Source organism: Methyloligella sp. GL2, assembly GCF_013341275.1.
In the GTDB taxonomy this organism is placed as follows: Bacteria; Pseudomonadota; Alphaproteobacteria; order Rhizobiales; family Methyloligellaceae; genus Methyloligella.
Window position 1 is genome coordinate 1040273 of the sequence record NZ_CP054476.1, and the last position, 56709, is coordinate 1096981.

General features: G+C 63.2%; 53 protein-coding genes and 1 tRNA gene (2 of these 54 only partly in view). 31 read left to right on the forward strand and 23 right to left on the reverse strand.

Going from position 1 to position 56709, the window contains the following annotated elements:
- Positions 1-284 carry the 3' portion of a hypothetical protein gene (locus HT051_RS04925; protein WP_174541000.1) on the forward strand. Its footprint begins 85 nt before the window's first position, so 284 of the gene's 369 nt are visible here — the last part of the coding sequence; its start codon lies beyond the left edge, outside the window; its stop codon occupies positions 282-284.
- A 124-nt stretch (positions 285-408) separates the two neighbouring features.
- Here HT051_RS04925 and HT051_RS04930 read toward each other — a convergent pair whose 3' ends face one another.
- Together HT051_RS04930 and HT051_RS04935 are read right to left on the reverse strand one after the other, a co-directional pair.
- Positions 409-1977: a DHA2 family efflux MFS transporter permease subunit gene (locus tag HT051_RS04930; RefSeq protein WP_174541001.1), complete on the reverse strand. Its 1569-nt coding sequence runs from the start codon at positions 1975-1977 to the stop codon at positions 409-411.
- A complete protein-coding gene (locus HT051_RS04935) occupies positions 1974-3068 on the reverse strand; it encodes an HlyD family secretion protein (protein ID WP_174541002.1) in 1095 nt (364 codons plus the stop codon). Before HT051_RS04935 ends, HT051_RS04930 begins: the two co-directional genes overlap by 4 nt.
- A gap of 449 nt (positions 3069-3517) precedes the next feature.
- On the opposite strand from HT051_RS04935, the gene HT051_RS04940 reads away from it, so the two are divergent.
- Entirely contained in the window at positions 3518-3940 is a 423-nt protein-coding gene (locus HT051_RS04940) for a hypothetical protein (RefSeq protein WP_174541003.1), read from the forward strand.
- 29 nt (positions 3941-3969) lie between these two features.
- On the opposite strand, the gene HT051_RS04945 is transcribed toward HT051_RS04940, so the two are convergent.
- The 5 genes from HT051_RS04945 to HT051_RS04965 form a co-directional block, all read right to left on the reverse strand.
- Positions 3970-5037, reverse strand: coding sequence for a hypothetical protein (locus HT051_RS04945; RefSeq protein ID WP_174541004.1), 1068 nt, complete (start codon positions 5035-5037; stop codon positions 3970-3972).
- A 147-nt stretch (positions 5038-5184) separates the two neighbouring features.
- Positions 5185-5484: a hypothetical protein gene (locus HT051_RS04950; protein WP_174541005.1), complete on the reverse strand. Its 300-nt coding sequence runs from the start codon at positions 5482-5484 to the stop codon at positions 5185-5187.
- A 351-nt stretch (positions 5485-5835) separates the two neighbouring features.
- Complete coding sequence (locus HT051_RS04955) at positions 5836-6282, reverse strand: hypothetical protein (protein ID WP_174541006.1); 447 nt, start codon at positions 6280-6282, stop codon at positions 5836-5838.
- Between the two features lie 112 nt (positions 6283-6394).
- On the reverse strand, positions 6395-7123 hold the full coding sequence (locus tag HT051_RS04960) for a VWA domain-containing protein (RefSeq protein ID WP_174541007.1): 729 nt from the start codon (positions 7121-7123) through the stop codon (positions 6395-6397).
- Positions 7124-7158: 35 nt separating this feature from the next.
- Positions 7159-8772 (reverse strand): serine hydrolase, encoded by a 1614-nt coding sequence (locus HT051_RS04965; protein ID WP_174541008.1) that lies wholly within the window; start codon positions 8770-8772, stop codon positions 7159-7161.
- A 132-nt stretch (positions 8773-8904) separates the two neighbouring features.
- Here HT051_RS04965 and HT051_RS04970 point away from each other — a divergent pair, with 132 nt between their 5' ends.
- Positions 8905-9405: a flavin reductase family protein gene (locus tag HT051_RS04970; RefSeq protein ID WP_174541009.1), complete on the forward strand. Its 501-nt coding sequence runs from the start codon at positions 8905-8907 to the stop codon at positions 9403-9405.
- Between the two features lie 83 nt (positions 9406-9488).
- On the forward strand, positions 9489-9707 hold the full coding sequence (locus HT051_RS04975; RefSeq protein ID WP_174541010.1) for a YrhK family protein: 219 nt from the start codon (positions 9489-9491) through the stop codon (positions 9705-9707).
- Positions 9708-9792: 85 nt separating this feature from the next.
- Here HT051_RS04975 and HT051_RS04980 read toward each other — a convergent pair whose 3' ends face one another.
- Positions 9793-10761: an alpha/beta hydrolase gene (locus HT051_RS04980; RefSeq protein ID WP_174541011.1), complete on the reverse strand. Its 969-nt coding sequence runs from the start codon at positions 10759-10761 to the stop codon at positions 9793-9795.
- Positions 10762-10873: 112 nt separating this feature from the next.
- Between HT051_RS04980 and HT051_RS04985 the strand changes: the two genes are divergently transcribed.
- Positions 10874-11347: a MarR family winged helix-turn-helix transcriptional regulator gene (locus tag HT051_RS04985; RefSeq protein ID WP_174541012.1), complete on the forward strand. Its 474-nt coding sequence runs from the start codon at positions 10874-10876 to the stop codon at positions 11345-11347.
- A gap of 9 nt (positions 11348-11356) precedes the next feature.
- Here the strand turns inward: HT051_RS04985 and HT051_RS04990 are convergent, their stop codons facing one another.
- Entirely contained in the window at positions 11357-12304 is a 948-nt protein-coding gene (locus HT051_RS04990) for a D-alanyl-D-alanine carboxypeptidase family protein (RefSeq protein ID WP_174541013.1), read from the reverse strand.
- Between the two features lie 252 nt (positions 12305-12556).
- Between HT051_RS04990 and HT051_RS04995 the strand changes: the two genes are divergently transcribed.
- From HT051_RS04995 to HT051_RS15210, 4 genes are all read left to right on the forward strand, one after another.
- Positions 12557-14542 carry a hypothetical protein gene (locus HT051_RS04995; protein WP_174541014.1) on the forward strand — a complete coding sequence of 662 codons (1986 nt, stop codon included), beginning with the start codon at positions 12557-12559 and terminating at the stop codon, positions 14540-14542.
- A 172-nt stretch (positions 14543-14714) separates the two neighbouring features.
- On the forward strand, positions 14715-15047 hold the full coding sequence (locus HT051_RS05000) for a hypothetical protein (protein WP_174541015.1): 333 nt from the start codon (positions 14715-14717) through the stop codon (positions 15045-15047).
- A 377-nt stretch (positions 15048-15424) separates the two neighbouring features.
- Positions 15425-16723: a hypothetical protein gene (locus HT051_RS05005; RefSeq protein ID WP_174541016.1), complete on the forward strand. Its 1299-nt coding sequence runs from the start codon at positions 15425-15427 to the stop codon at positions 16721-16723.
- 21 nt (positions 16724-16744) lie between these two features.
- Positions 16745-16879 (forward strand): hypothetical protein, encoded by a 135-nt coding sequence (locus HT051_RS15210; protein ID WP_256396268.1) that lies wholly within the window; start codon positions 16745-16747, stop codon positions 16877-16879.
- A 17-nt stretch (positions 16880-16896) separates the two neighbouring features.
- Here the strand turns inward: HT051_RS15210 and HT051_RS05010 are convergent, their stop codons facing one another.
- Entirely contained in the window at positions 16897-18135 is a 1239-nt protein-coding gene (locus tag HT051_RS05010) for a hypothetical protein (protein ID WP_174541017.1), read from the reverse strand.
- 229 nt (positions 18136-18364) lie between these two features.
- Between HT051_RS05010 and HT051_RS05015 the strand changes: the two genes are divergently transcribed.
- Positions 18365-18895 (forward strand): mismatch-specific DNA-glycosylase, encoded by a 531-nt coding sequence (locus HT051_RS05015; RefSeq protein WP_174541018.1) that lies wholly within the window; start codon positions 18365-18367, stop codon positions 18893-18895.
- A gap of 92 nt (positions 18896-18987) precedes the next feature.
- Here the strand turns inward: HT051_RS05015 and HT051_RS05020 are convergent, their stop codons facing one another.
- Positions 18988-19731: a hypothetical protein gene (locus HT051_RS05020; RefSeq protein ID WP_174541019.1), complete on the reverse strand. Its 744-nt coding sequence runs from the start codon at positions 19729-19731 to the stop codon at positions 18988-18990.
- Positions 19732-20001: 270 nt separating this feature from the next.
- The gene (locus tag HT051_RS05025) at positions 20002-20496 is read right to left on the reverse strand and encodes a hypothetical protein (RefSeq protein ID WP_174541020.1); all 495 of its coding nucleotides are present in this window, start codon (positions 20494-20496) and stop codon (positions 20002-20004) included.
- Positions 20497-20610: 114 nt separating this feature from the next.
- Here HT051_RS05025 and HT051_RS05030 point away from each other — a divergent pair, with 114 nt between their 5' ends.
- Complete coding sequence (locus tag HT051_RS05030) at positions 20611-20856, forward strand: DUF2188 domain-containing protein (RefSeq protein WP_174541021.1); 246 nt, start codon at positions 20611-20613, stop codon at positions 20854-20856.
- Positions 20857-21167: 311 nt separating this feature from the next.
- Entirely contained in the window at positions 21168-22532 is a 1365-nt protein-coding gene (locus HT051_RS05035) for an Nramp family divalent metal transporter (protein WP_174541022.1), read from the forward strand.
- A 16-nt stretch (positions 22533-22548) separates the two neighbouring features.
- On the opposite strand, the gene HT051_RS05040 is transcribed toward HT051_RS05035, so the two are convergent.
- Positions 22549-23574, reverse strand: coding sequence for an alpha/beta hydrolase (locus tag HT051_RS05040; protein WP_174541023.1), 1026 nt, complete (start codon positions 23572-23574; stop codon positions 22549-22551).
- Positions 23575-24134: 560 nt separating this feature from the next.
- Here HT051_RS05040 and HT051_RS05045 point away from each other — a divergent pair.
- The 6 genes from HT051_RS05045 (at position 24135) to HT051_RS05070 (ending at position 30221) form a co-directional block, all read left to right on the forward strand.
- The gene (locus HT051_RS05045) at positions 24135-24734 is read left to right on the forward strand and encodes a TetR/AcrR family transcriptional regulator (protein WP_174541024.1); all 600 of its coding nucleotides are present in this window, start codon (positions 24135-24137) and stop codon (positions 24732-24734) included.
- Between the two features lie 55 nt (positions 24735-24789).
- A complete protein-coding gene (locus tag HT051_RS05050) occupies positions 24790-25182 on the forward strand; it encodes a hypothetical protein (RefSeq protein WP_174541025.1) in 393 nt (130 codons plus the stop codon).
- Between the two features lie 77 nt (positions 25183-25259).
- A complete protein-coding gene (locus tag HT051_RS05055) occupies positions 25260-26600 on the forward strand; it encodes a cyclopropane-fatty-acyl-phospholipid synthase family protein (RefSeq protein WP_246810181.1) in 1341 nt (446 codons plus the stop codon).
- A gap of 121 nt (positions 26601-26721) precedes the next feature.
- Entirely contained in the window at positions 26722-27693 is a 972-nt protein-coding gene (locus HT051_RS05060) for a magnesium transporter CorA family protein (protein ID WP_174541026.1), read from the forward strand.
- A gap of 103 nt (positions 27694-27796) precedes the next feature.
- Entirely contained in the window at positions 27797-28129 is a 333-nt protein-coding gene (locus HT051_RS05065; protein ID WP_174541027.1) for a hypothetical protein, read from the forward strand.
- A gap of 238 nt (positions 28130-28367) precedes the next feature.
- A complete protein-coding gene (locus HT051_RS05070) occupies positions 28368-30221 on the forward strand; it encodes a monovalent cation:proton antiporter-2 (CPA2) family protein (protein ID WP_174541028.1) in 1854 nt (617 codons plus the stop codon).
- On the opposite strand, the gene HT051_RS05075 is transcribed toward HT051_RS05070, so the two are convergent.
- The 3 genes from HT051_RS05075 to HT051_RS05085 all read right to left on the reverse strand — a co-directional run bounded on the left by HT051_RS05075 (position 30163) and on the right by HT051_RS05085 (position 33538).
- A complete protein-coding gene (locus tag HT051_RS05075) occupies positions 30163-31005 on the reverse strand; it encodes an alpha/beta fold hydrolase (protein WP_174541029.1) in 843 nt (280 codons plus the stop codon). The two genes, HT051_RS05070 and HT051_RS05075, sit on opposite strands and share 59 nt — an antisense overlap.
- Positions 31006-31018: 13 nt before the next feature.
- Positions 31019-32005 carry an RNA polymerase sigma factor RpoH gene (gene rpoH / locus HT051_RS05080; RefSeq protein WP_371740603.1) on the reverse strand — a complete coding sequence of 329 codons (987 nt, stop codon included), beginning with the start codon at positions 32003-32005 and terminating at the stop codon, positions 31019-31021.
- A 513-nt stretch (positions 32006-32518) separates the two neighbouring features.
- Positions 32519-33538, reverse strand: a complete 1020-nt coding sequence (locus HT051_RS05085) for an RluA family pseudouridine synthase (protein WP_174541030.1) — start codon at positions 33536-33538, stop codon at positions 32519-32521.
- 47 nt (positions 33539-33585) lie between these two features.
- On the opposite strand from HT051_RS05085, the gene HT051_RS05090 reads away from it, so the two are divergent.
- The 7 genes from HT051_RS05090 to HT051_RS05120 all read left to right on the forward strand — a co-directional run bounded on the left by HT051_RS05090 (position 33586) and on the right by HT051_RS05120 (position 39816).
- A complete protein-coding gene (locus HT051_RS05090) occupies positions 33586-34011 on the forward strand; it encodes a hypothetical protein (protein ID WP_174541031.1) in 426 nt (141 codons plus the stop codon).
- A gap of 158 nt (positions 34012-34169) precedes the next feature.
- On the forward strand, positions 34170-36005 hold the full coding sequence (locus tag HT051_RS05095; protein ID WP_174541032.1) for a glycoside hydrolase family 15 protein: 1836 nt from the start codon (positions 34170-34172) through the stop codon (positions 36003-36005).
- Positions 36006-36058: 53 nt separating this feature from the next.
- Positions 36059-36134, forward strand: a tRNA-Glu gene (locus tag HT051_RS05100).
- A 241-nt stretch (positions 36135-36375) separates the two neighbouring features.
- A complete protein-coding gene (locus HT051_RS05105) occupies positions 36376-37752 on the forward strand; it encodes an acyl-CoA dehydrogenase family protein (RefSeq protein ID WP_246810182.1) in 1377 nt (458 codons plus the stop codon).
- 4 nt (positions 37753-37756) lie between these two features.
- A complete protein-coding gene (locus HT051_RS05110) occupies positions 37757-38275 on the forward strand; it encodes a flavin reductase family protein (protein ID WP_174541034.1) in 519 nt (172 codons plus the stop codon).
- 29 nt (positions 38276-38304) lie between these two features.
- Positions 38305-38832: a 2,4'-dihydroxyacetophenone dioxygenase family protein gene (locus HT051_RS05115; protein WP_174541035.1), complete on the forward strand. Its 528-nt coding sequence runs from the start codon at positions 38305-38307 to the stop codon at positions 38830-38832.
- Between the two features lie 90 nt (positions 38833-38922).
- Complete coding sequence (locus HT051_RS05120; RefSeq protein WP_174541036.1) at positions 38923-39816, forward strand: helix-turn-helix domain-containing protein; 894 nt, start codon at positions 38923-38925, stop codon at positions 39814-39816.
- 15 nt (positions 39817-39831) lie between these two features.
- Here the strand turns inward: HT051_RS05120 and HT051_RS05125 are convergent, their stop codons facing one another.
- A complete protein-coding gene (locus HT051_RS05125) occupies positions 39832-40482 on the reverse strand; it encodes a helix-turn-helix domain-containing protein (protein ID WP_174541037.1) in 651 nt (216 codons plus the stop codon).
- A 183-nt stretch (positions 40483-40665) separates the two neighbouring features.
- Here HT051_RS05125 and HT051_RS05130 point away from each other — a divergent pair, with 183 nt between their 5' ends.
- The 5 genes from HT051_RS05130 (at position 40666) to HT051_RS05150 (ending at position 47849) form a co-directional block, all read left to right on the forward strand.
- Entirely contained in the window at positions 40666-43113 is a 2448-nt protein-coding gene (locus tag HT051_RS05130) for an FAD-dependent oxidoreductase (protein WP_174541038.1), read from the forward strand.
- 24 nt (positions 43114-43137) lie between these two features.
- Positions 43138-44652: an aldehyde dehydrogenase gene (locus HT051_RS05135; RefSeq protein WP_174541039.1), complete on the forward strand. Its 1515-nt coding sequence runs from the start codon at positions 43138-43140 to the stop codon at positions 44650-44652.
- Between the two features lie 45 nt (positions 44653-44697).
- Positions 44698-44856, forward strand: coding sequence for a hypothetical protein (locus HT051_RS05140; protein WP_174541040.1), 159 nt, complete (start codon positions 44698-44700; stop codon positions 44854-44856).
- Positions 44856-46265: a cytosine permease gene (locus tag HT051_RS05145; RefSeq protein WP_174541041.1), complete on the forward strand. Its 1410-nt coding sequence runs from the start codon at positions 44856-44858 to the stop codon at positions 46263-46265. The genes HT051_RS05140 and HT051_RS05145 overlap by 1 nt, the downstream gene beginning before the upstream one ends.
- A gap of 180 nt (positions 46266-46445) precedes the next feature.
- Complete coding sequence (locus tag HT051_RS05150; RefSeq protein WP_174541042.1) at positions 46446-47849, forward strand: FAD-binding oxidoreductase; 1404 nt, start codon at positions 46446-46448, stop codon at positions 47847-47849.
- 43 nt (positions 47850-47892) lie between these two features.
- Here the strand turns inward: HT051_RS05150 and lpdA are convergent, their stop codons facing one another.
- The 6 genes from lpdA to HT051_RS05180 form a co-directional block, all read right to left on the reverse strand.
- On the reverse strand, positions 47893-49323 hold the full coding sequence (gene lpdA, locus HT051_RS05155; protein ID WP_174541043.1) for a dihydrolipoyl dehydrogenase: 1431 nt from the start codon (positions 49321-49323) through the stop codon (positions 47893-47895).
- A 31-nt stretch (positions 49324-49354) separates the two neighbouring features.
- Positions 49355-50656 (reverse strand): dihydrolipoyllysine-residue acetyltransferase, encoded by a 1302-nt coding sequence (gene aceF / locus HT051_RS05160; protein WP_174541044.1) that lies wholly within the window; start codon positions 50654-50656, stop codon positions 49355-49357.
- A 54-nt stretch (positions 50657-50710) separates the two neighbouring features.
- On the reverse strand, positions 50711-53386 hold the full coding sequence (gene aceE / locus HT051_RS05165) for a pyruvate dehydrogenase (acetyl-transferring), homodimeric type (RefSeq protein WP_174541045.1): 2676 nt from the start codon (positions 53384-53386) through the stop codon (positions 50711-50713).
- A 294-nt stretch (positions 53387-53680) separates the two neighbouring features.
- Positions 53681-54334: an LUD domain-containing protein gene (locus HT051_RS05170; RefSeq protein WP_174541046.1), complete on the reverse strand. Its 654-nt coding sequence runs from the start codon at positions 54332-54334 to the stop codon at positions 53681-53683.
- Positions 54331-55752, reverse strand: coding sequence for a LutB/LldF family L-lactate oxidation iron-sulfur protein (locus HT051_RS05175; protein ID WP_174541047.1), 1422 nt, complete (start codon positions 55750-55752; stop codon positions 54331-54333). Before HT051_RS05175 ends, HT051_RS05170 begins: the two co-directional genes overlap by 4 nt.
- Positions 55752-56558, reverse strand: a complete 807-nt coding sequence (locus HT051_RS05180) for a (Fe-S)-binding protein (protein WP_174541048.1) — start codon at positions 56556-56558, stop codon at positions 55752-55754. Before HT051_RS05180 ends, HT051_RS05175 begins: the two co-directional genes overlap by 1 nt.
- A 141-nt stretch (positions 56559-56699) precedes the next feature.
- Here HT051_RS05180 and HT051_RS05185 point away from each other — a divergent pair, with 141 nt between their 5' ends.
- A protein-coding gene (locus HT051_RS05185) for an FCD domain-containing protein (RefSeq protein WP_174541049.1) crosses the window boundary here: on the forward strand, positions 56700-56709 show its beginning. Its footprint extends 752 nt past the window's final position; only the first 10 of its 762 coding nucleotides appear in the window; the start codon lies at positions 56700-56702; its stop codon lies beyond the right edge, outside the window.

The following is a 56709-nucleotide window of genomic DNA, read 5'->3' on the forward strand; positions in this document are numbered from 1 at the left end:
GTGTCGGCGTTTCCGGCACGGCTGACGGTTTCGATAAGCAGACGGCGGTGACCCGCGCGCAAGCCGCGGTGGTCGAGTCGGTCAACGACATCAAGGCGAAATACCGGGTCCGCTCGGTGAGCCTGGCGCCGCGCAAGATGAAGCCGCAGCCCTATTGGCGGTCGGAGGTTCCGGCGGATGTCTATGTAAAGCCGGATATCATCACCCGCTCCACGCATACGGTTTGCTGGCACGGCGTGGTTTCGCCTTATGTCTGCACCTCTGGCGCACGGGTCTGCTTCTAGGACCCTTCGCCAAATTCCTATGGTCGTACGACCCTCGGAAGTTTCCGCTTCCGGGGGTTCTTTTTTGACTGTCGCGGGGAGAGGCGCATGCGCTCCAAAGCGCGGGGCGGTCTAGCCGGGCGGCTTAGCCGGCGCCGGCGAGCACGGGGGTGCCGATCTTCGGGCGCTTCATCAAGAGCACCAGCGGCAGGATGGCGAAGGTCACGATGCCGATGAACCAGAACAGATCGACGAAGGCGATCAGCGCGGCCTGGCGGGCGATCTCGCCGCCGATCAGCGCAAGCGACTCCGCCGAGTTGGGATCGAGCCCGGCCTTGTCGAGATAGCTCGGCACTTCCGGGTTGAACGGGGTCACGTGGCTGGCGAGCTGACTCCAATGGATCTGGCCCTGGCGGGCGAGCAGCCAGCTGACCACGGCGATGCCGAGGGAGGAACCGATGCCGCGGGTTAGGGCGAAGAGGCCGGAGGCCTCGTCCAGCCGCTCGCGCGGGATATTGCCGAAGGCCACGGTGGTGAGCGGCACGAAGAACAGCCCCATACCGATACCGGCGATGACGCCGGGGAAGGCGATGGCGAAGGCGTCGGCCTGCAGGGTCAGATTGGCCAGCATCATGGATCCGATGGCGGACAGAATGATGCCGACGGAGACCAGCAGCCGCGGATCGAAATAGCGCAAAAGCACCCGCCCGGTCAGGGCCAGCACGAAGGCGGAGGCGATGGCCCGCGGCATGAACAGCATGCCGGCGCTCATCGGCGGATAGCCCATCAGCCGCTGCACCAGAAGCGGCAGCAGAGCGACGGTGCCGAACAGGGTGACGCCATAGGCCATGATGGCCAGAAGCCCGGCGAGGAAGTTGCGGTCCTTGATCAGCGACAGATCGACGATGTTGTCCGGCTTGGACCAGCCGCGCATGAAGAAGGCCGCGCCGCCAAACACGGCAATGCCGGTGAAGAACTGGATGACATGGCTGTCGAACCAGCCGCGGGTCTGGCCCTGATCCAGCACGAATTGCAGCGAGCCGATGGAGAACACCAACAATAAGAGCCCGGTCCAGTCGGTCTTCAGCTTATGGGTGGGCGATTGCGGCAGATGGCCGGCGGCCAGGAACAGGGCGAACAGGCCGAGCGGCACGTTGATGTAGAACACCGAGCGCCAGATGAAGGTCTCGGTCAGCCAGCCGCCGAGGGTCGGGCCGAGCACCGGCGCCACCATGATGCCGACGCCGAAAATGGCGAGCGCCTGGCCGTGCTTCTCGCGCGGGAAGGCATCAAGCAGGATGGCCTGGCTGAGCGGCACCAGCGGGGCGCCGCAGACGCCTTGCGCCAGGCGGAACACCACCATGCTCTCCAAGTTCCAGGCCATGCCGCACAGCGCCGAGGTGATGACGAAGCCGATGATCGAGCTGGTCAGCAGCCGGCGGCGGCCGATGCGTCTGGAGAGAAAGCCGGTGAGCGGCATCACCACGGCGGAGGCGACCAGATAGGAGGTCAGCACCCAGGTGATCTGATCCTGGGTGGCGCCGAACGCGCCCAGCATATGGGGCGTCGCCACGCTCACGATGGTGATGTCGAGGACTTCCAGGATGGCGGTGAGGACCACCGCCACGACGAGCGCGACCGAGGGCTTCGGATGCGGTCCCTCCTCTTCGAGAGGAACCAGCGGATTACCGGCCTCCGCGGTCGCTTCGGTCATTGCGCCGCCTGGCCGGAATCGCCCGTGGCGCTGCCGTTATCCCGGCCGTCGGTGGTGTCGACGGTCACGGTGGCGCTGGCGCCGACGCGCAGGGGCTTACCCGGCTCGGCTTGCGGATCGTCGATGCGCACCCGCACGGGGAAGCGCTGGGTCACCTTCACCCAGTTGCCGGAGGCGTTTTCCGGCGGCAGCACCGAGAAGGTGGCGCCGGAGCCGGGGCTGATGCTGTCGACCGTGCCCTTGAAGGTCACGCCGGGATACATGTCGAGCTTGATATCGGCGCTCTGCCCGCGATGGATGCGGGCGATGTCGGTCTCTTTGAAGTTCGCGTCCACCCACCATTGATCGCCCTCGATAATGGCGAAGACCGGGCGGCCTTGCTGTAGCGCGCTGCCGGGGCGGATATTGACGGTGGACAGGGTGCCGCCGGAGGGGGCGAGGATATGGGTCTTCACCCGGTCGTGCACCGCCTTCTGCAGCTGGGCGGCGGCAGCGCGGAGCTTCACGGTCGGGGTGCTGATTTCGATATTGGCGTCTTGCGCGGCGATGAAGGCTTTCTCTGCCGCCTTGTAGTCGTCGAGCGCCGTGTCCCAGGCCTGCTCGGCGCCGGCGAGGTCGCCGCTGGAGGTGCTGGCCGGATCGCGCGCCGCATCCTTGGCCTTCTGATAGGCCGCCAGGGCCTCGTCGAGGGCGCTGCGCTTGGCGGTCATATCCTCGGCCGCCTTCTTCAGATCGTCGGCCGCCGTGCCGGAAGCTTCCACCGTCGCATCGAACTGGGCCTTGGCGCCGCGCAAAGCTGCATCATAGAGGCTGGGATCGAGATCGAAGAGCGGGTCGTTGGCCTTCACCACCTCGTCGGTATCGACATAGACGGCGGAGACCACACCGCTCACCTCCGGCGCAACGCGCACGATCTCCGAGCCGACATAGGCATTCTCGGTGCTCGGGTAATAGATGCGGTACTGCCAAAAGCCGAGGGCGCCGCCGATGGTCACGACGATCAGCACCAGAAGTGCGATCCAACGCGCCCTGACCGAGAAGGTGCCGGACGAAGCCTCAGATTCAGATTCGGTCGAAGCGTCTTTGGTCACTTCCGTCTCAGCCTCGTTAATGAAGGAGAAGAGTTTGCCGACGTGTCACTGCAGCGTCTGCCAATCTGCCCAAGAACGGGCAAATGATTGGCTGCGTTTAAACTGCCTGAAGCATCGTAGCAAGGGGTGCGTTTTTCAAACCCGACCCTGGTTGACGGAATTTCCGGCAACCAAAGCCAAACATTCGACCTTGCATTTTCAATCAGGCGGTGAAAGTCCGGCGGACTATACTTGTACAGTTGTCCTCCGTCTATGTTCGGCCGCCGGGGCAAAGGTGTTTTGGTTTACGGCGTTTACGGCGTTTGGAGCCGTTGCGGCGGCCTGCGGCGCTGCCTAGAGTTCTCGGAAGGTCTTGAAGAGCTTTGGCGCAGCGCGGGATGCAGATTGCGTGCGCAAGGCGGCAACGTGGGGCGCGCCATCGCGGCGTCTAGGAAAATGGGGGAGGGGCTGTGCAGCGATCGATCTTTCTGGCCCGGCTGACGGGGCCGCTTCTGACGCTGGTCGGCATCGACATGCTGATAGGCCCGACCGGCTTTCTCGCCGTGATTTCGGCGATCATGGACGATCCGGCGCTGGTCTATATCGTCTCGATCCTCGGCTTTCTGGCCGGGCTCTCCATGCTGCTGGCGCATAACCGCTGGGTGCCCGACTGGCCTATCATCTTCACGGTGCTGGGCTGGCTGGTGCTGTTCGATTCCAGCCTCTGGCTGCTCGCCCCCGATCACATGATCGCCTTCTGGCGCCCGGCGACGGAGCTCTGCGGCCTGCCGCTGGCCTTCGGCGCCCTGGCGCTGCTGCTCGGCGCGGCGCTCTGCTATCTGGGGTTCTTCATGCTGCCACCGCCTCCGCCGGAGGATGCGGCTGAGGGGTGAGGTTGGTGGTCTTACTCTCGGGCTGCGCGCTAGGTTTGCGCTCCTGAAGGTAGTAGTCCGTATGCCTTTAGGAGCTTGTATGTTGCTTGTCCGTCCATCACGCAGAATTTTCGACTGCGCCCGGAGGTTGCGATCATTGAGCGTAGTGTTTCGCGTACTGCGGAGCCAATGAGGTGTGCGTGTTGCACGACAGATATGTTCGCTCCTGACTTCGCCAAACGATAGATTTGATCACCGTTTTTACCGCACATCGCCGGAGTCATCTCTTGAAATTTCGAAGGGCCCTTTAGGAGGAATGCGGCTGTTGTACGTTTCTCTGCCAAAGTTACATTGGCCGAGAAATGGTCATTCTCTTCGCCGCCCCAATCAGGCTTGGTAGGCTCGTTGAGCAAATGAGCAATTGATGCTTTGACGTGATCCTCAGAGATATTTTCCATGGCTGACATCCACTCTTCGGCATTTGCGATTTCCACATTTTTCATGAGAGCGAATTCGGCAATGTCCTCTGGGAGCACCTCGCCATAGTCGTGCGAGTACCACATTAAGTCGCTGTGATCCGCGTTACGGGGATGCTCAAGCCAAGGGGCACCAATGACAATTGGCTCGACCTCAAATGCATCGCCTTTGTCGCGCAAGAGCCCGATAATTGCTTGTCGATGGCCATCTTCATAGCCGTCTGCCAGCGTCATGCGACCAGTTTCGCTCACCAAGTGGGACGTATGGTACGTGATCTTGACGGGCTTAGATTGGCCAAGGTCAAAGTGAACAGTGTGGCTCACTCGTGCGGCTTCGTAGATTTCCGGGCACGGCTCTAACCTTTCGATGCTCATGAACATGTGTTGTGGCGCATCAATCCTTAGCGCCTCGGTGAGTGTCGGAACGCCCGCGTTGGTGCATCGGTCAATGAGCATCGTCACCAGTAGATGGTCGTTTGAAAGCACCGTCATATGATCTTCGCCGGGTCTCTGCCGTTCGAAGAAATGGTCGCGTAATGGACCGAGAGCCGTGATCGCTAGCCTCCGATTGAGGAAGCCCATATCGATGTGGCTGAATAGGTCTGCGACCCTTATAGGCTGCGGGATTAGCTCAATGCTCATTCGTGCCTATATGGGAATAATGTCTGCCACTTCTTAGGTGAGCGCACAAAAAACACCACCGCCCCGAAACCCGGGGGATCGGCCCGCCCGGGCTTCGGGGTCGCTGGTGCGCTTACAGGCCGGCTTAGACTTGCCCGTCGGCCTTGCTTAGTTGCACCAGGATTCGTTGGATTCCCGGCAACGCTCGGAATAGTCCGCGGTCAATTTCTGCGCGGCGGCCCACTCGGCCTTGCTGACACTGTTGCTGTTGTTCTCGTCCATCGCCTTGAAGGTCGGGGCGAAGGTCGGATCGTCAAGCTTCTGCGAGCCCTGATCCCATTCCACACGGCTGATCGAGCCGTTGCCGTCGGCGTCGATGGTGGTGAAGCTGTCGCTCCAGCTCTCGGCGGCGATGGCCGATCCCGAAAGCAGCAGAATCGAAACGAAGGCGACCATTGTCTTGGTCATTGGCGTCTCTCCCTAATGCGCAAGTTGTCTTATGGTGACCCCGCCGGCCGTTGCGGCCGACAGTGCTGCCGCCGTTTTCCGGCAGACTGTGCAATTGGGCGCCTTCGGTGGGAATTTTGCCAATGGCAAACCTGCCAAACCCGCCGCGACAATATGTCCCCAAAACGGCCGCGACATTTTGTCATCGTCCGTCCCCGGAGCGATTGATCGGCGGTCCGTTACGGGGCCGCTTGGTGTGGCTTAACGTACTGATATCGCGCGGCTATTCTTGCGTGCTATGGGGCGGGGGCAGGGCAAGCAAAAGGCGCGGGAAAAGCTCCCGCGCCTTGGGTGTTTTGGGGAAGGTTTTCCCTATTTCAGGGAGATCGCCAGCCCGCTCAGATCGGCATTGGCCATCAGGCCGACCTGGCGGCCTTCCAGCTGCAGAACGGCGCCTTTCGGATTGGTCAGCACGATGGCGCGCACGCCGGAGCCGACCGCCAGCCCCGCGCCGGCGGCGGCATAGACGCCCTCGACATCGGAGGGTTTGCTGATGTGCTTCACGGTGCCGTGCAGCACGGTTTTCGAGCCGCCGAAGATCAGGCCGTAATCGAGGCCGCCGACGCCGAGCTTATAGGTCTTGCCCTGGAAGGTGAGCGTGCCGCGGCCGCCGGAGCCGCCGATGATCCAGCCGCCTTTCAGGATGGTGAGCTGGATGGTGCCGGTCTCGGCGCGCGCCGTCTCGAAGCTGGCGCCGAGCGCCGCCGCCAAGACCAAGGACGCGACAAATAGATTTCGCAGAATATTCGGAATGCGCATGGCTAGCCCCTCTTAATCGCCGTGACGGTGTGATCCGCAAGTCTCGCGAATCACACGCTAATCTCCATTTGTGGAGAATATCCGACGGCGCCGGCTTAGGGGATAAATTTGCTCAGCGCTGGTGCGATGCGGCGTTTCCGGCCTGCGATACGATGGGGCAGCCGAGGGTCTTTTCGAAGGCGCGCACCAGATCTTCCTGGGTTTCGGCGGTGATGTATTCGCCGTTCGTCTCGCGGGCGAGGCATTGCACTTCGAGAATGCTCTGCGGGCCCATCCACTGCACCGCTTTCATTTTATAGGCGATGACGTGGACGGTGACCTCGCCGGTCTCCTTCAGCATCTTGCCGAGCTCGCAGGGCGCGCCGCCGCAGGTTTCCTCGCCATCGGTCAGAAGCACGACGACGCCCGGCGTGGTGCGGTAATGCAGCACCTCGGCGGCCTCTTTCACCGCGTCGGAAAGCGGCGTCTTGCCGGCGGCCTTGAGCCCGTTCACCACGCTCATGATCGGGCCGGTGGCGTTGGGGATGGGTTTGAGATCCAGCTCCACATTGCATTGCTGATAGGGGCCGGGGCCATAGGTGATCAGCCCGACCTTGCGGAACCGCGTCACGTTGGGCAGCACCGTCTGCAGGGCCGTGCGGACCTCTTGCAGGCGCGTGGTCTGGGCGTAGATGTCCTGGGTGGTGCTGCCGGCCATGGAGCCGGAGGCATCGAAGACGATCATCGCATCGCGGGTGCAGATCTCCACGCCGTCGGGCACCGCCTGCGCCGCGGCGGGCACGGGCAGCAGGGCGAAAGCGGCGTATAGGATGAGCGGCAGAAAACGCGTTGGCCTGATCATGGCCGCATCTTAGCGCAAGGCGCGGGGTTTGGCGTCTATTCCCGCACGAAGCTGCCGAGGCCGGTGCGGTCGTAATAATCCAGCACGACTTTTTCCGCCTTGCCGTCCGCACCGAGCTGGAAGATGGCGCCGGCGAGCCCGTTGGCATTCTCTCCGATGGTTTGGAAGCTGAACGTGTCGCCATCGAAATGGGTGAGGGCGAAAGTCGTCGGCGAACCTTGCGGGCCGAGCGTCATGGCGAGGGCGCCGTCCTTCTCCGCGATCGTGAGCGGGCCGTAATAGCCGTTGCCGTAGCTGCCGGTATAGGCGGCGAGCTTTTGCGCCGGCTTCGGCTCGGCGGGCGTCTTGCTGTAGTCCACCTCGGGTGCCTCGGCCTGGCGCATATGGTCGAAGATACCGCCGAGAAAGCCGACCCAATCCACGGTCTGATGACCGTTCTGCGCAACATCCAGGAAGGCGGCGCTGATCGCCTCGGCAACGCCGATGGGCATGCCGTTGGTCAGAACCACGATGCCGAGATCTTCGCCCGGTAGGAAGGTGATGTTGGTGGCGGTGCCGAGCTCGAAAGCGCCGGAATGGCCGATGCGCGCGCGGCCCTCATCGTCGTAAGAGATGTTCCAGCCGAAGCCATAGAACCCGGCACGGGCGGCGGGCGAAGAGGGCGGGCCGGGGATGACTTGCGGCACATGGGGCGCAGCGAGGGCGTCCGCGCTCACGATCTCGGTGCCGTCCAGTGTGCCTTGGCCGAGTTGCAGGCGCAGGAAGCGCAGCATGTCGTTGAGCGAGGCGGAGGCGCCGCCGGCCGGGGCTTCGGCATCGGCGTTGCGGTCGTAGAGCGCCGCCCAGCCGCCATCCTCGGTCCTCGCGTGAATATGGGCGCGGTCCTCATGGCTCAGATAGTCGCTATGGCGATAGCTGGCGGTCGCCATGCCGGCGGGCTCGAACAAAGCCGTCTCGGCGAGATCTTCCCAGCTCATGCCTGCCGCTTCCGCCGCGGCGATGCCGCCGGCGGTATAGCCGAAATTGCTGTAGCGATAGGTGACGCGGAAGGGATCGAGCGGCTGCTGATCGATATGGGAGAGGATGTAATTGCGGCCGAAGCCGAGATCCTCCAGAAGATCGCCGGCGCCGGTGTGAAGCCCGCTGCGATGCGACAGGAGATCGGCGATGGTGGCGTGCTCAGTGACGTAAGGGTCGCTCAAGGCAAAAGCCGGGTTGTGGCTCTTCGCCGTATCGGTCCAATCGAGTTTGCCCTCGCCGACCAGCTTGGCGACGATGGTGGAGGCGATGGGTTTGGAAACGGAAGCGAGCAGGAAGACGGTGTCCGCATCGATCTTGCCGGGTTTGCCGATCTCGCGAACGCCGAAGCTCTCGGCATAGATCACCTTGTCCTTATAGACGACGCCGACGGCGAGGCCGGGAAGCCCGGTGCGCTGCATCGCCTCGGTGACGATACCGTCGAGGGCGTCCGTCGCCCGGTCGATATCGTCTTGGGTCAGAAGCGGGGGCACCGGCACCACCGGCGCGTTGAGCAGCTGCATGGTCGGCCGTTCCGCCTGTTTCGGCGCATCCTCGGCGGTGGCGGGGCTGGCACCGGCAAGGGCAAGCGCGGCGAGCGTCAGCAAGGCGAGGCGGCGAAGCGGCGGCATGGCATCTCTCCCGGAGCGCGTGTCGGTCCTCTCTATGGCGCGGGGCTGGTAAAGGCGAGGTGCATGAACGGGAATTTCGCGTCGGCGTTCTATGATCGTACGCCGGCGTTCGTGACCGGCAGGAGAGAGACCATGACCCAACCTATCCCGGAGCTGTTCAAGCGGCTGACCTCAGGCGTCTATGTGATCGGTGTGGCGGATGGCGAGACGCGCAACGCCTTCACCGCCGCCTGGGTGATGCAGGTCTCCTACGATCCACTGCTGATCGCGCTTAGCATCAACAAGCAGCATGCTTCTTATGCACTGCTGAAGGCCGGCGGGCGGTTCAGCGTCAATGTGCTGAAGAAGACCCAAGCCGATCTTGCGGCGCATTTCGGCCAGCCGGCCTCGGCCGACAAGCTTGCGGGGCAGGATTGGAGCGGCGGCTCCGGCGGGGTGCCGCTGTTGAACGATGCGCTCGCCTGGTTCGAATGCGAAGTCACCCACGAATGCCCCGCAGGCGATCATGTGCTGGCGGTGGGGAAGGTGATCAGCGGCCGGCTGCTCGATGCGAATGCCCAGCCCCTCAGTTATGGCGAGACCGGCGATACGGACGGCGCCGCTTCGCTCTATCCCGAAAGATTCGAGCGTTAGATCGTGCGGGCCGCAAGTCGGCCCCGTGGACAGGCCGGTGGCCGCGCCGTTAGGGTCGCGGCGGGTTTCGGCAGGGGGAGGCGATGACAACACCGATCCAGCTCATAGTGCACAAATACGGTTGGGTGCATCAGGTGCTCGGCGTGCTCGGCAACACGGCCTTCGTCGTCGGCAGCGTGATGTTCCTGCCGCGCTTCCCGAGTTGGTATAGCTTCGCGGTCTGGCTGTTCATCGTCGGCTCGGCCCTAATGCTGATCGGCGCGCTGGGGCGCCTGGCGATGGATCTGGTCGAGCCGGAGTGAGACGAGACCGCCAGCCGCTCCGGAGGAAGAACGGCTGGCGCTTCGTTGTCTTGGTTTGTCGGTTTGGCCCATGGTCAGCGGTTCGTCAGCTGGCCAAGACTTTCTTGAGGTAACCGACCGCCTGGTCGACGGCGGCGCGGGTGGCCGGGGTTCCGGCGATCGGGTTCAGCAGCAGGAAGTCGTGGATGGTGCCGTTATAGCGGACCGCGGTGACGCTGACGCCGGCCTCGGACAGCTTCCTGGCATAGGCCTCGCCCTCGTCGCGCAGCACGTCGTTCTCATCGACGACGACCAGCGCTTGCGGAAGTCCCGAAAGGGTGGCCGCATCGGCGTTGAGCGGCGAGACGTGGATATCGGCGCGCTTCTCGACCTCCGGCAGATAGGCATCCCAGAACCAGGTCATGGCCGGCTTGGTGAGCCAGGGACCGTCGGCGAAGTCCTGGTAAGAGGCGCTCGACATGGAAGCGTCGGTCACCGGATAGGCCAGGACTTGGGCCGCCAGTTTCGGCCCGCCACGCTCCTTGGCGAGGATGGCGGTGACCGCGGCCATATTGCCGCCGACGCTATCGCCGGCAACGGCGAGGCGGCTCGCATCGACGCCGAACTCTTCCGGATGGGCGGCGACGTAGTCCAGCGTGGCGTAGATCTGTTCCACGGCGACGGGATAGCGGGCTTCCGGCGAGCGCTCGTAATCGACGAAGACGAAGACGGCGCCGGTGGCCGCGGTCAACTCGCGGACCAGCCGCTCATGAGTCTCGACATCGCCGAGGATCCAGCCGCCGCCATGGGCATAGATCACGGCGGGACGCGCAGCTTGCACGCCTTGCGGCCGGTAGATGCGGATCTTGGTCTTGCCCGTCGGGCCGATATCGAGAGTGCGGTCTTCCACATCGGCGGGGGCGAGTGTCACCTCTACCGATTTTTGTGCGCCAGCGAGTACGCCGCGCGCCTCTTCCGGCGAGAGGGTGTAGATCGGCGTGGCACCGGCCAGGCTGTCGATGAATTTGCGGGTTTGCGGCTCCAGCCGCTCGATCGCTTCTTGGGTCTTGGACATTTCGAGTCTCCATTGTTCGTAAGCGATTAAATCGTGCACGATATAAATAGGAGGCGAACGAGATGAATGTCAAGGGTTGCGATTAAATCGCGTGCGATATTATATATTGGGTATGGCTAAGGACCTGAAATCAAAAGAGACAAAATCCGAAGCGCTGGATCCGCTGGATGCGTTCTTGTGCTTCGCGGTCTATTCCACGGGGCATGCCTTCAACCGCTTCTACAAGCCGCGGCTGGATGCGCTCGGGCTCACCTATCCGCAATATCTGGTGATGGTGCTGCTTTCGGCGGAGGACGACCAGACTGTTGGCGATATCTGCGAGAAGCTGTTCTTGGAGTCCAACACGCTGACCCCGCTGATCAAGCGGCTGGAGGCGAGCGGCTATGTCACGCGGCGGCGGGACGCCGAGGACGAGCGCATCGTCCGCGTCTCGCTGACGGCGCAGGGAAAGCGCATTGCCAAGAAGGCGGCCTGCGTGCCGGCGCAAACTCTGGAAGCGCTGGATCTGCCTGCCGGCGATCTCGCCGAGCTACGGCGTGTGCTGATCACGGTGCGCGAAAAGCTGCAGGCCGCGGATCGGAGCTGAGCGGCGGCTCTAGCGGCAGACGGTCTGGAAGGGCGGCGGCGCCGCGCTCACCGAGGCGACGGCGCGGTTCAGCTCCGGATAGTCTTGCGGCAGGGCGTTGATGATGGCGCGAACATCGTTATAGCGCGCCGGATGGCTGGCGCTGCCCAGCACCACGGCGACGATGGTCTGGCCGTTCGGCGCCCGCCAGCCGGCGATCAGGTGATACAGGCCCTTGCTGAAATAGGAGCCGGTCTTGGCGCCGACGATGCCCGGCTCGCCGATGATCTCCACCTTGCTGTGCAGTGTCACGGTGCGGGCGTTGGGCCCGCCGATATGGATGGCGTGCTGGCTGCAGCTCCAGAACGGCAAGAGGCGCGGATCTCGAAACGCGACCGAGCCGATCAGCGCCAGATCGTAGGCGGTGGAGGTGTTGTTAGCGGAGAGCCCGTCGGCATCGGCGAAGTTGGTCTGATTGGCGCCGATGGCGGCGGCGGTGCCGTTCATCGCCTCGACGAAGCGCTGCACGCCGTCGCCCTGGCGTCCCTCCTGGGCGAGCAGAGCGCGGCCGACATAATCGGCGATGGCGGTGGCGGCATCGTTGCCGGAGACCATCAGCATGGCATAGAGCAGATCGCGCAGGCTCCAGATATCGCCGACTTTGAGCCCGGCATTGGAGCCATGGGCGAGATCGTTCGGCGTGATGGTGGTCTCCAGATCGAGCCGGTTGCCGAAAGTGTGCACCAGGATATAGCCGGTGATCAGCTTGGTGATGGAGAGTGAGCGGAAGCGCTTATCCGCATTCTTGCTATAGAGCACCTGGCCGGTATCGGCGTTGAGCACGAAGGCCGATTGGGCGGTGATCTTCGGCGGCGCCATCTGGGCCTTGGCGGTGGCAGGGCCGAGGATCAGCGTCAGCGCCAGGAGGAGGCTGAACGCCGCCGCCGTGGCGCTTTGGGCTTTTGCGATCGGGCGCATGGTGACGCTTCGGTCGGTTCGGAAAAACACGGGAAAAGAGGCTCGCTTGCTTGAATGGGGCTTTCTTACCGAAAGTTCGGGCCGGCGTGACGTGCCCGGAAACTCATCGCCGGCACTATAGCCTTGGCTTTACAACAGGGCGATATGGCGGCAGCGCGGTTCGCTTCACACCGTTTCCTTGTGCTCTGCCTCTTTTTGCACGCAAGTTTTGCTATACTCGTCCGACTCGAGGGATTTGCTCAGGAGGCTTCCATGTTTCCTGTTTACCGGCTTATCGCGCGCGGGCTCATGGCTTGTTTCGTGCCCTGTCTCGCTGCGGCTGCGCTGTCCGCGTTTTCATTTTCCCCGCTGCAGGCACAAGCGGCCGATCAAGAGGCCAATCAAGAGGTCGGTACGGCCGCGGCTTGCGACGATCCCAGCCTCGCCATGCTGGCTTCGCCCAATGCGCCCTGGTCGGGCACCAAGCTGCGGGTGCTGTTCGCCACGGACGAACCGTTGAAGGGCGAACTGTCGCTGATCGCGCCGGATGGGCGGGTGGAGGCGATCGCCAATACGCAGCAGGGTGGGCCGCCCTATTTCTGGATCGCGGAGGTGGACCGGCCGGCAGCCGGGAACTGGCAGGCGATCCTGACCCGAAAGACCGCCTCACCCGATTGCATCAGCGTGACGCGGAAGATCGCGGTCGCCGCCAACCCGCAGCGCGGGCCCTCGTCGCGGCGCGGTGCGGTCTGGCCGGTGGAGCGGACATGGACACGCGCGCAGGAAAATCTCTATTCCGCCTGGATCCAGACCTTATTCGAGGCGCCGCTCGATGCGGAGCCTTCCTGGAAGGCGCTGCATGAGGTCTTGCGCGAGCCCTCGCGCAATCTGCTGTTCAATTCGCTGGCGCTCGGCGAGGACCAGAAGGGGATGACGATCCGGCCCGATTGCGCCGATCTCCCTTATTTCCTGCGCGCCTATTTCGCCTTCAAGCAGGGGCTGCCCTTCGGCTACGCCAAATGCACCCGCGGTACCGGCAAGGCACCGCAATGTCATCAGTGGTGGAGCACCGAACGGGAAGAGCCGCGGCCCAGCCCGCAGCCGGTGCGCCAGACAAGCGCCGGGCTGTTCGGCGCGCTACAGCCACAGCGCGAGCCGGTGATGCGCCTGCCGCCGCGGCCGGCAGGGCTGGTGCCGGGCTTCGGGTATTACCTGCGCATCACCATCGCCAATGGGGTGCATTCGGGGAATGGGCGGACCGCTACGGACGACAACGACAGCGATTTCTACCCGGTCGCACTGACGCAAGAGAGCCTTCGCCCCGGCACTGTCTATGCCGATCCTTACGGGCATATTCTGATCCTGGTGAAGCGGGTGCCGCAGCAGGGCGACAGCGCCGGCATATTCCTTGCCGTCGATGCGCAGCCGGACGGGACGGTGGCGCGCAAGCGCTTCTGGCGCGGCAATTTCCTGTTCGATACCGATCCCTCGCTCGGCGGGCCAGGCTTCAAGCATTTCCGGCCGATCCGCCGCGATGCCAATGGCCGGCTGCGGCGGCTGACCAATGCGGAGATCGCTCAAGATCCCGATTACGGCGACTTCTCCGACGCGCAGTCGAAGATCACGGTGGAGCAGTTCTACGACCGCATGGACGATGTGATGTCGCCGGCGCCGCTCGATCCGGTGCGGGCGCAGCAGGACGCCATCACCTCTTTCGCCGAGCAGGTGAATGCGCGGGTCATCTCGGTGGAGAACGGCCGGCAGTATCAGGTGAAGGGCGGGGGCCGGGTGGCGATGCCCGACGGGCCGTCGATCTTCGAGACCACGGGACCGTGGGAGGCCTATGCCACGCCGGCGCGCGATCTTCGGCTTCTGATCGCGCTCGACGTGGTGCGGCATTTCCCGGAGCGGGTGGCGCGGCGCCCGGAGCGCTACAAGATGCCGGCGGGCAAGAGCCCCGAAGAGGTGAAGGCGATGCTGGAGGCGACGCTGAATGAGGAACTCTCCAAGCGCACGCTGACCTATAAGCGCTCCGACGGGTCGGACTGGACGCTGACGCTGAAAGATGTGGTCGACCGGGCCGATGCGCTGGAGATGGCCTACAATATCAACGACTGCGTGGAGCTGCGCTGGGGCGCGCCGAAGGGCAGCAAGGAGGCGGCGACATGCAAGCGCTACGCGCCGGACTCCCAGCGCCGCATCATGGCGGAGGAATACCGCCCCTGGTTCCAAACCCGCACCCGCCCGCCGCGGGGGTAGCAGGCCGTGCGGCGCGCATGAAGACTTCATTAAACGCTTGAGGCGGTTGAAGAAACGGTGGAACCGCCGCCGTGCTAAAACGGTTTGTACCGAAGCAGCCACTTTCTCAAGCTAGGCTGTCTCCGGCCGTGCCGATTGGCCGGCCGCCGAGGACACTCAGAAGGATAGACGCGTGTTGAAGTATTTGATTGCTGCGGGTTTCGCCGCGCTGCTGGTTTCCACCGGCGCGCAGGCCGCGCCTGCAGCGGCCTCATTGGCCGTTACTCCCGCCGTGCAATACGGCACGGATAATTCGGATCTGCTGGTGGAAGTCGGCAACAAGAAGAAGTGGAAGAAGCGCTACCGCCACAAATATCACAACCGGCATAACTACCACCGCCACCACTATCATCACCACCGCTACTACCGGCGGCCGCCGCCCGGCTGGTACCGCTATTCCTACCGGCCCTATGGCTGGAGCCGTCGCGGCTGCATCGCCATCGGACCGGTATGGTACTGCCCGTAAGGGCATGCGTTCCTAAGGGACGCTTACATGCGAGGGATCGCCGGGAAACCGGCGGTCCCTTTTTTATGGGGGCGGGCGCGGCTGGCGTCAGTCGCGCCGGCGGAAGAAGCGCTTCTTCGGCTGCTTGCGCGGTGACTCCTGACGTTCTGTGGGCCGGCTGAGCAGCAAATCTGGTGGCGACGACGGCTCCGGTATGAAGTTCTCCAAGCGGTTGATGAGATTCGGGTCGTCCCCCGTCCTACCAGACTTGGCCAATGTCACCGCGGGAGTGACAACCAACGCGCACATGAAAGCCGCCGTCATATATCTTAAGTTGAGAGATGTCATCCTTAACCGTAACCTGTGGTTGTAGTTCAGGGTAAGTGTGGGGTGTCATCATGTCTAAAATCTTCGCTAGGTCGGCCGTTGCTGGCCTTGTTGTTTTAATTGTGCCTTGCTTCCTCGCCGTTCAAGCCGAAGCACAGGTCAATGATCCAAACCTCCTCAATCGTCTGGAAAGCTTCATCCCCGAAGCGCCGCCGCCAACGCCGCCGACGCGGATGGAGACCAGGACCAGGGTGGTGCCCGAAGTTGTGACCGAGGAGGTCGCGGAGCCGGAGGAGGTACCGTTACCACAAATGGAGGCGGAGTTCGTTGAGACTCAAGTTGAGGGGAAGGTGCCACCGCCAGCCGGCATTTTTGAGATGTCGCCGGAGGCAGTACAATCCGCGTACATCGCACAAGCGGTGCATGCCAAGCTCCTACCGGACGATTATCTCACGATGTCGATTCCTGCAAAACGTGGAGCCCTGGTAGACCGCGAGATTAAAGGCGAACGCACGAGGTTCCTTCGCAAAACGCGGACGATTTATGTTTCCAAGACCGAGACGGTCGCTGAACCCACAAAGGTGGCAGTCAGCTTGAGCGCGACGAGCAGTTTTGATTGGCAGTCGAACGCCAATCAAAGTCCCGACGATCCGATCGAGGATTCGATCGCCAACAATAGTGCGCTCCTGGAAGCCGTGTTCCGCATTGGAAAGACCGAGGATACATTTTCCACGGTCATCGCTCCAAGTGCTGCTCGCTATAGCAAGCTGGATGGGGATTCCTCAGATCTTCTCTCCGGGACGCTCACCTACACGCATCCGTTTTCACCCCGTTATGTAAGCCAATACAAAACCGACGGCACCGCAACGATCGATAGGATCGCTTTGACGTTCAACGCTTTTGGGGCTTTCGATCCAGGATTTGGGACCCAAAAAGTTCAGGCTTCGACTCCCGGCATTGGTTGGAGTCGCAAGAACATCCCCATCGGTTCCTTGGTTTGCGGCGAGAAGGGCGCCGAAAATTACTGCTATTTCCTCAATGTCTCTGCAGGGCTGGGGAATAGCTGGTCGAGCAAGTCCTCCCAGGATCGATTCTTCGGCACGTTCGGCTTTACGGTCAATTGGCGGACGCCGATCAAGAAGTTGGTCCTCGCTGCGGGGGCAAACTTGTCTGCTGCCTCCTATCGAAACGTTGTGGGAGGGCGTGAGGATTTCATCGTCAACCCGGTCTTGCGCGCCAGTTGGACCCCGAATGATTATGTGAGTTTCTCGGCCGGTGCTCAATATACCGACCAGACCTCGTCGCTCTCGACCGCGGCGTGGGACGGATTTCAGATGACACCGAAGGCGAACTTGCAGGTGAAATTCTGAAGTTGCAGCTTTCGTAATATCGTGGTGCCGATCTACGGCATGTGCATCGTTGGCGGGGCTTTGCTCGGGGTGCTGGTGCTGGGCGAGCCGATGCCGTGGTACCGCGTGGTGGGGCTGATCGCGGCGGTTGTCGGCGTTGTGCTGATCTCTCTGTGAGAAGAGAGACTCCGGCTCTATGGTTTCAGGCCGAGGCGCGGGCCGATATCGGGAATAACCTCCCAGCCGAGGCTGGACAGTTCGGCGGCGGCGCGGCGGCTGGTCTGGCCGATCAGGCCGAGTTCGGCCGGTCCCTCGGGCCGGTTTGCATTCGCCGCTTCGATGTTCTGTTCGATCGGCCGCGACCAGAAAAGATAATCGGCGGGGAACATGGCGATCGTGCCTCTGGATGTCTCCATGGCCGGCCAGCTGCCGAGCTCGGCGAAGCGGCGGATCGGCGCCACCTTCGCACTGTAGCTCGCCATCAGAATCGCCTGCTGCCGGTAGATATAGCCCCATTGCGGGCTTCTGGCGCCGGCCGCCTGTGCGATCAGATCGGCGCTTCCCTCAGGCCCTTTCATATTCCGCAAGGCCTCGACAACGACCTCCTTGTCGGTCGGTGTGAGAGAGGGGTTGCGGTAGAATGCGTCTTGGGTCGCCTCCGGCACGCCCATGGCGGTGAGGGATTGCCGCCCGTCGCGCTCCAATTCGCCCGCGGTCTTGTCGCGCAAGTTCTGGCGCAAGGTCTCGCTGGCGCTGCCGACGCTAAGCGGAAGGCCGACTGCGCCGGGGATGAACATGCTGCCGGCCTGGACGGAGACCTGGCCGAGCGCGCTTGCGGTCGCCAGCCGCGTCAGCTGGTCGTCGAGGGGCGGAAAGCTCGTATAGGGATCGACACCGAGGTCATAGGCGAGATTGCGCCGGGCTTGGGCGCCGCCGGAGATCGCGGCAAGAGGCCGTTCCCGGTTGGGGTCGGTCGCCTCTATTCCCGCCTCGACGCTTTCCGCCGTCTTGCGAACGCCTTTGACCGTGTTGGAGATGGTCTCTTCCGGATCGGTGAGAAGGCCGCGTACGGTGGAGAGGGGGCGCAATGCGGTGCGGCTGGCCGCTTCGAGCGTGGTCTCTTCGCCGCTGACCTTCTCCAGCTGCGCGGTCGCGGCCATCTCCTTGGCGCGAAGGCGCAACAGCTCCGTCCCCTGGACTTCGAACCGGCCCCAGCGGGTCTGCAGGGAAAAGACGTATTGGTAATCGCGGAGCGTCACCCGGTCGGCGATTTCGTAATAGGGGCTGCTCAGCAGCTCGCGCGGCACCACCTCTTTGGCATGAAAGCTGGGGGCCGGTTCATATTGCGCCAAGGCAATGGCCGGCATGGCCGTGACGATCGAAGCGGTGAGCGCCGCGATCTTGAGCCGGTCCCGGCGTCTTTTCTGCTGCACCGAAATCTCCCCCCAGATTCGAGGCGCCGCGCCCCCGCGCGCGCGCCTTTCCGAAGACCCTAGGCGAAATCGCCTGGCGTGGGAATTAAAGCGCGTGTTGTGCCGGCGTGGATGGGGGGGCTTCTCCACAGGGGTTTGGCGCCGGCTTGACGGCGCGCCGCTTTGCCGGAAGTTTCTTCAGGGACCTTGCAAAGGCTCAATGACGCAAAGGCGAATAGGAGAGAGCACGATGAGTTTGGCCGAGGCAATCGACGAGGGGCGCGAGCAACTTCCCGATCTGTTGGCGCCGGGGCTCAAAATCGTCTTCGTGGGCAGCCAGGCCGGCGGCTGCTCGGCCAAGGCCGGGGCCTATTTCGCCGGACGCGGCAATCAATTCTGGCCGACCCTGTTCGAGGTTGGGCTGACGCCGCGCCGGTTTCAGCCGGCCGATTACCGCGAAGGTCTGGAGCTCGGCTTCGGTTTCACCGATCTGGTGAAGGTGGCGGGCGAGAAGGAGCGGAACGTCAAACCCACCGCCGAAGATCTCGCCGCCTTCGACGAGAAGATGGCGCTGTTTGCGCCGAAAGCCATCGCCTTTACCTCCAAGGGCGCCGGCGCCTTTTGGCTGAAGCGGCCGGCGGGCAAGATCGGCTACGGGCTGCAGCCGGCGCTCGAGGAGACGGGACCGGCCGTCTTCGTGCTGCCTTCGCCATCGGGGGCGGCACGGCGCGCCTGGGATATCGAGCCCTGGCGGCAATTGGCGGAATGGGCGAAGGCGTGATCGAGCGTCTCAAGGCTCTGAAATCGGAAAATATCCGTGGTGCCTCAATCTTAGGCTAAGCGTACGTGAGCGTTGTCATAGGGACCGCCACTTCAAGGTTCGCCATGCTCTTTCTGAGATCTCGTAAACCTTGATGCATTTATCGACTGTACTTCCTCCGCCCGCGGCTCACGCTTATAGCGTTCGCAAGTGAGGTTATTGTCGTCGCTCTCAAAACCGAAACGCTGAAATGTCGATGTCAGCGCGCATACGACGCGGCCCGTATCGTAGACAAATTCAGGCGTGTCATCTTCTGAAAAGGAAAATACTATTTCATACCACTTTGTGAAGACGGCCTGAAATTCGGCATAGTCATCGATTTTCTCGATGGAATCGGCTAGTGTCTGTGATGCAATCCTCCGAAGTGGAGCCGATTTCTTTTCTTTCAATGCTGCGTATGGCATCACGAAGAATGCTGTAGAAAAGGCGTATTCCTTATCGGAAGAATATCCTGATCTTATGGAGCCAATGGCTGCCGCCACTGCATCGTTATTTATTTTAGATTCTCCTACTGCATTGCTAAGCAATATTTTTGTTAGAGAGAAGAATCTTTCGTCCCTTTTATCTTTTATATCCTTTTCGTAAGATAAGACGCCTAAATACAATGTAAATATAACTCCAATTGCTGTAATTATTTGTATATTGGATATAAAAAATCTGAAGGGCGCGGTAAGTGCCTTTCGTAGATGCGACGGTGGCGCCTTGCTTAGCTCGTCTTTGAGTTTCTTTATTTCTATATCGAGTTCTATTTCTGTTTTTTCTTGTATTTTGTCTTTTATGGATTGAGAGATGCTCATGTTGGTGCCCCATGCACTGCTGTGGCAGACACGAAATCGCTTTTCCGAGGCGAGACTCAAGAAGCTCTCTCTTCGCCAGAGAGGGGCAACAGAGTCTGTGCACTAAATGGTCAAAATAGCACGCAAAGGTTGTATGTGGCGACAAGAATCGGCCTTTGCGCGATTTGGAGGGGGCAGTTCCGGTGCTGTTGGACGTTGCCGTATTCAGAGCCGGCGACTTCTCAAAGGTCCGTACCAAGGGTACGACGACATTGAGAAAGAGGCCGGTGCCTAAGCCGTCTCCGGGTGAAAGCGCTTCACGGCGAAAAATCCGAAAATCACGAACGCGACGAAGATCAGTCCTTGCGCGATGAGGAAGGGCGGTTCGCTGCCGGTGGGGGCCAGGGCGTTTAGGGCCGGGATCTTCTCGAAGGCCTGTACCAGCGCGACGAAGACATTGAGATAGAGAGCGAGCAGCGCCGCGGCGACATAGATGAAGCGCCAGGGGCCGCGGAAGCGGAACAGGTAGAAGCCCGCCAGGGCCAAGGCCAGCACGATCAGCGAGATGATGCCGACGATCTGGGCCGGCGTCGGCCCGCCGGGACTTGGGAACAGGAAGCCGGTGACGCTGGTCGCCACGGTGGTCCAGAGGAAGACGCCGGTCCAGCGGCTCGGCTTCTCGGCGCTGAGCATCGCCGTCAGCACCGCCAGCCCGGCGACGATGGCGATCAGGCTGATGGTCACGTGAAGCTCGGTGAAAGCCCCGCTCGAAAGCCCCAAGATCATTTCCCGTCTCCCAGATCGGTGGCAAGCTTGAGGTATGTTGCCGCAACGGAACAGCGCGCTTTGCGTGCGCGTTCCCTCGCCTTAATCTTGTAAGAAATTTCCGGGGAGGAGGCGATGAGCAAAATCATCTATCACGTGGTGCAGCACGATGGCGGCTGGGCCTATAAGCTGGGAGAGGTGTTCTCCGAGACGTTTCCGAGCCACGAGGCGGCGCTCGGCGCGGCGAAGCGTGCCGCCGCCGAACAGCAGCTCGGCGGCTCGACCACGGCGATCCAATGGGAAGACGCCAGCGGCAAATGGCATGAGGAGCTCTCGCGCGGGGACGACCGGCCGGAGGCCGATGTCGAGGACGATTCCTGAGGGCGCGCGGCGCCGAATTTCCCTAAAGCAGACGAAACCATCCCGCGGCGTCGCTGCCACATAGGTGGCGGCGCGGCGGATCGACACGGCATGCGGCGCCCATACGGCTGCCGGTGAGTTTTATTTCGCCAAAGATATCATAGGACTACGCGGTTCGCTCCGGCGACGGTCGCGACCGGTCCTTGGGGGCTGACAGCCGATCTCTAGCTGCAAATTAGATGCATTCTCTTGATACGCGGTATGGCGGCTGCCATTGTCTAGTTGCAAGGCGATTGCAACTAGCGAGCGCCGCCAAAGGGTCGGGGAGCAGCATGGACGACGTCGCATCGGCGGAGGCGTTGAAGCAAGAAGGCAGGGCCGGCTTCGGCAAACGGCTCGCGCCGGGGCGGGAGAGCCTGCCGGAGGTGTTCGCCTCCATACCGGTGCCCGAGCGGGGCTCATGGCTGCGCCGCCTGTTCGCCTTTTCCGGCCCGGGCTACATGATCTCGGTCGGCTATATGGACCCGGGCAACTGGGCCACCGATCTCGCCGGCGGGTCGGCCTTCGGCTACACGCTGCTCTCGGTCATCATGCTTTCCAACCTGATGGCGATCCTGCTGCAGGCGCTCTCCGCGCGGCTCGGCATCGCCACGGGGCGCGATCTGGCCCAGGCCTGCCGCGAGGCTTATCCCCGGCCCGTCGGTCTGGCGCTGTGGGCGGCGTGCGAGCTGGCCATCATCGCCTGCGACCTCGCCGAGGTGATCGGCACGGCGATCGCCTTGAAGCTGCTGTTCGGCATTCCCCTGGTGATCGGGGCACTGCTGACGGCGCTGGATGCGGTTTTGGTGCTGATGCTGATGAGCCGCGGCTTCCGCGTGCTGGAAGCCTTCATCGTCTCGCTGCTGGTGGTGATCGCGACGTGTTTCGCCATCGAGATCGTATTCGCGCAGCCTTCGGTGGCGGCGGTGCTGGGCGGCTTCGTGCCTTCGCCCGAGATCGTCACCAACCCGGCGATGCTCTATATCGCCATCGGCATTCTGGGCGCGACGGTGATGCCGCATAATCTCTATCTGCATTCCTCCATCGTGCAGACACGGCAATACGAGAAGACCGGCGAGGGCAAGCGCGCCGCGATCCGCTGGGCCACGGCGGACAGCACCATCGCGCTGATGCTGGCGCTGTTCGTCAATGCCGCGATCCTGATCTTGGCGGCGGCGGTGTTCCATACACAGGGGCGGACCGACGTGGCCGAGATCGAGCAGGCCTATCACCTGCTCACGCCGCTGCTCGGGGTCGGCATTGCCTCGGTGCTGTTCGCAGTGGCGTTGCTGGCATCAGGCCTGAACTCGACGGTGACGGCGACCTTGGCCGGGCAGATCGTGATGGAAGGCTTCCTGCGCATCCGCCTGCCGCAATGGCTGCGGCGGCTGGTGACTCGCGGCGTCGCCATCGTGCCGGTGGTGGCGGTCACGGCGCTTTACGGCGAGCGGGGCACGGCGGAGCTGCTGATCCTCAGTCAGGTGATCTTGTCGATGCAGCTGCCCTTCGCGGTGATCCCGCTGGTGCAGTTCGTCTCCGATAAGGGCAAGATGGGCGAGTTCGCCATCTCCAGACGCTGGGCTGTGCTGGCCTGGATCGTGGCCGGGCTGATCGTCGTGCTGAACGCCAAGCTGCTCTACGACGTGGCGGTGGGGTAGGGCGCCCCGCCCGCGCTCAGCTCTCCTCGGGCACCAAGGCCGTCGTCCCGGAGACCTCGGGAGCAGCCTCGGTTATCTCCTCTCCATGCAGCACCGTCTTCAAGGCGGCGATGGCTTGCGCCATCGCGGCCTTGGCGGCTTGCGTATCCCGCAGCGCATTCAGCATGACGAAGTCGTGCATGGTGCCGAGATAGCGGGTGGCGGTGACGGGCACGCCGGCCTTGGCGAGTTTGCGGGCGTAAGCTTCGCCCTCGTCGCGCAGCACGTCGCATTCGGCGGTGACGATCAGCGCTTCGGGCAAACCCTTCAGTTGATCGAGACTGGCATTGAGCGGCGTGGCGGCGGCTTCCTTGCGGCGCTTCTTCTTCGGCAGATAGGCGTTCCAGAACCACTTCATCGCAGGCTTGGTGAGCCAGGGCCCGTCGCCGAACTGCTTGTAGGAGCCGGTTTTGAAATTCGCGTCGGTGACGGGATAGAACAAGAGCTGGAAGGCGATCTTCGGCCCGCCGCGCTCCTTGGCGAGGAGGGTAACGGCGGCGGCCATATTGCCGCCGGCGCTATCGCCTGCGACGGCAAGATTCGAGCCGTCGATCTCCAGCTCTTCCCCGTGCTCGGCGATGTATTTGGTGACGGCGTAGGCCTGCTCCAGCGGCACCGGATAGTGGGCTTCCGGCGAGAGCGAATAATCGACGAAGACCAGCGCTACATTGGCGCCGACGGCAAGCTCGCGGATCAGCCGGTCATGGGTGTCGCGATTGCCGAGGATCCAGCCGCCGCCATGGAAATAGATGACGACGGGGAGGAGATCGCCGGTCTTCTCCGGGCGCACGATGCGCACCGGAACTTCCCCGGTCGGGCCGACATGGCAATCGATATCCTCGATCTCGGCCGGCGGCTTCGCCACATCGGCATTCTGCACGGTGAGCAGCGAGGCGCGGGCGTCCTCCGGCGAGAGGGTGTAAACCAGCGGCGCCTTGAGGGCGAGGATGCTGTCCCAGAAGCTTTGCGTCCCGGGCTCCAGCCGCGGCTTGTACTTGCCCATTGCCTCTACCTCCCTGTCTGAACGCTTGGTGCGTTCTTTTCGGGGCGGGAGCTTAGAAGAGATTCATGACGCGATGAAGCGGGATGCGCGGGGAAACGCGCAGCTCCGCAGCCAGAAGCGGGTAACCGTGCCGCTCTTTCAGGGGAAGGGAGCCGTAGGGTGGGCAGCGGCGCATTTCTTTGCCACGTCTGGGGCGCCAAAAAGGGCGACGGGACACGACGCGCTCATTGCCCACCCTAGGCTTTGCTGGCCTGCAACGATGCCTCCTCCGCGGGGCGCTTAAGAGAAGGCAGCCTTGCTGGCGCAAGCAACCGAATTGTTATTCAGAGGATTTGCGAGACAGCCGCATATCAAAGGCGTTATTCGCCAACGCGTTGGCGGCTGCTGTAACGGAACGATGCATTCCGCCCGTGACCGAAGCCGCCTTACCCTCTAATTTCCTGCTCATATGCCGCTCAACCCGGCTGTAATTTATGTAATCGATACTACATATATTTTAGATGCACGTGCGGTCAACACATAATATGTAACGGACGTTATGGAAAATTGGAGAGACGGAAATGGCGAAAGGGCGGCCGCGCAGTTTCTGCCCGGAAAAAGCGTTGGAAGCGGCGATCGAGGTGTTCAGGCGGCAAGGTTATGACGGGGCCTCGCTCTGCGACCTGACGGCTGCCATGGGCATCAACCCGCCGAGCCTTTACGCTGCGTTTGGCAATAAGGAGCAGCTCTACCGCTCGGCGGTGGAGCATTATGCGGCGCAGATCGCCGACCGGCGGGCGAAAGCCCTAGCCAAGCCGAAGCTGCGAGATGCTATCGACGCCTTGATGCAATATGGCGTGGAAATGCTTACCGAAGGCGAGCGCAATGCGGGCTGTCTGCTGGCACGCAGCGCCTATGGCTGCGATGTGACTGCAGGCAAGGCGTGGAGCGATGTGCGCGTGCGGCGCGCCTCGGCGACGAGGGAAATCGAAGACCGGCTGGAGCAGGCCAAGGCGGATGGCGAGCTGCCATCGGACGCGGATACAACGAGCCTCGCCGCTTTTCTGACGGCCGTGCTCGAAGGCATGTCGGGCCATGCGGCCGCTGGTGCCGATCGCAAGGCGCTGGAAGGCATTGCGCATCAGGCACTTAAGGTCTTTCCGGCGTTAGGAGAGAGTTAGGAGAACTGGGCGATTGTGGGTCTTGCAATGCTGTAATGCTTGAAGGGCAAGACCAGTGCGAAAACCAGCTCTCATCCTCGCGATTTTGTTCCTCGTGCCGGGCTTGCCGGCGCGCGCAGCTGACAGCGCTTCGGTTTGTGTCGACGAGGCCGGCAAGCAGGTCACCGCCGACCAACTCGCCCAAGAAGGGACCGATAAGTGGGGCGTGGAGCTGGCAAGCGGCTTCAACAAGGACAAGGTCCTGCAGAAATTCAACGATATCCAAAGCGCCCACCAGGATTTGCTGGGCAGCTATTCTGCCGTCGTGGTGCCGACATGCGATCTTAGTCTCGGCACCGCCATCACCTATTCGCTGCGTGTGCTTCAGCCGAGTCGGGAGGACGCCGATACGCTCTGCGGCAAGCTTTCGAAGCAAAATGTCGCCTGCGTGGTGAGGCCCGGAAATTAGAGCCTGGACGAGGCCTCAAGCGTACTTGCCCAGCACCTCCCGCCATGCTTCGGTAGCGCCGAATTGGAGGGAGTATTTTGGACGCAAAACCCGATCGGCAGGCCGGCGCACCGGAAAGCCAGATATCCGATAAAAAGATCGCCGCGTTTCGCCGCCTGTTGGAGGCGATCGGCGAGGCGCTGGATCTGAACGCCAGCGTGCGCCTATGGGACGGCAGCACCGTGCCGCTGGGCCGCAACGTCACCTCGCCGCTGACCGTGACCATCGCCAGCCCCGGCGTCATCGCCTCGGCGCTGCGGCGGCCGAGCCTGGACCGGCTGATTCGCTTCTACGCCAAGGGGCGCATCGGGCTGGAAGGCGGCACGCTGATCGATCTGGGCGAGCAGCTTCAGGATCAGAGCACGCGCAAGCGCTTGAGGCATTTACGCAAGCTGAAGACCGTCAAGATGCTGCTGCCCTTCCTGTTCGCGCCGGGCGACAAGCCGGAGGCGGCGCGCGGCTATGCCGGCGACGATACCGGCCACGGACGGCAGCAGGCGGAGAACAAGGATTTCATCCAGTTCCACTACGATGTCTCCAACGATTTTTATCGGCTCTTTCTCGATCCCGATATGGTCTATTCTTGCGCCTATTTCACCGAATGGGACGGCGGGCTCGAGCAGGCGCAGCAGGACAAGCTGGAGATGATCTGCCGCAAGCTGCGGCTGAAGCCGGGCGACCGGTTCCTCGATATCGGCTGCGGCTGGGGCGGGCTGGTGATCTATGCGGCCAAGCATTTTGGCGTCACTGCCCACGGCATCACCGTCTCCGAAGAGCAGCTGGCGCTGGCCAGGGAGCGGATCGCGGCGGAAGGCCTGCAGGACAAGGTGACGGTGGAGCTGCGCGATTACGCCGAGCTCACCGGGACTTACGACAAGATCGCCTCCATCGGCATGTACGAGCATATTGGCCTCGCCAATATCCCGCTCTACTTCGCCACGATGCGGAAACTGCTCGCCGATGACGGGCTGTTCCTCAATCACGCCATCTCACGGCGGGCGAAAAAGGACGGAAGGCGCTTCGGCAAGCGGCCCGAGCATAAGGCGATCACCCGCTATATCTTTCCGGGCGGCGAGCTCGACGATATCGGCCATTCGGTGCAGGCGATGGAGCAGCAAGGCTTCGAGGTGCAGGATGTCGAGGCCTGGCGGCGCCATTATGGACGCACCACGAAGCTTTGGTGCGAGCGGCTGCTGGCGCGGCGCGCCGAGGCCGAGGCGATGGTCGGCGAGGAGCTGACCCGTATCTGGCTGGCCTATCTCGCCGGGGTCTCGCTCGCCTTCACCCGCGGCTCGCTCCGCATCTACCAGACCCTCGCCAGCAAGCAGGCGAAGGGGCCGCCCGTATTGCCGCCGACGCGCGCCGATCTTTACCGATAGTTAGGCGGAAGCGTTTCGCATCGTCGTCGTCTGCGGCCGCTAGGCTCACCCGTTCTATCGAGGGTTTGGCGGAGAGTGCAGGAGGTACGATGCCGAAGAGGCGCCAGATGGAGAGTGTCGGATGCTGACAATCTACGAGGCGACGGAAGAAGGCTTGCTGCCGCAATCGGGCGAGCCGTCGATGACCGACGCGGCGGTTTGGATCGATCTTCTTGCGCCGAGCGCCGGCGAGGTGCTGGCGGTGGAACAGACGCTGGAGATCGACATTCCGACGCCGGAGGAGCAGCAGGAGATCGAGGCATCGAGCCGTCTCTATAAAGAGGGCGAGGCGCATGTGATGACCGCCAGAGTGTTGTTCCAGGCCGATCACCCGCAGCCGGTCACCAGCCATGTCACCTTCATTCTGGTGGGGAACCGGCTGGTGACGCTGCGCTATGCCGATCCGCGCGCGTTTCAGCTTTGCATCAGCCGCTCGCGCAACAGCCCCGAGGTGCTGGATAGCGGGATGGCGGTGCTGGTCAGCCTGCTGGAAGCGATCATCGACCGCAGCGCCGACGCTATCGAGCGCATCCAGAGCGATGTCGATGCGCTGTCGCATTCGGTGTTCGAGGTGCGGGGCGCGGCCACCAGCAAGCAGCGGGAGCTCGACGAGCTGTTGCGCTCGGTCGGGCAGCGCGGGGATCTGACCTGGAAGGCGGGCGAGAGCGTGCATTCCTTGGGGCGGCTTCTCACCTTCCTCAGCTATGCCGCCAATGAGCGCAAAGCCAGCAAGCTGATGAAGACGCGCATCCGCACCGCGGCGCGGGATGTCAGCTCGCTCGCCGACCATGTGCGCTTCATGTCGGACAAGATCGTGTTTCTCTTGGATGCGGTGCTCGGCATGATCACCATCGAGCAGAACAATATCACCAAGATTTTCACCGTTGCAGCGGTGGTATTTTTGCCACCGACCATGATTGCGTCAATTTATGGGATGAATTTCGAGCATATTCCCGAATTACATTGGCTGTTTGGTTATCCCTTTGCCTTGGGACTCATGGTTTTGTGCGCCTTGCTGTCCTATATCTATTGGAAGAGAAAAGGCTGGCTGTAGCCGGAGGGTTTGGAAGAGCCTGCCGGAGCGCAGTTTCTCGGGGCATCAACGACGGATTTTGCCGCCATGAAGAGGGCGGCGCTGCAATCTTAAGGAGTACGGCATGAAGACGAAGAAGCTTCCCTTCATTCTCGGCGCAGCCGCCATCGGTTTTGCGATGACGCTGCCGGCCGGCACCGCTTCGGCGGCACCTGGCGCCAATCTGGGCCAGCCCTCGCATGAAGAGGCGAGCAACGTGACCGAGGTCGGGTTCTTCCGCCGGCGGACCTACTACGTCAACGAGAATGGCGAGCATGTGCGGGCGCCGCTCACCGATGTCGACGTCAAGGATGGCGACGGCACCAAGGTTCGTGCGCCGTTCGCCGATGTCGATACGCAAGGCGGCAAGGTGCGGGTGCGTGCGCCGTTTGTCGACCTGATCCTGCCGAAGGACTAAAGCCGGCCGCCCCGATCGGGGCATTTTCCGGCACAGATTTCGAGAAGGGCTCTCCTCGCCGGGGAGCCCTTTTCTTTTGCTGCGCGCCTAGGGTCCGGCATGCTGTGGCGAATTGCCGGGGGCGGTCCGATTCCGGACAAAGCGCGGCCATACTCGCCACGTATCTGTGCTCCGCTTTCAGGGGCAAATCAGGCATGCTAGCCAACCCACAGCCCATTCCAGCGGAGAATCACCGAAAATGCCAAGCGAAGGTCTTATTCAGATCGCGGTGTTTCTTGCCGCGGCCGCCTTCGTTGCGCCGCTCGGCCGATTTCTGCGCATCAGCTCGGTGCTTGGCTACCTTGCCGCCGGCGTTTTGATCGGCCCGTTCGGGCTCGGTCTGATCTACTCCCTCTACGATGTGGAGAACATCCTGCACTTCGCCGAGCTCGGCGTGGTGATGCTGCTGTTTCTGATCGGGCTGGAACTGCGCCCGATGCGGCTTTGGGCCATGCGGTCGGCGATCTTCGGGCTTGGCGGGGTGCAGCTGATCTCCGCCGCCATCGTGATCAGCTGTATCGGCATCGCCGCCGGGCTGGAGATTGCGCAAGCGATCTTCATCGGCTTTGCGCTGTCGCTGTCCTCGACCGCATTCGCGCTGCAGATCATGGAAGAGAAGGGTGAGATCAATACCCGCCACGGGCGGCTCGGCTTCTCCATTCTGCTGTTCCAGGATTTGGCGGCGATCCCGCTGATCGCGTTGGTGCCGATCTTCGCGGTGGGGCTGGGCGATGCGCCGTCGATGGATCTCAAATCGGCGATCTTCGCGCTGGCGATGATCCTTGCGGTGGTGATCGTCGGCCGCTTCGTGCTGGCGCGTCTGTTCCGGCTGATCGCGCTGACCAATGTGCGCGAGGCGATGACGGCGACGGCGCTTTTGACGGTGGTCGGGGTCACGGTGGTGATGGAGATGGCCGGGCTGTCGGCGGCGCTCGGGGCGTTCATCGCCGGCGCGCTGCTTGCCGATTCCGAATACCGGCACCAGATCGAGGCCGATATCGCGCCGTTCGAAGGCTTGCTGCTCGGCCTGTTCTTCCTCGCCGTTGGCATGACCATCGATTTCAACACGCTGTTCGACACGCCCGGCAAGGTGATCGCCATCGCGGCGGTGCTGATCGCGGTGAAGGCGGTGCTGCTGTATTCCCTCGGCCGCTGGTGGGGGTTGCCATCGGCCGGCGCGCGGCGGCTCGGCCTGTTTCTGTGCCAGGGCGGTGAGTTCGCCTTCGTGCTGTTTCAGGCCGGCACGGCGGCGCGGGTCATCGATAGTCAGCTCTCCAACCTGCTGACTCTGGCGGTGACCTTGTCGATGGTCGCGACGCCGCTGCTGCTGCTTGCCGACGATTTTCTGAAGCGCCGCATCACGGGCGATACCCCGGATTACGACGAGCCGCCCGAGGCGGACGGTCATGTGATCATCGCCGGGTTCGGCCGCTTCGGGCAGATCGCGGCGCGCGTCTTGCGGGCGCGGCATATTCCGTTCACGGCGTTGGATATCAGCGTCACCCAGGTGGATTTCGTGCGCCGCTTCGGCAGTAATATCTATTACGGCGATGCGGGCCGGCTCGACATCTTGCGCGCCGCCCAGGCGGACCGGGCGCGGGCCTTCGTGCTGGCCATCGACGATGTCGAGGCCTCGGTCCGCGTGGCGGAGACGGTGCGGCGGAATTTCCCCGACCTGCCGATCTATGCCCGCGCGCGCAACCGCACCCATGTCTACGAGCTGATGGATCTCGGCATCACCCATATCCAGCGCGAGACGTTCCTCGACGCTTTGGAGCTGACGAAGGATATGCTGCAGGGGATCGGCTTGTCGTCGCGCGAGGCCAAGCGGCTGATCGAGACCTTCAAGGAGCATGACGAGCGCCATCTCTATGGCAATGTGCGCTTCAACTTGAGCGATCCGGAGAAGCTGCAGGCGCAGGCGATCTCCTTTGCCAAGGAGCTTGAGGATCTGTTCGCCCGGGATATTCAGGATCTCGCCTCGGACGAGAAGCTCAGCGATGAGCGGCGAGCTGAGCGAGAATCAACTGGTTTACCCGGGCTTGATGCGTGAACGGGCTCATATGCCCGGCGCCAGGTAGGGTGACGCTTTCCGCATTGGGCATGGCCTGCTGCAGCATTTGAACCACGGCCGCGGCGGGCTTGCGGGTCTTGCCGCCGACGATCAGCAAGGTCGGCGCTTCGATCTCGGCGTAGTCGGCAAGGCTCGTGGTGGCGTCGATCGCCACGGTGAATTCCAGCGCCACTTTCGGAATGGTTGCGGCGATGGCCTGCTTGAAGCGCTTGGGCGCCAGGAACCAGCGGAGATCGCCGAGCCAATAGCGCATGAAGGCGCCGGCGGCGGCGCGGTCGTCGCCCCGGGCCACGGCGGTGAGCACCTTCACGCCGAGGGCTTCGATCTCGTTCCATTCCGGGCGGTGGGTCTGGCGCAGCAGATGAAAGGAGACCGGCTCGACCAGGCTGAGGCTTTTGACGCGGGAGCCGAGGCGGGTGGCCGCCTCCAGCGCCAGCGCGGCGCCATAGGAGTGGCCGACCAGATGGATCGGATCCTTGCCCTTGCCGGCAAGGGCTTCGAGGATCGCTACATCGCCATCCAGCGAGAAGGGACGGCTGACCGGCCAGGATTCGGAGCTGCCGTAGCCGATGAAATCCGGCGCCACCACGCGCCAATCGGATTTCAGCGCCTGCATCAGCGGCAGCCATTCCCTATGGGAGGCGCTGGAGCAATGGCCGAGCAGCACGGTCGGCCCTTCGCCTTCGTCGCGATAGGCGATGGAGAGGCCGTCGTGCTTCAGGGTCTTGAGCGTCGGTGGGGCCGTTTCGGTTGTTTCCGCCACGATGCGAAAGCGGCTAGTCGGCCGTGGCCGGCTCAAACTGCGCTGCGGCAGCTTTCTGCACGGCCTTCTGCACCTTTTCGAACGCCCGCACCTCGATCTGGCGGATGCGCTCGCGGCTGACGCCGAACTCGCCGGAAAGCTCCTCCAGGGTGAGGGGGTCCTCCGACAGGCGACGCGCCTCGAAGACGCGGCGCTCGCGGTCGTTCAGATCCTCCAGCGCATCGAGAAGCAGCTTGTGGCGATTGCTGCGCTCTTCCGATTCGGCGAGCAGGGTCTCCTGGTCGGTCTTGTCGTCGACCAGCCAGTCCATCCACTCGCCGCTTTCGGAGTCGTTGCGGATCGGTGCATTCAGCGAGCTGTCGCCGCCGAGACGGCGGTTCATGGAGACCACGTCGTCTTCGGAGACGCCGAGCGATGTGGCGATCTTCTTCACCTGATCGGGATGCAGATCGCCTTCCTCCAGCGCCTTCAGCTGGCCCTTCATCTTGCGCAAGTTGAAGAACAGCTTCTTCTGGGCGGCGGTGGTGCCCATCTTCACCAGGCTCCAGGAACGCAGGATGTATTCCTGGATCGCGGCGCGGATCCACCACATGGCGTAGGTGGCGAGGCGGAAGCCCTTATCGGGGTCGAAGCGCTTCACCGCCTGCATCAGGCCGACATTGCCTTCGGAGATCACCTCGCCCGTGGGCAGGCCATAGCCGCGATAGCCCATGGCGATACGGGCCACCAGGCGCAAATGCGAGGTCACCAAAGTGTGGGCGGCGTCGCGGTCGCCATGCTCGCGCCAGCTCTTGGCGAGCATGTATTCCTGCTGCGGCTCCAGCATGGGGAATTGGCGGATCTCTTCCAGATAGCGGGTGAGGCCGCCATGAGCGCTGACGCTGGGTAGCGAACGGGTGCTGAGCGTGCGGCCGGCGCGCGCCGGCGTGGACGCGGTCTTGGCGGGCGTGCGGGATGCGGCCGGCGTTTCGGTCATCACCGCATCGCCATTGGCTTCCATCGCGGCGGCCGTCTCGGGCGCCTTGCCGTCGGCCTTTGCGGCCGCGGCGGTGGGTTTTGCCGCCGGCTTCTTGGCTGCGGGTTTACGCGTCGTTTTGGCTGCCGTCTTGCGGGGTGTCTTGGCGGTTCCCGCAGCGGCGCCGGTTTTACGCGCAGCCGTCTTTGTACCGGTCTTGGCCTTGGACGCAGCCGACTTGGTTGCAGTGGACTTGGTTGCAGTGGATTTGGCTGTCGTCGACTTCGCTGCGGTCGATTTGGACGCAGCAGACGTCTTCGCAGGCGTTGCCTTACGTGCAGGCGCTTTCGCTGCAGCCGGCTCGGTCTTCGCCGCGGTCTTGGATGTGGTGTCTGTCGTGTCGGGCTTCGTGCGCGTCGTCGCGCTCTTCGTCCCTGCTTTTCGTGGTGCCATGAGAGCACGCCTCCAGCGGCCTACTCAGCCGCACTCCTGCTCGAATTGCCCCCCGGCGGCCTATGTATAGAGGGTTTGACGAGTCTGATAAAGACCGCGAACTGCTCATAGTTCCGCCAAAGCGGCAATCAATTTGCGCATATCGGGGGGCGGAGGGCTTTCGAATTCCATCAGCGCGTCCGTCGCCGGATGGCGGAAGACGAGAGCGGCGGCATGCAGCGCCTGGCGGTCGAGCGCCTGCAAGGCCTTCGCGGCCGGTTCGGGCAGGCTGCGCAGCTTGGATTTGAAGCCTTGGCCGTAGAGCGGATCGCCAAGCAGCGGCGTGCCGAGATGGGCCATATGCAGGCGCACCTGATGGGTGCGGCCGGTCTCTAAGCGGCATTCGACCAGCGATGCGACGGGGGCGGCTTTCGGATCGCGTTTCGGCCGGTAGGTTTCGAGCACGCGGTAATGGGTCACGGCTTCGCGGGCGGAGGAGTTTTCCGGCTTCACCACCGCCATCTTGGTGCGGTTGCCGGGATGGCGGCCGATGGCGGCCTCCACCGTTCCGGTGGGGCGCGGCGGGACGCCCCAGACAATCGCCAGGTAGCGGCGCTCCAGATCGCCGGTCCTTCCGTGATCGGCGAATTGCGCGGCGAGGCCGCGATGGGCGGTATCGGTCTTGGCGACGACCAGAAGCCCGGTGGTATCCTTGTCGAGCCGGTGCACGATGCCGGGGCGCGCCACGCCGCCGATGCCGGAGAGGCTGTCGCCGCAATGGGCCAGCAGTGCATTGACCAGCGTGCCGTCGCGATTGCCCGCGCCGGGATGCACCACGAGGCCCGCCGGCTTGTCGATGACCAGCAGGGCGTCGTCCTCATAGACGATGTTCAGCGCCATGGGCTCCGGCGCCAGTCCCGCCGGCTCCGGCGGTGGCAGGCGAAGCTGAAAACGGTCGCCCGGTTTGACCCGGAATTCGGGGTCTCTTATGGTCTCGCCGTCCTTCGTCGCATGGCCTTGCCGGATCAGGTTTTGCACCCTGGTGCGGCTCAGCTCGGGAAGGCGTTCGGCCAGGAAACGGTCGAGACGGATCCCGGCGTGAGAGGCCTCGGCTTCTGCCGTGGCGATTGTCTCAGGAATGGTCATGACCTTTAGAATGGGCTGGCTCGGAAAGGGCCGGATGTAAGCTCGCGATGACGAAGCCGCAAACGGAAATTGACGATAACACGCCGCTGGAGGGGAGCACATTCACCCCGCGCCAGGTGCGCATCCTGAAAATCGTCGTCGTCGTGCTGGGTATCTTGTTGGTCCTGGGCTTCGCCCTGGTGGTTCTGACCATCGTCTATCAGGCCTCGCAAATGGGGAAGGACGAGGCCGCGGCGCCGATGGAACAGAGCCGTCCGGTGCCGATGCGCGCGAGCGGCGAGGGCGCTGCGTATCAGCTTCCCGTTCCGCCGGGGGCCAAGGTGACCGGCACCGATCTCGACGGCAACCGGATCGCCGTTCAGCTTGAGACCGAAGAGGGCGCGGAGATCGTGGTGATCGATCTGCGCCATGGCGAAATCGTCTCGCGCATCCGGCTTGCGCCGGACGGGGCCGCCAGCGACGATCGACAATAATTCACCTTTTAGAAGCATCGAAGTGCTATCCACACTTATCCGGATACTCTAGGCCTGGCCGGTTGCGCTTGGCCTGACGCAGGTTCGTGTTTGCAATCAGGGCGGCTTGCGGCTTGCCGGCTGCGTCTCAACCCTTCAGCACGATAACGGACGGCCTCATGAGCTTGCGGATCGAAGATTATGCGCTGATCGGCAATACGATCTCGTCTGCGCTGGTCTCCCGCGAGGGATCCATCGACTGGCTGTGCCTGCCGCGTTTCGATTCGCCCGCCTGCTTCGCCAGATTGATGGGCGATGAGGAGAACGGTTTCTGGAAGATCGCGCCCAAGGACAAGGCCACCGTCACAAGGCGCTATCTGCCCGACACCGCAGTGCTGGAGACAAGGTTCGAGACCAAGACCGGCGTTGTCACCCTCACCGATTTCATGCCGCTGACCGACGATCCGGAGAAGGTCGCGGTGAACCGCATCGTCAGCGGCGTCTCGGGCAAGGTCGAGATGACCATGGAGCTGGTGCTGCGCTTCGGTTACGGCCAGGCCGTGCCTTGGGTGCAGCAGCGCGATTACGGGCTGCACGCGGTGGCCGGGCCCGATGCGGTGGAGCTGCATACCCACGTTCCGCTCGAAGGCAAGAATATGCGCACGCTGTCGCACTTCACGGTGCGTGAAGGCGAGAGCGTGCCGATGACGCTGTCCTACCACCCGACCTATAAGCGTCCGAGCTTCGTGCCCGACCGGCACGAGACCCTGACTCACACCGTGGCGTGGTGGGAGAACTGGGTGAAGCACGGGCGTTTCGAGCACATCAAGGAGAGGTGGCGCGGAGCGGTGAAGCGCTCGCTGATCACTTTGAAGCTTCTTACCTACGAGCCGACCGGCGGGATCGTGGCGGCACCGACCACCTCGCTGCCGGAGACGCTGGGCGGGTCGCGCAATTGGGACTACCGCTTCACCTGGGTGCGGGATTCCTCGCTGACGCTTTATGCGCTGTTGAATGGCGGCTACCGGGAAGAGGCCACGGCCTGGCGGAAATGGCTGCTGCGCGCCACTGCCGGCGACCCGCAGCAATTGCAGATCATGTATGGCATTGCCGGCGAGCGTTCGCTGCCGGAATACGAGCTGCCCTGGCTGCCGGGCTACGACAAGAGCGCGCCGGTGCGGGTCGGCAATGCGGCCGCCAACCAGACCCAGCTCGACGTGTTCGGCGAGCTGATGGACATGCTGTACGGCGCGCGCTGCGCCTTGCTGCCGCCGGAGCACGAAGCCTGGGAAATGGAGAAGGTGCTGCTGCAGCACCTGCAGTCGAATTGGCAAAATCTCGGCCGCGGCATTTGGGAGGTGCGGGGCGAGCCGCGCGCCTTCACCCATTCGCGCATGATGTGCTGGGTGGCGTTCGACCGGGCGGTGGAGAGCGCGGAACGCTTCAAGCTGGAGGGGCCGGTTGCCTCCTGGCGGGAGACGCGCGATGCGATCCACAAGGAGATCTGCGAGAAGGGGTTCGATAGCGGGCTGAACAGCTTCACCCAGTATTACGGCGGCAAGACGCTGGATGCGGCGCTGCTGCTGATGCCGCAGGTCGGCTTCCTGCCGCCGGAAGATCCGCGTGTGGTCGGCACCATCGCGGCAATCGAGAAGGAGCTGATCCGCGACGGGCTGGTGCTGCGCTATTCCACCTCCAATACCGATGACGGCGTCGGCGGCCGGGAAGGGGCGTTTCTGGCCTGCAGCTATTGGCTGGCGGACGCCTATGCCCTGTGCAACCGCACCAAGGATGCCGAGGCGCTGTTCGACCGGCTGCTCGATTTGCGCAACGATCTCGGTCTTCTGTCGGAGGAATACGATCAGGTTGCCAAGCGGCTGGTGGGAAATTTCCCGCAAGCCTTCTCGCATCTGGGGCTGATCAACTCCGCCTTCAACCTTTGCGAGGTGGGCGGTCCGGCCCAGCAGCGGGCCGGAAAAGACGGACCGCCGGCAAATGGCGCGAATAGGCCTTGATCGGGGCGAAGCGCACCACTATAGGTGTCGCTCTTGTCATCAAGGCCCTCGACGCCCCGTTCGTCTAGAGGCCTAGGACGCCGGCCTCTCACGCCGGAAACAGGGGTTCGATTCCCCTACGGGGCGCCATCTTCCTTTCCTGACAATTCGCTTCGCTTGAGCCCGCAAGGGCTGGCTGATCGCGTTTGGCCGGCGTCGTAGCCGCGCGGCGAGATCAATGCTTGGCGCCTCCCAAGCGCAAGAATCGGTGAGAGGGCGCAAGAAGCAGAGAGACGTTCCTCCACATTTCGGCAAGTGTTCTCGCTGGTTTCAACACGAGAGCGAGCACATGCAAACTGAACCCGGAAAGAAGAGCGTCACGGCAGGCGGATTGAGCGCAGAATTCGATCCGGATTGGTTCCTCACCGAAGAGCAGAAAGGCTTGCGGGCGGAGCTGATCGAGACTTGCGAGGCGGTAATTCGGCCGCAAGCGATCAAATCGGATCAGACCGGGGAATATCCCTGGGCCAGCATCGAGGCGCTGGCCAAGCTCAATCTGCTCGGTGCCATCGTTCCCAAAAAATACAACGGGCGCGGCGAGAACCATGTCGGTGCCGTGATGCTGCTGGAGACGCTCGCCCGCTATGGCTGCCCGTCGACGTCGGTGATCTACATGATGCATCTCGCCGGGGTCGCCGGCCTGCTGTTCCGGGCCGGCGGCAACGCCGCGGCGCAAGACATCCTCAGCCGCTTGGATCGCGACGTGCTGATCGGCTCGGCCTCCTATACCGATCCGGAGACCGGCGGACATTTCTGGTTCCCGAAAATCTCCAATGTGGAGAAGACCGAGAAGGGGTGGCACGTCGTCAAGAAGAGCTCGTTTACGACCTCTAGCGGCTACGCCAAATGGATGATCACCCAGACCACCAGCCCGAACTTCGACGGCGATTATTCCAACCTGTCGGTGTTCCTGCTGATGGACGAGGAGCTGCAGGGCGCGCCCGATGGCTGGAACGCCATGGGGATGCGCGGCACCAAATCCGGCCCGGTGAAGATCGATGTGGAGCTGCCGGCCGACCGCATGATCGGCCCGCCCGGCGATGGGGCGGCCTCGAATGACGAGGCGATCGATCCGGTGGCGATGGTGGCCTATGGCGGCCTCTATAACGGCATCAGCCTGGCGGCGCTCGATCTTGCCAAGGACTACACGACGAAGCGCAAGCACGCGCAGTTTTCCCAGAGCGTCGCCGATTATCCGACCACGCATGACGTGTTCGGCGGCTCGCTGAACGACGTGGAGGCGTGCCGGCTGATGGCCTATTCGCTGGCCCGGCAGCTCGATGCCGTCACCGAGAATGGCGACTGGACGCTGCATGAGCGCGATCCGAAAGCCATGCCGCGCACGCCTTATGCGCCGTGGTGCTTCATGCTGAAAGAGCTGGCCTGCCGTCACGCCAACGACGTCTCCGACAAGATGCTGCATCTGTTCGGCGGGGCCGGCTATTCCAAGCATCTGGAGATCGAGCGCGTGGCGCGCGACTCCAAGGCCGGCTGGGTCATGGGGCCGAGTAACGAGGTGTCGCGCCAGCTGGTCGGGCGTTGGGCTCTGCTGGGGTCCGAAGCGGTCGATTGGTGGAACCAGCGGGTCAATGAAGGCCTGCTCAACTCCGAGATCTCAAAGCTCGACGATGCCGGCAAGAGGGCGCTGGCCGATAAGCTTACGGCCGAGCTGCGCGAAGCGGCTGCGGAAACCGCCGGAGCGGCTTAAGGCGATGACGAAGCCAATCGAATACGATCCCGGCAATGCGCGTCACTTGCGCGACGTGATGGGACAGCTGCCGGCCGGCGTGGCCGTGGTGTGCACCACCAGCAGCGATGGCCGGCCGCAAGGCTTCACGGTTAGCTCCTTCACATCGCTCAGCCTTTCGCCACCGCTGGTCGCCTTCAATCTTCGTGCGCAATCGCCTTCGCTTGCGCATCTGAGGGATAGCGGATCGTTCAGCGTCAACGCGTTGCACAGGAAGCAGGCTGAGTTGTCGACGCATTTCGCGACCGCCCAGGAGGACAAGTTCGCCGGCATCGGATGGCACAAAGGGAGCCTGCAGCAGCCGCTGATCACCGGTGCGCTGGCCGCCTTCGAATGTGCGCTGTGGAATGAATTCGAGGCTGGTGACCACGTGATCGTTATCGGTCATGTCAAACGCATGATCGCGGCGCCGGATCGGGATCCGCTGGTGTTCCATCGCGGCAAATATACCTGCGTTGCTGATCGGGCGGTCCCGAGCGCCTGAGACGACTTTCTAAAACTGGGAGAACGAGAATGACCGCAAATTTCGACGTCAGCGCATTCCTGGGATCGGACACTCCCGATCCCGCTCTGGCGGTTCTCGGCATGCGGCCGGAGCTTGCCGTCTACGACCCTAATGACGAGCGCATGTGGGTGGAGCTTGAGCCGAATGTCTGGTTTCGGCCGCTGTTCTTCGACATGACCAACGGCTCGCATTGCGAGATGCTGCGGGTTCGCCGCGGCGGCGTGCTCAGCCGTCACAAGCATCCCAACGTGGTGCACGGGTTGGTGCTGAAGGGCCGCTGGCGCTATCTGGAACATAGCTGGATCGCCGAGCAGGGCGCTTATGTCTACGAGCCGCCGGGCGAGGTGCATACCCTGACGGTGGACGACGACGACGAGATGATCTCGTTCTTCTATATCGGCGGTCCGACCCTCTATGTGGACGAGCAGGACAACGTCGTCAGCGTGGAAGACAATTTTCAGCTGATCGACTTTGCCCGAAAGCATTACGAGAAGGTCGGGATTGGCGCGGATTTCGTCGACAACTTCATTCGCTAGTTGTTGTTTCGGCTGAGGCTCCGATCGGTGAATATTTGAAGACGCGGGAAAGCGTGAGATAAAGGCGGATCGTTTCTCGCGGAGCCTACGATGATGACCATCACGCCTCAGCCTGCGCAGCCCCAAGAATGGATCAACCATTTGGGCGGCAGCCCGGTCACTGCGTTCGGCGTCGGCCAGCGCAGTCCGGTGATTATGGGGCATTTCAGCTATCCGGAGCGCCCGCATGAGTTCATCGCGCCGCCGGTTGGGTCGCATTATCTCTCGGTGACCCTCGCCGGCAGCCTGTTCGTGGAGCGCAAGCTCGACGGCAAGAAGGTGCAAGGCGACTTCCGCCCCGGCACGTGTCTGCTGATGCCGGCGAACAGCTCCAATGCTTGGCGCTGGAGCGAGCCGACCGAGGAATTCCAGCTGTTCATCGATCCGGATTTTCTTTGCGGGATTGCCCGCCGCGAGGGGATCGGCGAGGGGATGCTGGACGATAGCTTTGCCTTCGTCGACGAGACGATCTGGCATTTTGCGCAAATGATGCAGAGCGAGGCGCGCAACACGCCGCTTGCAGAGGGGCTTTGGGTGGAGAGCTGCGCGCGGCTTTTAGCTGTGCATCTGCTTCGGCATTATTCGGTTCGCAGCGATGTGCCGCGCCGGCTCGGCGGTCTGACCGGTCATCAATTGTCGAAGCTCCAATCTTTCGCGCAAGAGCGGCTGCACGAGCCGCTCACCCTCGAAGATCTCAGCGCGGTTCTGGACTTGAGCCCATTTCATTTCGCGCGTCAGTTCAAGAAAGAGACGGGCAAGTCGCCCCATCGCTGGCTGGTCGATCTGCGCATCGCGCGTGCCCGTATGCTTTTGACCAACACCGCCATGACGGTGTTCGAGATCGCAACCTCGGTCGGGTTTCAAAGCCAGAGCCGCTTCGGCGTGGTCTTCAAGGCGCATACCGGCATGACGCCGATGGCTTACCGGCAGCGCCATTTTCTGTAACAGCCGATGCCCCCCTCAATAAGAGGGCGGGGTGATCGACCAGATGACCACGGTCTCTTCGGAGCTCGGGTTGGCGTAGCGGTGGGGAACGTTGCTCTTGAAGGAAAAGCTATCGCCCTTGTTCAGCACCACATGCTGATCGCCGATCCACAGATGCAGCGTGCCGGAGACGACGATGCCGGCCTCTTCGCCGCGATGGGTGTAAGGCTCCGGGCCGCTCTCCGAATGGGGCTCGAAGGTACAGCGTAAGAGCTCGATCTCGCCCCCCAGATTGGGCGACAGCAGCTCATCGGTGATGCCGGTGCTGAAACGGAGGGTGCGCCGCTTATCGGCGCGCACCACGATATCGCGCAGCTCGTCCTCGCCTTCCGAGGCCGGCGGGAAGAACCAGCTGATGGTGACGCCGAGCGCCCGGCTGATGCCGTAGAGCGCGTTCACCGAGGGGCTGGAAATGCCCCGCTCCACTTGGCTGAGATAGCCCTTGGAAAGGCCCGTCGCCTCGCTGAGCTCGGCGATGGTCTTGTCCCGCGCTTTGCGCAGCAGCCGGATCTCATTGCCCACCCGCTCGTCGATGGCGAGCAAATCGGAAACCCTGAGTTCTTCGTGTTCTTCGATCAGCCCGGCCAGATTGGACGGGCGCAATACCCGCGAAAGCTTCTTGCTCATCGGTGAAAGGTCCCTGTCGATGTGACGTCAGCGATAGCAGAGAGGCGCCCGGTCTGCGAAGGGCGAAATGTACAATTTCCCCTATGGATTCAGAAAAGTGAAAAAATAGAGTTGAAAGTTCACAGACATGATGTTCTGATTTCATGAGATCACATTTTGCTGCGCATTGGCCAGGGGAGTTTCATGAGCATTCCGGATCGAGCCGAGGTTGTCATTGTCGGCGGTGGCGTGGCGGGCTGCTCGATCGCCTATCATTTGGCGAAGCTCGGCATCACCGATGTGGTGCTGTGCGAGCGTAAGCAGCTGACTTGCGGCACCACCTGGCACGCCGCCGGTCTCGTCACCCAGCTTCGCGCCACCCGCAACATGACCGAGCTCGCCAAATATACCGGCGAGCTTTTTTTGTCCCTGGAGGACGAAACCGGGCAGGCGACCGGCTACAAGCAGAACGGCTCGCTCCGCCTTGCCAGCAATGAGGCGCGGTTCGAGGAGCTGAAGCGTGGCGCCTCCATGGCGCGGAATTTCGGTCTGGAAGCTCATGTGGTGAGCCCGGACGAGGTCAAGGAGCGCTGGCCCCTGGCCGAGACCGACGATCTTCTCGGCGCGATCTGGATGCCCAAGGACGGGCAGGTCAATCCGGCCGATGTCACCATGGCGATGGCCAAGGGTGCGCGCCAGAAAGGCGTCCGCATTCTGGAGAACACAGCCGTCCAGCGCATCCTGGTGGAGAACGGCAAGGTCGAAGGGGTGGTCCTCGACGAAGGCGAAATCCGCGCCAAGAAGGTCGTCATCTCAGGCGGCATGTGGTCCCGGGATTTTGCGGCCGAAATCGGCGTCTCGCTGCCGCTTCATGCGGCGGAGCATTTCTACATCGTCACAGAATCCATGCCCGGACTGTCGCGCGATCTGCCGGTGATGTTCGTGGCGGACGAATATTCCTATTTCAAGGAAGATGCCGGCAAGCTGCTGCTCGGCTGTTTCGAGCCGGTGGCCAAGCCCTGGGGGCAGGACGGCATCCCGGCGGATTTCTGCTTCGATTCTTTGCCCGAGGACATCGACCATTTCGAGCCGGTGCTGGAGATGGCAGTGGCGCGGGTGCCGGCTCTGGCCGAGACCGGTATTCAGCTGTTCTTCAACGGTCCGGAGAGCTTCACCCCGGACGACCGCTATCTTCTTGGCGAGACGGCGGAGGTTTCGGGCCTGTTTTGCGCCTGCGGTTTCAACTCGGTCGGCATTCTCTCCTCGGGCGGTGTGGGCAAGGCGCTGGCCGCATGGATCCGCGACGGGCATGCCCCGGTCGAGCTGGCCGATGTGGATGTGCGGCGCATGCAGCCGTTCCAATCCAACAAGCGCTATCTCTACGACCGCACCAAGGAGACGCTCGGCCTGCTCTATCAGATGCATTGGCCGAACCGGCAATATGAGACCGCGCGCGGCGTGCGGCGCAGCCCGTTCCACGAGCGGCTGCTCGAGGCCGGCGCCTTCATGACCGAGGCGGCCGGCTATGAGCGGCCGGGCTTCTTCGCGTTTGAGGGTGAGACTCCGTCCATCGAATATTCCTACGGGCCGCAGAGCTGGTTCCCGAATGCCGCCCATGAGAGCCGCCATACGGCCGAGAAGGTCACCCTGTTCGATCAGAGCTGCTATGCGCAGTTCCATGTCGAGGGCCGCGATGCCGTCCGCGAGCTGAACCGCATCTGCGCGGCCAATATCGACGTTCCCGTCGGCAAGCTGGTCTACACCCAATGGCTGAACGAGCGCGGGGGCATCGAAGCCGATGTCACCGTCACGCGGCTTTCGGAGACATCGTTCCTCGTCGTCACCATCGCAGGCTCGCAGACCCGCGACTTTTCCTGGCTACGCCGCCGGCTCGATCCGGAAGCCCAAGTGTTTGCCCTCGACGTCTCCTCCGGCTCGGTGATCCTCGGGCTGATGGGACCGAACTCGCGGGACCTGCTTCAGGCGCTCTCCGGCGAAGACTTCTCGAACGCCGCCTTTCCCTTCGCCCGGTCGAAGGAGATCGAGATCGGCTATGGGCGGGTTCGCGCCAGCCGCGTCACCTATGTCGGCGAGCTCGGTTGGGAGCTTCTGATCCCGACGGAATTTGCGGCCAACGTGTTCGAGGCGCTCATAGAAGAGGGCGCAAATCACGGCCTCGCCCATGGCGGCTATTTCGCCATCAACTCCATGCGCATGGAGAAGGGCTATCGCCATTGGGGCCACGATATCGGGGAAGAGGATAATCCGCTTCAGGCGGGGCTTTCCTTCGCCGTCGATTTCGACAAGCCGGACTTCATCGGCCGCGATGCGATGCTGCGCGCGCGCGAGGCGGGCACGCCGACGCGGCGCCTGGTGCAGATCCGTCTCGATGGCGGGGGCAATGCGCCGCTGGTCTATCACGAGGAGCCGATCTGGCGCGACGGCGCGATCGTCGGTTCGGTGACCTCCGGCGGGTACGGCCACCGCATCGGGGCCTCGTTGGGTATGGGCTATGTCAGCTGTCCCGAGGGCGTCACCGACGCGTTTCTCAATTCAGGGCGCTTCGAGGTCGAAGTCGCCTGCGAGCGCTACGGCGCTCACGTTCAGCTGCAAGCTTTTTACGATCCTGCGGGAGACCGCATCAGGGCCTGATTCTTTCTGGGAGAGATGACAGTGATGGAAGTGCAAGAACGCCTCAAAGCCGTAAGCGGCCAAATCTATATGGATGGCGGTTTCGCCAAGAGCGGCGCGAGCGAGGCCTATGATGTGATCGATCCGGCGACCGAGCTGGTCATTGGTGAAATTCCGGAGACGCCCGCAGCGGAAATTGACGCCGCGGTGGAGAGCGCCAACCAGGCCCAGAAGGGCTGGTGGAAGCTGGCCGCTCTGGAGCGGGCGCATATCCTGCATCACGTCGCCGATAAGATGATCGAGCTGAAGCCGCTTCTGGCCGAGGCGCTGACTCGCGAGATGGGCAAGCCCTATAAAGAATCCCTCGACGAGGTCGATTGGTCGGCCCACACGATCCGCCATAGCGCCGAGATCGCGCGCAGCGATATGGGCCGCGTTATGGGCCCGGCAACGGCCGGTCAATTTCACTATACGCTGAAGCTTCCCCTCGGCACCGCGGCACTCATCATGCCGTTCAACTATCCTATGGTGCTGCTTGCATGGGAGGCCGGCGCGGCCTTGGCGACGGGCAATGCGGTGGTGGTGAAACCCTCCGAATATACCACCCTCACCACGCTGCTCTTCGCCGAGGCCTTCTCTCCCTTGCCTAAGGGGCTGTTCCAGATCGTCTCGGGCGGTCCCGAGGTCGGTAAGCGGCTGGTGGAGCATTCCGGCACCCATGCCGTTGCCTTCACCGGCTCGATCCCTGTCGGACAGAGCGTGGCGGAGAGCTGCGGGCGGCTGATGAAGCCGTCCTTGATCGAGACCTCCGGCAACGACCCCTTCCTGGTGATGCCATCGGCCCCGCTGGAGTTGACTGCGCGGGCCGCTGCCTTCTCCGCCTATATGAATTGCGGGCAGATCTGCGTCTCCGCCGAGCGCTACTATGTGCATGAGGATATCCACGACGCCTTCGTCGACGCGCTGGTGAAGGAGACCGAGAAGGTCCGCGTCGGCAACGGGCTCGACAAGGTCGATATGGGGCCGATGGTCTCGCAGAAGGAACGTGACCGCTACGAGGCGCTGCTCAAGAACGCTATCGAAGAGGGCGCCCGTCCGGCGTCCGGCGGCGGCCGTCCCTCGCAATTCAACCGCGGCTGGTTCGTCGAGCCGACCGTGCTGGTCGATTGCACGCCGGATATGAGGGTCTTCCATCAGGAGAGCTTCGGCCCGATCGCGCCGATCTGCCGGGTGAAGAGCTTCGAGGAGGCCGTCGAGCTCGCCAACAATTCCAAATATGGGCTGGGTGCCAATATCTACACCACCGATCTCCACGAAGGCATTCGCGCCGCCGAGGAGCTGGAAGCGGGCATGGTGTGGGTCAACGCGCCCTTGCTCGACAACGATGCCGGCCCGTTCGGCGGCACAAAAATGAGCGGCATGGGGCGTCAGCTCGGGCCCGAAGGGCTGGAGACGTTCCGCTCAACCAAGACCGTAATGATCGATCCGGATTGCGAGGCGCAGGATTTCTGGTGGTTCCCGTATTCGGACGAAGAAATGTATCCGGGAGAAGACGCATAAGGCGGCGATAGGTTCAAACGACAGCAAAAAGGGGATTGGGGAAAGATGTCTGAACAGAGTTTTCCGCCGGAGTTGGAACGGCGGATTGCGGAGCTGGAAAAGCCTGAAAATCAGGGCGCCGGCTTCACCAAAGGAGATTGGATATTTCTGATCGCGACCGGTGTCGTTGGGCCGGTTCTGCTTCTGATATGGGGGTGGCAGTAATGGCGCAAGAAGCCTCGCAATTGCATACGGGCGAGACGCCCGATGAAAGCAACTATCCGCTTCTCAAGTCGGAACGGAACTGGGGCCGGATCGAGCTCTTCATCGTTTTGCTCGTCGCCGCTTGCGCCACCTGGTGCTACGTCATCGGCGAATATGTCGGCTACTACCTCAACTTGAAGCAGGGCTTCGCCACGATGACGTCGGGCTCCATGTTCGGCATGCTGATCGTGGCTTTGGCGGTGGTTCCGGCTGCCACGAAATACGGCATCGATTCCATCGTTTCGGCGCGGCCGCAATTTGGCAGCAACGGCTGGATTATCACCGTTGCCCTGCAATACATCTCGATCATCGGCTGGAACTCGATCCTGATCATCTTCTTCGGAAGCTCGTTGCGGGAGCTGTTGGCGACAATCGGCTTGATCGGCGAGGAGGGCAAAGCCCTGGTGCAGCCGATCGCGACGCTCGGTGCGTGCGCCCTCATCTTCGGCGTTCTGATGACGGGCAAGTCCGGCGTGGCGCGGGTCTCCAATGTGCTGTTCTTCTTCATCGTCGGCGTCGGCATCTGGATGGTCTGGCTGCTGCTCGCCCGCGAGGGGACGGCGATTTCCGAAGCAACGCCGGCTTACGCCTCCGATGCGCAATGGGATTACGTGACCGGCATCGAGATCGGCATCGTCAGCCTGCTGTCGTGGTGGCCGTATATCGGCGCTCTGGTGCGGGTGTCGCCCGATGCGCATACCGCAACGGTGCCGTCGATGGTCGGCATGGGCCTGCCGGTGCCGCTGCTCAGCGTTATCGGGCTTGCCGCCATCCTGGCGCTGGAGACATCCGATCCTTCGATGTGGATGGTGCAGCTCGGCGGCAGCTTCTATGGCGCCATCGCGTTGGCCTTCGTGATCGCGGCCAATCTCGGAACGGCGATTGCCGGCGTCTATGCGACGGCGGTCGGGCTGAAGAGCGTGCCGGCGATCAGCCGCCTGCCATGGTGGGTGACCTTGCTTCTCGGTATTGTGCCGGTGGTGATTGTCGGCACCTTCCTGCCGGATCTGTTCTTCAACAATTTCGGATCGTTCCTGGCTTTCATCGGCGTGTTCTTCTCGCCGCTCTGTGCGATCCAGATTGTCGACTTCCTGATCCTGCGCAAACGGAAGCTCGACGTTCGCGGGCTTTACGATGGGTCCGAGGACGCGCCCTATTATTACTGGTTCGGCCTCAACCCTGCGGCCATCGCCGGCATGGTGGCGGGCTTTGTCACCTATATCTATCTGCTCAACCCGCTCACCTATGTCAGCCGCTCGCCTTATGAGTATCTGACCGCGTCTTTGCCGACGGCGGTGATCGGCGGGCTGGTCTATTATCTGGTGACGATTGCCTTGGTGAAGCCCGCCGGAAAGGGTGGCTACAACTAGGCGCGAGGCTGGCGCGGCGTCGAGGTCGATCTGAGACAAGGCGTCCGCAGGGCCGGCCCAGCAGGCTGACAATCGGACAGACACGTTTGGTCTGGCGGCGAATGCCATTGAGCATTGGCCGCCAGGCTTTTTTGATTGTGGAAACGGTGCTCCGGCAGTTCCGTGAGCGGAAGGTTCGCGATGGATGTGAAGAAGAACGGCGAGGTCTCGTTTTGGTATGCCGATATGGGGGGCGTGCCGGCGTATCGTCCGCCGCTGCCCGGCGATCTCGCGGTGGATGTCTGCATTGTCGGGGGAGGCTTCACCGGCCTTTGGACTGCCTATTACCTGAAGCAGACGCAGCCCTCGCTTTGCGTTGCCGTGGTGGAGAAGGAATTCGCCGGGTTCGGTGCATCGGGCCGCAATGGCGGCTGGTGCTCGGGCGGCTTCGCCTGGAGCCGGGAGAAATATCTCGAAACCGGAAGCCGGGCCGGGGTGATCGATTTCGAACGCCAGCTGCGCGGCACGGTGGACGAGGTGATCCGCGTCGCCGAAGAGCAGGGGATCGATGCCGATATCCGGCGCACCGATTGCCTGACCTATGCCCGCTCTCCGGCACAGATGCAGCGGCTGCGCGAGAGCTACGAGGAAGAGATTGCCTGGGAGGTGCCGAAGAGCCGCGTTGCGCTAATCGGGGCCGAGGAGGCCAGCGCCCGCATTCGCATTGAGAATGCGCATGGCGCGGTGGTGACCCATGACGTTGCGCGGGTGCAGCCGGCCAAGCTGGTGCGCGGCCTGGCCGAGGCGGTCGAGCGGCTGGGGGTAACGATTTACGAGCAGACCACCGTCACCGGGATCGGCAAGGGCTGTGTGACGACAGACCGGGGGCAGGTGAAAGCGCCGCGCATCGTGCGCGCCACCGAAGGTTTCACCCACGGCATTGCCGGCAATGAGCGCGAATGGGTGCCGCTGAACAGCGCGATCTTGGTGACGGAGCCGGTGCCGGAAGCGGTTTGGCGGGAGATCGGCTGGGGCGGGTATGAGCTGGTCGCGGATGCCGCCCATGCTTATTGCTATGCGCAGCGGACGGCGGGAAACCGCATCGCCTTTGGCGGGCGCGGGGTGCCTTATCGCTTCGGCTCTAAGACCGATATGCGCGGCCAGACCCAGGCGGAGACGATCGCACAGCTGCAGGAGATCTTGTGGCGGCTCCTGCCGCAGACCCGCGCTCTCAAGCTCGATCATGCCTGGTGCGGTGTCTTAGGCGTGCCGCGCGATTGGTGCGCCACGGTCGGGCTCGACTGCGACAGCGGAATCGCCTGGGCCGGCGGCTATGTCGGGCTCGGTGTTTCCACCTCGAACCTTGCCGGACAAACCCTGGCGGATCTGGTGCTGGACAGACAAACGGAGCGCACCGGTCTTCCCTGGGTGAACCGGCGCCCGCGCAAGTGGGAGCGAGAGCCCCTGCGCTGGCTCGGCATCCATTCGATGTACCGGCTCTACCATCAGGCCGACCGGAACGAGGCCAAGGGCGGCGGGCTTAAGACCTCGCGGCTGGCGACGGTGGCGAACTGGCTGACCGGTCGCTCGGGCGGGGGGCTGTGATCCGAGGTTGAGGCGAGAGCTGGTGGCGGGCTAACCCGACCTGTCAGCGCGATTTGCGCTTGGGCGGGATCAGATCGGTGATGGAGCCGTCGAACATCTCCGCGGAGAAAGCGAAGGTTTCCGACAGGGTCGGATGGGGATGGATGGTGGCCGCGATATCGGTGGCATCGGCGCCCATCTCGATGGCGAGTGCGGCCTCGGCGATCAGGTCGCCGGCATTGGGGCCGACGATGCCGCAGCCGAGAATGCGATGGGTTTCCGGGTCGAACAGGGTCTTGGTGATGCCTTCGTCGCGGCCCAAGGATAGCGAGCGGCCCGACGCCATCCAGGGGAATTTCGCCGCTTCGTAAGCGATGTCCTTGGCGGCCGCCTCGCGCTCGGTCAGCCCCACCCAGGCGACTTCCGGGTCGGTATAGGCGACGGAGGGGATCACGCGGGCATCGAAGGCCGCTTTTCTGCCGGCGGCGACCTCCGCCGCCACCTTGCCCTCATGCACGGCTTTATGGGCCAGCATGGGCTGGCCGACGATGTCGCCGATGGCGAAGATGTGCGGGACATTGCTGCGCATTTGCGCGTTCACCGCAATGAAGCCGCGCTCGCCGATGCCGACACCGGCGGCCTCCAGGCCGAGATCGGCGCTATTGGGGGTGCGGCCGACGGCGACCAGCAGCTTGTCGAAGCCGGCCGTTTCGGGTGCGTCCTTGCCGTCGAAGCGGACCGTCAGCTCCTTGGCCCCGGCCTCGATGCCGGTGACCTTGGTGTTGAGATAGATCGCTTCGTAGCGGGCGGCGATACGCTTTTTCAGCGGGGCGACCAAGTCGGGATCGGCGCCGGGGATGAGCTGATCCATCACCTCAACCACGCTCACCTTGCTGCCGAGGGCGTGATAGACGGTCGCCATCTCCAGCCCGATGATGCCGCCGCCGATCACCAGGAGGCGTTCGGGAATATCGGCGATCTCCAGCGCACCGCTGGAATCGAGAATGCGCGGATCGTCTTCGGGAACGAAGGGCAAGCTGGCGGGGCTCGATCCGGCGGCGATAATGGCCTGCTGGAAGCCGACCTTCGTGGTGCTGCCGTCCTGTGCGACCTCGATCGCATTGGGCGAGACGAAGCGGCCGGTGCCGGTGACCACCTTCACCTTGCGCTGAGCGGCCAGGGCCTTGAGCCCGCCTGTCAGCTTGCCGATCACGCCATCCTTCCAGCCGCGCAGCTTCTCAAGATCGATCTGTGGCGAAGCGAAGCCGAGCCCGTTTGCGCCCATGGCTTCGGCCTCTTCGATGACCTTGGCCGCGTGCAGCAGAGCCTTGGACGGGATGCAGCCGACATTGAGGCAGACGCCGCCCAATACCGGCTCCTTCTCCACCAGGACGACGGATTTCCCCAGATCGGCGGCGCGGAAGGCCGCCGAATAGCCGCCGGGGCCTGCGCCCAGCACCAGGATTTCCGCTTCGATATCGGCGTTGTTCGTCATGGGATTTTGGCAGCCTTGGATATGTGGGGAATTAGAGGATCAGCTTGCGGATATCGCCCAGGATCTCGGCAAGATACCGGGTGAAGCGCGCCGCATCGGCGCCGTCGATGACGCGATGGTCGTAGGACAGGCAGAGCGGCAGCATCAGGCGGGGGACGAATTCCTCTCCATCCCAGACCGGGCGCATCTTGGCGCGCACCACGCCGAGAATGGCGACCTCCGGTGCGCTGACGATGGGCGTGAAATTGGTGCCGCCGATGCCGCCGAGGCTGGAGATGGAGAAGGTGGCGCCCTGAATATCGGCGGGTGCGATCTTGCCCTCGCGCATGCGCTGGGAGACGTCGGAGAGCTCTTGGCTCAGCTCGAAGATACGCTTTCGGTCGGCATCCTTGATCACCGGCACGACCAGCCCGTCCGGCGTATCGACCGCCACGCCGATATTGTAGTAGCGCTTCAGAATCAGCGCGTCCGCCTCCGGCGATAGCGAGGCGTTGAAGTGCGGGAATTTTCGCAGGGCAATGGCGCTGGCCATCAACAGGAAGGAGAGCATGGTGATGCGGAAGCCGTCCTCGCGGGCCTTGGCGTCGAGCTCCTTCCGGTAAGCATCGAGCTCGGTGATGTCCGCCTCGTCGGTATGGGTGACGTGGGGGACATTGAGCCAGGCGCGATGCAGATGCGGCCCCGACAGACGCTTCAGACGGGAGAGCGGCACCTCCTCGATCGGGCCGAACTGGGCGAAATCCTGCGGCGGTATTTTCGGAATGCCGCCGCCCGTGCCGGGCGCTGCGGCGCTTGCGCCGGCCAGGCTTCGTTTCACGTCTTCCTTGGTGATGCGCCCTTTCTCGCCGGTTCCTTGCAGCTTGCTCAGATCGATCTCCAGCTCGCGCGCAAGGCGCCGGACCGATGGGCTGGCATGCACCTCGCCCGGAATAGGGGCGATGGTATCGGGCTCAGAAGAGGGCGCCGAAGGGGGAGCGGGCGACGCGGCGGGAGAGGATGCCGCCTGCTCTGCCGACGCAGCGTCACTGTGGACGGGTGCCGCTTCGTCTGCGTTTCCCGGCTCGCGTTGCGAGTCCGGTCCCGCTCCCCCTTCGACTTCGGCTGCGGCTTCGAGAGTTAGGATGAGAGAACCCTCGCTCACCGTGTCGCCGACCTTGACGAGGAGCTCCGCAACCTTGCCGCCGGACGGGGCAGGCACCTCCATCGTCGCTTTGTCGGATTCAAGCGCAATCAGCGGATCGTCGGCGGCAATGGTGTCCCCGGGCGACACCAGAACCTCGATCACAGGCACATCGGCGAAATTGCCGATATCGGGAACTTTCACTTCGATCATTTGACGTAGAACCTCAAAGGAATGGGCGGGAAGGCAGGCCGGATGCGGGCCGCGCTACACCGTCACCGGGTTGGGTTTGCCCGGATCGATGCCGTATCGGGCGATGGTCTCCGCCACGGTTTTTGCCGGGATCTTGTCCTCGTCGGCCAAAGCCTTCAGGGCGGCGACGACGACGAAATGGCGGTCAACCTCGAAATGGAAGCGCAGCTTGCGGCGGTAATCGGAGCGCCCGAAGCCGTCAGTGCCGAGCACCCGGTAGGGGCCGGGGACATAGGCGCGGATCTGTTCGGCGAAGGCCTTCACATAATCGGTCGATGCGATCACCGGTCCGCCTGCACGGGACAATTGCCGGGTGACGTAAGGAATGCGCGGCTTGGCGGTCGGGTGCAGCAGGTTCCAGCGTTCGGCCGCTTGCGCTTCGCGGGCAAGCTCGGTGAAGCTGGTCACGCTCCAGACATCGGCGGTGATGCCGAAATCCTTGCTGAGCAATTCTGCCGCCGCCAGAACCTCGCGCAGGATCGCGCCCGAGCCCAAGAGCTGCACGCTCAGGCGGTCCTTCTTGCGCCCCGACCGAAGGCGGTAGATGCCCTTGATAATGCCCTCTTCGGCGCCTTCGGGCATCGGCGGATGGGCGTAATTCTCGTTGAGGACGGTGAGATAGAAATAGACGTCCTCCTGCTCCTCCACCATGCGGCGGAGCCCGTCGCGAACGATGACGGCGACCTCGTAGCTATAGGTCGGATCGTAGGAGACGCAGTTGGGGATTGTCGCGGCGATCATGTGGCTATGACCGTCTTCGTGCTGCAGGCCTTCGCCGTTCAAGGTGGTGCGGCCCGAGGTGCCGCCGATCAGGAAGCCGCGCGAGCGGCTGTCGCCGGCGGCCCAGGCGAGATCGCCGACCCGCTGGAAGCCGAACATGGAATAGAAGATGTAGAACGGCACCATCGCGACGTTGGAGGTGGAGTAGCTGGTCGCGGCGGCAATCCAGGACGACATGGCACCGGCCTCGTTGATGCCTTCCTGCAGCATCCGGCCCTTGCGGTCTTCCTTGTAGAACATCAGCTCGCCGGCATCGGAGGGCCGGTAGAGCTGGCCCACTTGGCTGAAGATTCCGAATTGGCGGAACATGCCTTCCATGCCGAAGGTGCGGCTCTCATCGGGCACGATCGGCACGATGCGCGAACCCAGCGTCTTGTCGCGCAGCAGCGAGGACAGGATACGCACGAAGCTCATGGTGGTGGAGATCTCGCGCTCGTCGGAGCCTTTGAGCTGCGCTTCGAACTGGCTCAAAGGCGGTGCGGTCAGCGCTTCGGTCTCGCGCCGCCGGGCGGGCAGCGGGCCGCCCAGTGCCTCGCGGCGGGCACGCAGATAGCGCATCTCTTCAGAGTCTTCGGCGAAGCGGATATAGGACAGCTTCTCCACATCCTCGTCGCTGGCCGGCACCTTGAAGCGGTCGCGGAACTGGCGCAGCGCCTCGGTTCCCATCTTCTTCTGCTGATGGGTGATCATCTGGCCTTCGCCGTCCTTGCCCATGCCGTAACCCTTCACGGTCTTGGCGAGGATGACGGTGGGCTGGCCGGAATGCTCCACGGCCGCCTTGTAGGCGGCGTAGACCTTGGCCGGGTCGTGGCCGCCGCGGGTCAGGCGCCAGATCTTCTCGTCGGACCAGTCGGCGACCATGGCGGCGGTCTCCGGATAGCGCCCGAAGAAGTTTTCGCGGATATAGGCGCCGTCCTTGGACTTGAAGTCCTGATATTCGCCGTCGACGCATTCCTCCATGAGCTGGTGCAGCTTGCCGGTCTCGTCGCGGCTCAGCAACTCGTCCCAGCCGGCCCCCCAGAGCACCTTGACGACGTTCCAGCCGGCGCCGCGGAAAATGCCTTCCAGCTCCTGCACGATCTTGCCGTTGCCGCGCACCGGGCCGTCGAGACGCTGCAAATTGCAGTTCACCACGAAGATCAGATTGTCGAGGGCTTCGCGCCCGGCAAGCGAAATCGCCCCGAGGCTCTCCGGCTCGTCCATCTCGCCGTCGCCGCAAAACGCCCAGACATGCCGGTTGCTCGTGTCGGCCAGATCATGGGCGTGCAGATATTTCAGGAAGCGGGCCTGGTAGATGGCCATAAGCGGGCCGAGCCCCATGGACACGGTGGGGAATTGCCAGAAATCCGGCATCAGCCAGGGATGCGGATAGGAGGAGACGCCTTGGCCGTCCACCTCCTGGCGAAAATGCTCCAGCTGGTCTTCGCTCAGACGTCCTTCGAGGAAGGCGCGGGCATAGATGCCGGGCGAGGAATGGCCCTGGATGAAGACCAGATCGCCGCCGTGCTCCTCCGAAGGGGCATGCCAGAAATGATCGAATCCAGTGTCGTAGAGGGTCGCCGCCGACTGGTAGCTGGCGATATGGCCGCCAAGCTCGGAAGAGGTTTTGTTGGCGCGCAGGACCATCACCGCCGCGTTCCAGCGGATGGCGGCGTGAATGCGCCGCTCGATCTCCGCATTGCCGGGGTGAACCGGCTCTTGTTCGGGCGGAATGGTGTTGACGTAGGAGCTGCGTGCGGCGAACGGAACACGCGCGCCGCGCTGGCGGGCGGCCTCGACCGTGCCGCTCAGCAGCCGGTCGGCGCGATCGATGCCCTCGAAGGACATCACCGAGGAAATCGCGTCGGTCCATTCCTGCAGCTCTTCCGTTTCGTCGTCGGCTTTGTCGCGACCGTTGGCTATGTCCTGCATGGCCATCCCTATTCTTTCCACCCTTGGTACCGGGGCATTCCACGCGCCCCTGGTTCTTATGACGGTGGCGCGCCGGTGAGCGACGCCGCCTGCAAGATCTCAGTAAGCACAAAGCATGCCATTGGCCGCCGCTCTTCGGATTGATGGGGGATGCGATCTAACTTGCTAGAATCATGGAGAAAATATCCCTCTCTTTGGAGGGGCGAAGACCGGGAGGCAGGCGCGCTCCACTGTCCGGCGCTTGCGGTGTTACACAAGGCGTGACAGGGGGGCTTAGGCCGCCGGGCGAAGGGCTCAGTCGCTTCCGAGCAGGAACAGATGCACGGCCTTGGGGCCGTGGGCCGGGCGGACGACGATGCCGCCGACATCGGCGGTGCGCGAGGGGCTGGCGATGACGTTCATGGCGCGCGGCCAGCCTTGGCCCTCGGCGCGAAAACGGTCCCAGACCTCTTCCGGATAGGCGGCGATATCGCCGGTCCGAAGCACGATGACGTGGATGTCGGGCAGGAAGTTCAGCGTCGCTGGACTGCCCGCGCCGGACCGGAAGACCAGGCTGCCGGTCTCGGCGATGCCGGCGGCGGCAAAGGTCACGCTCAAATGCTCCTCGCGCCGTCCGGCAGCGAAATTGATCTGCCAGTCCTTTGGCCAATCCAGATCGGCCAGCGCGGGGGCGACACTGATATCGGCTTTAAGACCGGTCTCGGACAGCAGCCGCGCCAGCGCCGGGACCAGCATTTGGAGCGAGGCGATATGATCGACGGCGATGCCGTTGGCGTCCGCCTTGGCGATGAAGCGGCTGACGCGATCGTCTTCCATCGCCGGGAGCGGCGCTGTCGGGGGGGCGGTCATGCGCCGGTCCAGCGCGGCGGGCGGCATCGGCACCGCACCGTTCTGGCGAAGCGCGGTGCGGATCCGCGTCAGGATCTGAGTGCGGGCGTCCGCGCTCATGGCTGCTTTGCGCCTTTCGACCAGGCATCGAGGAAGGTCTGGCCTTGGGGCGCGGGAAAATCGCGGCTTCCGGTCCAGCCGCCGGCCAGAGGCAAGCGGCGGAAGCGGCCCCGCTTGCCGCCGAGCTTGTGGAGCACAGCCATGCCGAGCCGGGTCAGGCTGCGATAGAGCCGCGGCTTGGTGGCAAGCCAGGCCCAAAGGCCGAGCGACCAGCGGACGGTCTGCTTGACGAATCCGGCCTCCCAGCGCTCGTGGCGCAGGCGGCGCAACAGATCGGGCAGGGGAATATCGACCGGGCAGACCTGCTGGCAGCGGCCGTTCAGGGTGCAGGCATTGGGCAGATCGCCGGCCTCCTCCAGGCCTGCGATCATCGGGGTCAGAACCGATCCCATGGGACCCGGATAGACCCAGCCATAAGCATGGCCGCCGACCGACAGGTAGACAGGGCAGTGGTTCATGCAGGCGCCGCAGCGGATACAGCGGAGCATCTCGCGAAAAGGTCCGTCCAGCATCTTGGTGCGGCCATTGTCGATCAGCACCACGTGATACTCTTCCGGACCGTCGAGATCGTGCGCGCGCTTCGGCCCCGTCATGAAGGTGGTGTAGGCGGTGGTCTCCATGCCGAGGGCGCTGCGGCCCAGCATGCGGAGCAGGGCGCTGGCATCGTTCAGGCTCGGCACGACCTTCTCGATGCCGGCGGTGACGATATGCACCGGCGCCAGCATGGAAGCGAGGTCGCCATTGCCCTCATTGGTGACGATGATGTTGGAGCCGGTTTCGGCGATCAGGAAGTTCGCGCCGGTGAGGCTGACATCGGCGGTGAAGTATTTCTCGCGCATGATGGCGCGCACCTGAGCGATCAAATCCGCCGCCTCGGTGACGCGCTCTTCGAAGCCGTAAGCGCGGTGGCGCTCGTAGAACAGCTCGGAGATTTCCTGCACGGTCTTGTGCACCGTGGGCACCACGATATGGCTCGGGGTCTCCTTGGCGAGCTGGACGATATACTCGCCGGCATCGGTCTCCAGCACCTCGCAACCATCGGCCTCCAGCACGGCGTTGAGGCCGATCTCCTCCGACACCATGGACTTGCCCTTGGTGACGATCTTGGCGCCGGCCTTTCGGCAGATATCGCGCACGATGCGGCAGGCATCCTCGGCATCTTCCGCCCAATGCACATGGCCGCCTTGGGCGCGCACCGCCTCTTCGTAGCGCTCCAGATAGAGGTCGAGATTCTCCAGCGTGTGCGTGCGGATGTTGCGGGCCGCCTCGCGCATGGCCGGAAACTCGGGGAGGGCGGCAACGCTCCTGGCCCGCGCGGCGGCGAAGCCGGTCTTCAGCCCGTCGAAGGCGGTGCGTATATTGGGATCGAGCAGCGCTTCGGAGGCCCGTTCGCGGAACTGCTGGCTCGCGATCTGCATCACTTCTTCTCCGGCTTGCGGTCCGGCTCGCCGATGGCGGCGAGATCGGTCATGCCGGCCAGAACCTCGGCGGCATGGAACACGCGGGCGGGCTTGCCGAGCCGCTTCAGGCGGCCGGCGATATTCAGCAGGCAGCCGAGGTCGCCGCCGAGCACCGTGTCGGCCTCGGCGCTCTCCACATTGGCAACCTTGTCGGAGACCATGTGGGTGGAGATCTCCGGGTACTTGACGCAGAACGTGCCGCCGAAGCCGCAGCAGGTCTCCGAATCCTGCAGCTCGGCGAGCGTCAGCCCTTCGACCTGAGACAGCAATTGGCGCGGCTGGTCCTTGATGCCGAGCTTGCGCAAGCCCGAGCAGCTATCGTGATAGGTGACCCGTCCGGGATAGGAGGCGGGCATCGGCCGGGCGCCAAGAATGTCGGTGAGGAAGGACATCAGCTCGAAGCTGCGCGCGGAGAGATCGGCGGCCCGCTCGCGCCATTTCGCATCGTCTTCGAACATCTCCGGATAGTCCTTGCGGAGCGTTGCCATGCACGAGCCGGAGGGGCCGACCACATAATCGAAGTCTGCGAAGGTTTCGATCACCTGCTTGGCGATGCGCCGGGCGGCGGCATCGTCGCCGTTGTTATAGGCCGGCTGGCCGCAGCAGACCTGCTGCGCCGGCACCGAGACCCGGCAGCCGGCATCCTGCAGCAGCTTGACCGCCGCAAAGCCGATATTGGGCCTGAACAGGTCCACGAGACAGGTGACGAAGAGCCCGACATGCGGACCCTTGGATTTGCGGAGTTTCGTCTCGGATTGGACCATTTGGTAAAATTTTCATACCAAGCTTGATGTCTGGTCCAGTCTGTAACACTATTGACATGCGCGGGCAAACGATGACTCCTGCCCTCGCGGCGGACGGCATTTTTAGTGCAGGTCTTCAATGCAGGCCGGGGTGGTCATCGAATGGAACGCA

Bases quoted from the DNA above. Each gene is read 5' to 3' on its own strand.
- HT051_RS05025 (WP_174541020.1), bottom strand. From the start codon at position 20,496: ATGATCTTGGGGCTTTCGAGCGGGGCTTTCACCGAGCTTCACGTGACC.
- HT051_RS04930 (WP_174541001.1), bottom strand. From the start codon at position 1,977: ATGACCGAAGCGACCGCGGAGGCCGGTAATCCGCTGGTTCCTCTCGAA.
- HT051_RS05125 (WP_174541037.1), bottom strand. From the start codon at position 40,482: ATGAGCAAGAAGCTTTCGCGGGTATTGCGCCCGTCCAATCTGGCCGGG.
- HT051_RS04995 (WP_174541014.1), top strand. From the start codon at position 12,557: ATGTTTCCTGTTTACCGGCTTATCGCGCGCGGGCTCATGGCTTGTTTC.
- rpoH (WP_371740603.1), bottom strand. From the start codon at position 32,005: ATGGAAGCCAATGGCGATGCGGTGATGACCGAAACGCCGGCCGCATCC.
- HT051_RS04980 (WP_174541011.1), bottom strand. From the start codon at position 10,761: ATGTCCAAGACCCAAGAAGCGATCGAGCGGCTGGAGCCGCAAACCCGC.
- HT051_RS05030 (WP_174541021.1), top strand. From the start codon at position 20,611: ATGAGCAAAATCATCTATCACGTGGTGCAGCACGATGGCGGCTGGGCC.
- HT051_RS04960 (WP_174541007.1), bottom strand. From the start codon at position 7,123: ATGATCAGGCCAACGCGTTTTCTGCCGCTCATCCTATACGCCGCTTTC.
- HT051_RS05150 (WP_174541042.1), top strand. From the start codon at position 46,446: ATGGATGTGAAGAAGAACGGCGAGGTCTCGTTTTGGTATGCCGATATG.
- aceE (WP_174541045.1), bottom strand. From the start codon at position 53,386: ATGCAGGACATAGCCAACGGTCGCGACAAAGCCGACGACGAAACGGAA.
- HT051_RS05090 (WP_174541031.1), top strand. From the start codon at position 33,586: ATGACGAAGCCGCAAACGGAAATTGACGATAACACGCCGCTGGAGGGG.
- HT051_RS04965 (WP_174541008.1), bottom strand. From the start codon at position 8,772: ATGCCGCCGCTTCGCCGCCTCGCCTTGCTGACGCTCGCCGCGCTTGCC.
- HT051_RS05085 (WP_174541030.1), bottom strand. From the start codon at position 33,538: ATGACCATTCCTGAGACAATCGCCACGGCAGAAGCCGAGGCCTCTCAC.
- HT051_RS04990 (WP_174541013.1), bottom strand. From the start codon at position 12,304: ATGCGCCCGATCGCAAAAGCCCAAAGCGCCACGGCGGCGGCGTTCAGC.
- HT051_RS05180 (WP_174541048.1), bottom strand. From the start codon at position 56,558: ATGGTCCAATCCGAGACGAAACTCCGCAAATCCAAGGGTCCGCATGTC.
- HT051_RS04970 (WP_174541009.1), top strand. From the start codon at position 8,905: ATGACCCAACCTATCCCGGAGCTGTTCAAGCGGCTGACCTCAGGCGTC.
- aceF (WP_174541044.1), bottom strand. From the start codon at position 50,656: ATGATCGAAGTGAAAGTTCCCGATATCGGCAATTTCGCCGATGTGCCT.
- HT051_RS05070 (WP_174541028.1), top strand. From the start codon at position 28,368: ATGCCAAGCGAAGGTCTTATTCAGATCGCGGTGTTTCTTGCCGCGGCC.
- HT051_RS05005 (WP_174541016.1), top strand. From the start codon at position 15,425: ATGTCTAAAATCTTCGCTAGGTCGGCCGTTGCTGGCCTTGTTGTTTTA.
- lpdA (WP_174541043.1), bottom strand. From the start codon at position 49,323: ATGACGAACAACGCCGATATCGAAGCGGAAATCCTGGTGCTGGGCGCA.
- HT051_RS05115 (WP_174541035.1), top strand. From the start codon at position 38,305: ATGACCGCAAATTTCGACGTCAGCGCATTCCTGGGATCGGACACTCCC.
- HT051_RS05170 (WP_174541046.1), bottom strand. From the start codon at position 54,334: ATGAGCGCGGACGCCCGCACTCAGATCCTGACGCGGATCCGCACCGCG.
- HT051_RS05140 (WP_174541040.1), top strand. From the start codon at position 44,698: ATGTCTGAACAGAGTTTTCCGCCGGAGTTGGAACGGCGGATTGCGGAG.
- HT051_RS05020 (WP_174541019.1), bottom strand. From the start codon at position 19,731: ATGAGCATCTCTCAATCCATAAAAGACAAAATACAAGAAAAAACAGAA.
- HT051_RS05015 (WP_174541018.1), top strand. From the start codon at position 18,365: ATGAGTTTGGCCGAGGCAATCGACGAGGGGCGCGAGCAACTTCCCGAT.
- HT051_RS04955 (WP_174541006.1), bottom strand. From the start codon at position 6,282: ATGCGCATTCCGAATATTCTGCGAAATCTATTTGTCGCGTCCTTGGTC.
- HT051_RS05110 (WP_174541034.1), top strand. From the start codon at position 37,757: ATGACGAAGCCAATCGAATACGATCCCGGCAATGCGCGTCACTTGCGC.
- HT051_RS05035 (WP_174541022.1), top strand. From the start codon at position 21,168: ATGGACGACGTCGCATCGGCGGAGGCGTTGAAGCAAGAAGGCAGGGCC.
- HT051_RS05145 (WP_174541041.1), top strand. From the start codon at position 44,856: ATGGCGCAAGAAGCCTCGCAATTGCATACGGGCGAGACGCCCGATGAA.
- HT051_RS05060 (WP_174541026.1), top strand. From the start codon at position 26,722: ATGCTGACAATCTACGAGGCGACGGAAGAAGGCTTGCTGCCGCAATCG.
- HT051_RS04975 (WP_174541010.1), top strand. From the start codon at position 9,489: ATGACAACACCGATCCAGCTCATAGTGCACAAATACGGTTGGGTGCAT.
- HT051_RS05120 (WP_174541036.1), top strand. From the start codon at position 38,923: ATGATGACCATCACGCCTCAGCCTGCGCAGCCCCAAGAATGGATCAAC.
- HT051_RS05045 (WP_174541024.1), top strand. From the start codon at position 24,135: ATGGCGAAAGGGCGGCCGCGCAGTTTCTGCCCGGAAAAAGCGTTGGAA.
- HT051_RS05065 (WP_174541027.1), top strand. From the start codon at position 27,797: ATGAAGACGAAGAAGCTTCCCTTCATTCTCGGCGCAGCCGCCATCGGT.
- HT051_RS05135 (WP_174541039.1), top strand. From the start codon at position 43,138: ATGGAAGTGCAAGAACGCCTCAAAGCCGTAAGCGGCCAAATCTATATG.
- HT051_RS05040 (WP_174541023.1), bottom strand. From the start codon at position 23,574: ATGGGCAAGTACAAGCCGCGGCTGGAGCCCGGGACGCAAAGCTTCTGG.
- HT051_RS04950 (WP_174541005.1), bottom strand. From the start codon at position 5,484: ATGACCAAGACAATGGTCGCCTTCGTTTCGATTCTGCTGCTTTCGGGA.
- HT051_RS04985 (WP_174541012.1), top strand. From the start codon at position 10,874: ATGGCTAAGGACCTGAAATCAAAAGAGACAAAATCCGAAGCGCTGGAT.
- HT051_RS05130 (WP_174541038.1), top strand. From the start codon at position 40,666: ATGAGCATTCCGGATCGAGCCGAGGTTGTCATTGTCGGCGGTGGCGTG.
- HT051_RS05095 (WP_174541032.1), top strand. From the start codon at position 34,170: ATGAGCTTGCGGATCGAAGATTATGCGCTGATCGGCAATACGATCTCG.
- HT051_RS04945 (WP_174541004.1), bottom strand. From the start codon at position 5,037: ATGAGCATTGAGCTAATCCCGCAGCCTATAAGGGTCGCAGACCTATTC.
- HT051_RS05175 (WP_174541047.1), bottom strand. From the start codon at position 55,752: ATGCAGATCGCGAGCCAGCAGTTCCGCGAACGGGCCTCCGAAGCGCTG.